A 50,710-nucleotide genomic window follows, 5' to 3' on the forward strand; every position below is an offset into this window, starting at 1 on the left:
GAAGCAGACCGTGAAGACACCGACCAGGAACCCCACGACGTACAGGAACGGCAGGCCGAGCACCCAGCCGAGCGGGATCGTCGCAAGCACGAGCGCCCGGCCGAGATCGGCGTACACCATCATGGTGCGGGTCCGCCAACGATCGACCAGCACTCCGACGAACAGCGAGAAGATCAGGATCGGGAGCTGCTGCAGGGCTCGGAGTACGCCGAGTTGCGCGGCGCCCGCCCCGAGCGCGGTCACCGCGACCAGTGGCAGCGTAACCTGGTTGGCGAACGACGCCAGTTGCGATGCGCTCTGGCCGAGCCAGAGCCGGAGGAAGTCACGATCGGCCCACAAACTGGGCACGCGAGAAGACAGCGGCACGAAGAGGTCCTTCGAGTGAGCCCGGGCGGTAACGCACCAGGGCAGGGGGAAACCGTGCCGCTTACACCGAAAGCAGCACGCGATGACGATTCAGGTCAGCGCGTGCTCGTTCTACCGGGCATGTCCCAACTCCCTCGAAGTCGCTCCGCAGCCTACCGGTCAGCGGACCTCGACGGCAGCGGTTTTTCCCTTGCGGACGTTGCGGCCGTCGGTGACCTCGACGTGGTAGGCGAGGGTCTGGCGGCTAGTCAGGCCGCTGTCGGTGAAGGTCGTGACGGTCGGGTTCGTCCAGGGGTAGGAATAGCGTGACCAGGTCCCGATCCTGGTCTTGCCGCGGTACAGCGTATAGATCAGCACGGTGTTGTCGGTGTCGACCACCGTGGCGAAGCTGACCGTCACCTTGTTCGCCCGGCTGCTGGACACCGTCGGCGCACCTGGCACGGCCGGCAGCGCACCACCTGGTGCGTTGGTGAAGCGCGTGAGTCCCTGCTGGGGTACGCCGTCCACCTCGGTGAAGTCGCCGCCCGCCCACAGGTCGTTGCCGCCGGACACGAACGCCAGCGGACCGACCAGAGTCTCGCCACCCGCGTCGGTGTTCGGGAACCACGGGCCGAGCTTGCCGTCGACCGTGCTCTCCACCAGCAGGTGGTGCATTCCGGTCTTGTCGCCGAAGCCGCCGTCCGCGCTGCAGTCGTGGGCGTGCGAACCCTTGTAGAGCCAGTTGCCGATCGCCTTGATCGCCTCGGTCGCGCCCAGGCAGTGGTTCTGCCACAGCAGCTTGCCGGTGGTCGCGTCGGCGGCGAGCACACCGTCGTAGCAGCCGATGCCGGCGCCGGCGTTGGCCACGAACACCTTGTTGCCCTGCACCTCGATGTCCTTGACCCGGCTGTCGCAGTCGGGCGTCTCCTCCGGGATCGCCGCGGCGGCCGGCATCGAGAACGCGTCACCGGTGGTGGTGTTCACCATCGCGAGGGCATGGTGCTCCTGACCCTTCAGCGTCGTGAAACCGCCGCCGACGAAGACGCGGGTCCCGTTCTGGTTCAGCTCGATCGCGTGCACGTCGTCGTCCGCGTCCGGGTTCCACGGCAGTACGGCGCCAGTACTCAAGCTGACCGCGGCGAGCCGGTTGCGGGTGAGCTTGCCGACCCGGCCGAACGACCCACCCAGGTAGACGGTGTTGCCGGAGATCCGCAGCGCGGCGACCCGGAAGTTGACTGCCGGCGCCCAGCTCTCCACAAGGTTGCCGGTGGCAACACTCAGCAGCGCGACGTGCTGGCGGGACTCGCCGTTCACGACGGTGAAGTCACCGCCGATCGCGACCCACTTGCCGTCCGGGGAGGTCGCGATGCTCCAGACCGGTCCGTTGACCTTCGGTGCGAACCGCGTCGGCACGCCAGTCGTGCGGTTGAACGCAGCGAAGTACTTCCGGGCCGCGTCACCCTGACCCGCCGCGTTGCCCGGCGGCCGGACCCGCGTGAACAGCCCACCGGCGAAGACGGTGTTGCCGGTGACCGCGAGCGCGTTCACACTCGCGTTGGTCTGCCAGGTCGCCTGCTTGACCGCGGACAACGCCGACGCGAACCCCGTCGAAGTCCGGCTCGCCTGGCCACCTGTCGCGGCCACCACCGGCCGGCCGGACGGAACCAGTGCCGCGGCCACCACGGTCGCAACGGTGACCACTGCCAGAACTGCCTTCTTCATGAGCGCCCCCAAGGGCCGCTCCGGCGAAAGATGCCAGCCCTGACTCGTACGTGTAACGGTATGCCACCACACGATAACTGTCCGCTCAGTTCACCTCAGCAGCGGGATCGCTCTTGCATTACTTTAGTTAGTTGGCTAAGTTTTCTTCTTAGCCGACTAACTATTACACAAGGAGCGGTTCATGGAGCTGGGGCTGAGGGATGCTGCGGTGCTGGTGACCGGCGGGTCGTCCGGGATCGGGCGGGCCACCGCGGTCGCGTACGGGCGCGAAGGGGCCCGGGTCGCGATCACCTACAACTCCCGCAAGGACGCGGCCGAGACGGTCGCGGCGGAGATCGAGGCAGCGGGAGGTACGGCGTACGTCGTACCGATGGATCTGAACGAACCCGAGACGATCGCGGCCGCGGTCACGTCGACGGTCGACCGGTGGGGCGGACTCGACGCGGTGGTCGCGAACGCGGTCAACTGGGGCAACGCCGGGTTCAACGACCGGCCGCAGAACATCGAGGACGCCAAGCCGGAGTGGTGGCTCCCGATCCTGCGGGCTAACCTCGAGGGCAACTTCCACCTGGTGCAGCAGGTGGCGCCGGCGCTGCGGCGCTCGGAGCACGGACGCCTCGTCCTGCTGTCGACGGATGTGGCCGTGCGGCCGCTGCCGGGATCCTGGCCGTACGGCGCGGCGAAGGCCGGACTGCACGGATTCGTCACCGCGCTCACGCACGACCTCGGCAGGGACGGCGTCCTGGTCAACATCGTGATGCCTGGAATCACGTTGGAGAACGGCGAGCACCGGGTCATCCCCAAGCCGGCGCTCGACCAGATCACGGCCGGTTTCAGCGCCCGCAAACTGCCGGACACCACCGACGTGGCTGACGCGATTCTCTACCTCACCTCGCCGCGGACCACCGCGGTCCAGGGCGAGGTCCTGCGCGTGACCGGAGGCCAGTTGCTGGCCGGGTGACCCACCCGGCGGTGCGCAATCGCGGTCTGACGGCGGCAACGCTTGTACCGTGGGCCTAGGACACCTGGCGAAGGAGCGTCGCGATGGCCCGGGCACTGATCGTTGTTGATGTGCAGAACGACTTCTGCGAGGGCGGAAGCCTGGCCGTCGGCGGTGGAGCCGATGTCGCGTTCCGGATCGGCGAACTGCTGCACAAGTGGCACGACGCCGAGCCGACGGACCGCCAGTACGCGTACGTCGTGGCCACCCGGGACCACCACATCGACCCGGGTGACCACTTCTCCGACCACCCCGACTACGAGAACTCCTGGCCGCGGCACTGCGTCGCCGGCACCGACGGCGTCAGCTTCCACCCGAACCTGGACCCGCAGCCGTTCGACGCGATCTTCGACAAGGGCGAGTACGCGGCCGCCTACTCGGGCTTCGAGGGCAAGTCCCACGAGGGCGGCCGCGACCTCGCCGACTGGCTGCGGGACAAGGGCGTCACCGACGTCGACGTGTGCGGGATCGCGACCGACTATTGCGTCCGCGCGACCGCCCTCGACGCCCGTCAGGCAGGCTTCGGTACGACGGTGCTCACCAAGCTGACCGCGGGCGTCGCGCCGGGCAGCACCGAGCAGGCGCTGCACGACCTCCGCGCGGCCGGCGTCACCCTCACCTGACCGGGGCTCCTGGACCGAGCGGGATCCCGAGCGCCCACCACGCGAGGAACAGCAGCGTCCACGCGACCGTCATCGCGATCGCCAGCGGCACCGTGTACGACGCCAGCGTGCCGACGCCGGCGTCCTTGCGATAGCGCTGCAGGAACCCGAGTGCCATCACGAAGTACGGGCTCATCGGCGTGATCGCGGTCGAGCCCGAGTCGGCGATCCGGAACAACGCCTGTGTCGTCTCGGCGGGCACGCTCAGCAGCAGCATCATCGGCACCAGGATCGGCGCGGTCAGCGACCACATCGCCGAGCCGCTGGTCACCAGCACGTTGATCAGCGTCAGCAGCACCAGGATGCCGAGGAAGATCACCACCTTCGGTGCCCCGAGATCCCCGAGTACCCGAGCCGACTCCGCCGACAGCAGATCCCCGAGGTTGCTCCAGTCGAAGTAGGCGAGGAACTGCGCGATCGCGAAGAACAGCACCAGCACCGGCGCCATCTGCTTGATGCCCTCGGCCATCAGCTTGGGTACGTCGGCCGCCCGTTCGATCACCTTCACGGTCACGCCGTACGTGATGCCGACCAGCCCGAACAGCACCGCTACGATCATCGCGATCCCGTCCAGGAACGGCGAGTCGACGATGCTGCCGTTCGCACCTCTGAGCGGCGAGTCGTGCGGCACGAGGACGGCGACGATCGCGGCGGCCGCGACCAGGAAGACGATCCCGGCCCGGCGCAGACCGTTGCGCTCGGCAACCGAGACCTTCAGCTGGTCCGGATCGTCACCGGGCGCGTCCGGGTCGGCTTCGAGGTCGGTCCGCTTGTTCAGCACCAGCCGCGTGACCAGCGTGATCACGAGCGCCAGCAGGATCGAGGACGCGATGTTGAAGAACCAGTTCGACAGCGGCGAGATGTAGGCGTCCGGATCCACGGTCTTCGCGGCCGCCGTGGTGATGCCCGCGAAGATCGCGTCGTTCGGGGTCGGGATCGGGCTGGCGTCGTACCCGGAGGCGATCGCGGTGTACGCGACCACGATGCCGAGGATCGGCGACCGGCCGACCGCGCGGAAGGCGAGCCCGCCGAGCGGGACCAGGATGATGTACGCCGCTGCCGACGCAACGTGGGCCATGGTCCCGGCGAACGCGACCGCGAACACCACCATCGACTGCGGCACCCGGGACACGCTGACCCGCATCAGCGCCTGCAGGAACCCGGTCCGCTCGGCCAGCGCGACACCCATGATCACGACCACGATCGTCGCCATCGGCGGGAACTCGGCGAAGTTCGAGATCGCCGTCGACACCGCCATCTGCAGGCCGTCGCCGGACAACAGGTTCTGCACCGCGACGGTCTTGCCGTCCTTCGGCGAGACCACCGAGACGTCGAACCCGGCCAGGATCGCGCTGACCACGGCGAGGATGGCGGACAGGATCCAGAACAACCAGAACGGATGCGGCAGCGCGTTGCCGGCCCGCTCGATCACGGCCATCGCCCGGACCAGGCGCGGTAGCTCCCTCGTGTCGGTCGCCGTACTCATGACAGCTTGTGTGCTGTGAAGAAGGCGCCGATCAGCTCATGCGCCTCGAACGTCTGGGTGACGTACCCCGGCCCGGAGCTCGCGTCCGATCCCGGCCAGGTGTGTCCGCCGTCGGTGACCGCGACGTGGACGACGTCGGCCTTGCAGCCCTTGTAGGTGAACTCGAGTACGTCGTCGCCCAGCTGGGTTGTCTTCGGATCAGGGTTGCAGTGGTCGCGAACGGACCAGTCGCGGACCCAGGTCTCGACGCTCGGCAGGTCCCGCTGGCCGTCACCGCCGTACGGGATGGTGGTGTCGCCGGTGCCGTGGATGTCGAGCACCGGCACCGGGCGGCTCGGCGTACAACGCTTGCCCTGCTGGTAGAACGCGCCGGAGACCGGGGCGATCGCGGCGATCCGGTCGGCCAGCTCGCACGCGAGGATGCCGGTGAAGCCGGCGCCGTTCGACTTGCCGGTCGCGTAGACCGCGTCGGTGTCGACGCAGAGCATGCCCTCCAGGTGGTCCAGCAGATCGGCGGTGAACTTCACGTCGTCGACCCCCTTGGCCGAGTACGGCGCGCCCTGCCAGGCCTGCTTGTCCTCGTCGCCGATCACACCGTTGGGATAGGCAACGATCGCGTCGAGCTTCGACAGGTCGGAGAACGCCTCGGTCTGGGCGCCGGTCTTGCCACGACCGTGGAAGGTGAGGATCAGCGGGTAAGTCTTGGCCGGGTTGTACTTCTCCGGCACATGCAGGCGGTAGGTGCGAGTCAGGCCGCCGCTGACGACTTCGTAGTCACCGGTGGAGACTGCTTGCCGACCGCAACCGGTACTCCGGGACGCGGTCGCTGCGGTTGCCTGCGGCAACATGGTGGCGGCGGTCACCAGGCCGGCCGCGACCAGCAGCGCCGCGACCACGCGGGCGGGTGACTTCGGGCGTGCGAGGTTCATCGGGGTGCCTCCTAGGGCAAACTGCCTGCGAGCGGGCAGGCTCACGCCTGGACCTCCCTGAGCGGGGTCCAGTCAGTCGGTGCGCTGGATCAGGCCGAAAGCAACTCGTCGGCGAAGGCGGCTATCCGGTCGGCGGCGGTCTCGACCAGGAGACGGCCGTCCTCGGCAGTGGCACGGCGGGGATCACCCAGCACGCCACGCTTGTGATACGCGTCGAACCCGACGGACAGGCGCGGACCACGCGCCTGCCGGGACAGTCGGGCCGGTGTGGTCAGTTCGTCGAGCGTGGTCGCCCCCGGCTCCAGGCGATCGGCCTGGACGAGCTCGGGAGCCAGGTACAGCATCTGTGCGGTCTCCGCCTCACCGGCGTGACCGTGCACCGCGCTGACATCGGTGATCAGGTCCGAGACGACGGACGTGATCGGGGTCCACGTGAAGGTGAGGTCGCTGCGGACATACTCCTGCGCGAGTACGGACAGGGCGGCGTTGTTCCCTCCGTGCCCGGTGATGACGAGGAACTGACGCCAGCCGTGCGTGTGCAGGCTGGCGATCACGTCGCGGACGATGCTCATGAATGTTGCCGGAGACAACGACATGGTCCCGGCGAAAGCCAGGTGGTGTGGCGAGACGCCGTACGGCACGACCGGCGCGACGACCGCCCGGCCGGCCAGCCGCTCCGCAACTCGGTCGGCCACCCCGACCGCGCGGACGGTGTCGGTGGACATCGCCATCCCGCCGCCGTGCTGCTCCTGCGCACCCACGGGGATGATCGCGAGCGGCGCGGTCCGCACGGCCTCGAGCGCCTCGTCCGTCGTCATCTCCGCCAGTTTCCGGATACTTCTGGCCACCTGGTGACGGTTTCTTTCCGGAGATCTCGTCATGACCACTCCGGGGCGGATTCGGCCGCGCGGCGGATGTTGTCGAGGTGCTCGCGGGTCAGACGCTCGGCGCGCTCCGAGTCGCGCGCTTTCACCGCCTCCAGGATCGCCTGGTGTTCCTCATGATCGCGTTGGCGGTTGTCGTAGAGGGCCCGGATCTGCTGCTGCTCACGGACGCGGACCTTCAGCAAGGACGCCAGTACCTCTTGCAGCAACGGATTGCCGGACGCGGCGGCGAGCTCGACGTGGAAGTTCAGTGCGAACGTCGGTCCGCCCGGCGGGATCAGCGCGTTGGTGACGGCAGTCTCGAGCCGCTCCAGGTTTTCGGCTTGCCGCGCGACCGCGGACTGCGCGGCGATGGCCGGCTCGAGCACCAGACGCGCGCTGATCAGCTGCAGCACCGACTCCTTGGTGATCGGCGGCCGATGCGGGTTCGCGAGTACGACGTTGTTGATCGTCGGGCCGACATACGTCCCCGACCCGTGCCGGAACTCCACCGCCCCGGTGGCTTCCAGCTTCCGGAGCGCCTCCCGCACAGTCGGCGTGGTGATCGCGAACCGCTTGGCCAACTCCCGCGCCGACGGGATCGCATCCCCCGGACCCAACCCGCCGTCCCGAATGATCCCGAGAATCGACTCGGTCAACCGATCGGACAGGCTGGGCGGCACCTCAGCAGCTGAGTAACTCACAAACTGACTAAATCACTTAGCCACTGCCGAGGTCAACACCTCACGTGGACACCACTTCGCGTCGGCCGAACTCGCTATGGACTGGGGAGGGTTTCTTCCCGATCCGGGGGTAATACCCTCCCCAGTCCACGGTTTGCGGGCGGGCGCCGGGCTGCTTATCGCGCACGACAGCGGGCAGCGGACCACCGCCGGTGGAGTCAGCTCGTGATGGTGATGGGGGTGCCGTTGGAGGTGAGGGACCAGTCGGTGGTGTGGAAGGTGGTGGGGTCGACGGTGCCGGTGGCGGTGACGTAGTCGATCATCAGCTGGCGGATCTCGACCTGGCGGTTGTAGACGACCGGCGCGGTCTTCACGTGCGGGAAGTTGCCGCCGCCGGACTGGCGGTAGTTGTTGACCGCGACCACGAACTCCTGGTCGGCGGCCACCGGGGTGCCGTCGTACGCGAGGTCCGTGATCCGCGCGCCGACCGCCTTGGCGATGTCGATTGTGTAGGTGAGCGGCTTGGTCAGGCCGCCCATGACGTCGTAGTTGTAGTCCGGCGTCCCGAGCGGCGCGGTCGCGGTCGGGGCGTTGGTGACCTGGTCGGACGGGAACGGCCCGGTCCCGGTCACCTGCTTGTAGTACTGCGCGGAGAACTCGAGGTAGTCCTTGATCTGCGCGCCCGTCATCGTCACCCCGAGCAGGGTGTTGTCGAAGATGTAGAGCCCGGCGACGTCGCGGATCGAGACGTCCCCGGCCGGGATCGCGGCGCCGCGGTTGAACGGTGCCGCGATCGCCAGCACCGGCAGCGCGGCTTGCGGCGTACCGACGAGGGCCTTGGACACCGCGTCGGCCTGGATGAAGTTGACGAAGTCCAGCGCGGCGGTGTCCTCCCACGGCGCCGTCGCCGCGGACATCGCCTCGGTGCAGGTGCCGATCTTCGAGTTGACGTACTCGACGACCTTGTAGTGGTCCTTCTGCAGCACCGCGACGACCTTCGGGTCGGCGTCGACCGTGTTCGCGTTCAGCACCTGGCCGTGCCGGCCGACGACCTTCCAGCGGCCGCGGACCTTCTGCAGGTCCAGGTCGATCAGCGACAGCCGCATGCCCCACTTCAGCGGCTCGCTCAGCACGACCTGCTCACCGGTCGTCTTGTTCGTCACCAGCCGCTCGGGGATCTCCAGGTGCGCGTGCCCGACGAGTACGGCGTCGATGCCGGGCACCGTCTCGGCCATCAGGGCCGACGCGTTCTCGGGCACCGGCAGGGCATCGCCGTACGACGAGGACAGGTCCATCCCGGAGTGCGCGGACACGATCACCACGTCGGCGCCGGCCTTACGGACCCGCGGCACCCAGATCTTGGCGAGCTCGACGATGCCCCCGAACTTGATCTTGTTCTCGACGTTCGCCTTGTCCCAGATCGCGATGCCCGGGTTGGTCAGGCCGAGGATGCCGACGGTGATCGGCTTCTCGCCCGGTACGTGCACCCGCTTCAGCACGTACGGCGGGAACACCGGAAGGCCCGTGGTCCAGTCCTGGGCGTTGGCCCCGAGCAGCGGGAACCGCAGTTGCCGCTGGAACTTGCGCAGGATGTCGAGGCCGTAGTTGAACTCGTGGTTGCCCAGCGCGGCGGCGTCGTACCCGATCTCGTTCATCGCGGCGGCCATCGGGTGGGTGTGACCGCCGGTGATGGGCTCGATCTTGGCGAAGTAGTACGCGAGCGGGGTGCCCTGGATGGTGTCGCCGGCGTCCAGCAGCAGCGGGCGCGGGGCACGCCGGTCGGCGCCGATCCGGTCCCGGATCGCGGTGACCAGCGTGGAGATCTTGGCCAGGCCGATGTCGTTGTGCGCGGAGTCGTCGTACTCGGTGTTCTTGAAGTAGTCCCAGTTGAAGACGTTGCCGTGCAGGTCGGTGGTGCCCATCACGGTCAGCCGCACGGTCTCGTCACCGTGCCCCTGGCCGGCGTAGGCCGGGACTGCCTCGAAGCCGGCCGCGGCCAGCGCCGCGGCGCCGCCGATCACTGTCCGTCGCGTCATCGTCGTCCGCTCACCGCTGTTCGTCATGCGTCCGCCTCACCGGTCGTCTTCGCCGGGGTCTCCGGCGTCAGGCACACGATACGGGCGACACACCCCGACCCGATGCCAGGATGGCCCTGTGCGCGAGAGAAGATGCCCGGCATGACCAAGCCGCCCGGCAAGCTTCTGCCGTTGGTCGCCGCCCTCCTCTGCGGTGCCGTCCTCGCTCAGGCCGCCCAGCCCTCCGACTCGTCGAACACCAGTGCCGCGTCCACGGTCGAGACGTCCTCGGAGCACGGACCGCTCAGTACGCCGATCACCCGCAAACAGGGCACCTCGTCCGGAACGCGGAAGCCGCAACGCCCGGCACAACCGCAGCACCCGCGCGCCACGACCGGACCGGACGACTGGAACCTGACCGGGCACGGCAAGGTGCTCTACCTGACCTTCGACGACGGACCACAGCCCGAGTGGACGCCGAAGGTCCTGCAGGTACTGCGCAAGCACAACGCACACGCCACGTTCTTCGTGCTCGGCATCCAGGTGGCGCAGTTCCCCGAACTGCTGACGCTCGAACGGGCCGCCGGACACCAGGTCGGCAACCACACGTGGGACCACAAGACGCTGACCCACCTACCGGACGCGAAGATGCGGCAGGAGATCGCTTCCGGGGTGAAGTCGAAATGCCTCCGCCCGCCGACCGGGGCCACGAACGCCAAGATCGAGGCGACCGCGGCGGCCCTGCACCAGCGGCAGGTCCTGTGGGACGTCGACACGAAGGACTGGACCAAGCCGGGTGCTGCGCGGATCGAGCACGCGATCCTGACCGGCGCCCGACCAGGCGCGATCATCCTGATGCACGACGGCGGCGGCAACCGCTCCGAAACCGTCGCCGCCCTCGACCGAGCCCTGACCACCCTCACCAAGCAGGGCTACACGTACCACTCACTGCCCTGCTGACCTGTCAGCGGCGGACACCGGCGGTGCCGTGGGAGAAGTGTTTGAGCGCTTCGTCGATGATGTGGATCGGCTGATCCAGGGCCTTCACCAGGAACAGGCCGGTCGGGCGGAGGAACGGATTCGGCTTCACAACGGCCCGGACGGCCGGCTGGTCCAGGCCGCGGACGCCCGCGGTGGTGGCGCCGATGCCAGGGGGCAGGTCGAGCTCGAGGGCGTACTGGCCGAGGAGCTTCTGTTGCCGGAAGCCGCGGACCGACTGCCACGGCAGGACCACCGGGTACGCCGCTCCGTCGCAAGCCAGCTCGAGTCCCTTGGGAGTCATCCGCATCGCGACCGGTTGCAGCTCGTTGGCGGCGTACCACCGCTTCCGCTCGGCCTGCAGCCGGAACGCCAGCAGCGTACTGAGCACCAGCGGGATCATTGCCAAGATCAACAACAGCGCGAACGGCCACAGCCCGGAGCCCCGGAACGCGATCAGCACGTAGAGCGCGGCAACGATGCCCACGGCACCGATCGCCAGAGTCACCCAGGCGCCGCGCCGCTCCACCGTCCGGACGATGTCGCGCCGCCGCAGCACCGCCTCCCGGTCGATGCCGACCACAAAGGCTTCCCCGTCCACACTCACCGCCCAAGAATCCCACAGGATCCAGGGCAGCGTGGACTCAGGAGTTTCGGCGGCCCGCCCAGGTCCAGGCGTAGACGCCGTCGTCGACCGCCTGGCCGCCCTCGCCCAGTTCCAGCGGGCGGAACGTGTCGACCATCACCGCGAGCTCCTCGAACCGCTCGGCACCCAGCGACGCCTCGATCGCGGACGGTTGCGGACCGTGCGCGTACCCGCCGGGATGCAGCGAGATCGAGCCGAGGCCGATCCCCGACCCCTTCCGCGCCTCGTAGTCGCCACCGCAGTAGAACATCACCTCGTCGGAGTCGACGTTCGAGTGGTAGTACGGCACCGGCACCGACAGCGGGTGGTAGTCCACCTTCCGCGGCACGAAGTTGCAGACCACGAAGTTGTTCCCCTCGAACACCTGGTGCACGGGTGGCGGCTGGTGGATCCGCCCGGTGATCGGCTCGTAGTCGCTCACGTTGAACGTGTACGGGTAGAGACAGCCGTCCCACCCGACCACGTCGAACGGATGCGTCGCGTACGTCATCCGGCTACCCACGATCCCACCGGGCCCGCCGCCCCGATGTTTCACCAGCACCTCGACGTCGGTGTCGTCGACCACGAGCGGCTCGGTCGTCGCGTGCAGGTCCCGTTCGCAGTACGGCGAGTGCTCGAGGAACTGTCCGTAGCGAGACAGGTACCGCTTCGGCGGCGCGATGTGACTGTTCGCCTCGATGCAGTACGCGTGCACGCCGTTCGGCCCCGGCAGCCAGCGGTGCGTGGTCGCGCGCGGAATGATCACGTAGTCGCCCTCGACCGCGTTCAGCACCCCGAACACCGTCTCCACGGTCGCCGAACCCTTCTCGACGTACACGCACTCGTCACCGATGGCGTTGCGGTAGTACGGCGACGGCTGCTCGGCGACGACGTACGAGATCCGGACGTCGCCGTTGCCGAGCACGAGCCGCCGGTCCTCGACCGCGTTGCTCTTCGAGGTGTCGGTGAACAGGTCGTGCAGCTTCAGGTGCCGCGGGGTGAGCGGGTGGTTGGCGACGGTGGCGAGGTCCGGCAGGTCCCACACCTGCGAATCGACGATCGCGGACGGTACGCCGGCGTGGTACAGCAGCGACGAGTCCGATGAGAACCCCTCCTCCCCCATCAGCTCCTCGTAGTACAGCCCGCCGTCCGGTTTCCGGAACTGTGTGTGCCGCTTCGGTGGAACCTGCCCGACCTGCCGGTAGAACGCCATCTTTCCTGCTCCTGCGTGTTCGATATCCGAACGCTTGCGTCCGCTTACCGAAAGCATCCGTTAGGCTCTGAGCCATGTCAACCGTCCCTGCCCTGTTCCGGCACCTGGTCGACGACGCCGCGATGTTCCCGCCGGGGGATCTCCCCCTGCCGGAGGCCGTCGCCGCCCACCGCGTGCACCGCCGATCGCCGTACGCCGAGCTGGTCGGTCCGTTCGTGTGCACCGACGAGGATCTGATGAAGGTCGCCGCGGAGGCCGCCCGGACCGGCGGCGGACCGCTCGAGGTGTCCGTCGTCATCACCGGTGGCGCCGGCGGGATCGAGCCCGCGGTCCGGTACGGCGACCGCTCCAGCGACGTCGAGGTCAAGGCGATCGAGGTCCGGCTGCGCGCCGAGGACGACCTGTCCCGCAACGCACTCCGCGTCGTCCGCGCGTGTGACGACTGCCTCGACGAAGAGACGGCGTACGTCGAGATCGGTCTGGACGGAGCGTGGGAGCGAGCGCTCGATGTCGTCGCCGACGCCGGATACGCCGCCAAACTGCGAACCGGTGGGCTCGATGCCTCGCTGTTCCCGTCGGAGAGCCAGGTCGCGGCGTTCATCACGGCCTGCCTGGACCGCGAGGTCGCGTTCAAGTGCACGGCCGGATTGCACAACGCGATCCGGCACACCGCATCAGATACCGGGTTCGAGCATCATGGCTTCCTGAACGTGCTGCTCGCCACTCGCGCGTCCCTCGACGGCGCCTCGCAGGACGAACTGGCGGCGCTCCTGGCGTCACGGGATGGCGACGCTCTCGCTGACCGGGCCCGGACGTTGTCCGAGGATCAGGCCGCCGGAACCCGGCGCTGGTTCACCTCGTTCGGCTCGTGCAGCATCGACGAACCCCGCCACGACCTGACCACGCTCAAACTGCTGGAGACCCTGTGACAGTGCTTTTGGCCGGGCCTCCGGCGCCGGCGCGGTCATGGGGCCTTGGCTCCCGGTCTTCCCTCGTCGCTCCACTCGCTTCGCTCCTCAGTCCAGACCGGGAGGCCCCATGACCTGGATCGACATTCCGGACGGATCGCCGTTCGGGCCGGACAACCTGCCGCTCGGCGTGTTCCGGCACAACGACGAGGAGCCGCGGGTGGGGGCCGCGATCGGCGACCAGATCATCGATCTCGCGCCGGTCGCGTCCGCGCAGATGCTGGACGGATCGCAACTGTTCGCCGAGCCGACACTGAACGCATTCCTCGCGCTCGGGCGGCCGGCCTGGCGGGCGACCCGCAACTGGCTGCTCGAGCTCATCCGTAACCCGAACGACCGCGACACCGTCGAGCCGCACCTCATCCCGCAGTCCGCGGTCACCATGCAGTTGCCGTTCGAGGTCGCCGACTACGTGGACTTCTATGCCTCCGAGCAGCACGCGACAAACCTCGGCCGACTGTTCCGCCCGGACTCCGAGCCCCTGCTGCCGAACTGGAAACACCTCCCGGTCGGCTACCACGGCCGCGCCGGCACCATCGTTGCCAGCGGCACCGACATCGTCCGCCCGTCGGGTCAGCGCAAGCCGCCCGACGCGGCGGTCCCGACGTACGGGCCGTCCCAGCGTCTCGATATCGAGGTCGAGCTCGGCTACGTCGTCGGTACGCCGTCCGCGCTCGGAACCCCTGTGTCCGTTGAGGATTTCCGCGATCACGTGTACGGCGTGGTGATCGTGAACGACTGGTCCGCGCGGGATCTGCAGGCGTGGGAGTACGTGCCGCTCGGCCCGTTTCTCGGGAAGTCGTTCGCCACGTCCATCTCGCCATGGGTGGTCTCGCTGGACGCGCTGGAGGCGGCAGCCGTCCCGCTGCCGGCGCAGAACCCGCCGGTCCTCCCCTACCTCGCGAGCGACGACCTGGTGAACTACGACATCACCTTCGAGGTCCACCTGAACGGCCAGTTGGTGAGCACCCCGCCGTACAAGGACCTCTACTGGTCCCCCGCCCAGATGCTCGCCCACATGACGGTGAACGGCGCAACGGTCCGCACCGGCGACCTGTACGCCTCGGGCACTGTCAGCGGCCCCGAGAAGAACCAACGCGGCTCCTTCATAGAACTCACCTGGGGAGGCCGCGAGCCCCTGGTCCTGGACGGCAAGGAGCACACGTTCCTGGAGGACGGCGACCAGGTAGCCATCGCCGCCTGGGCCACCACCTCCACGGGTACCCGCCTCGGCCTCGGCGAGGTCACGGGGACGATCGTCCACGCGTAACCCCACCCCGCCCCGCCGAGCCGAAGGCGAGGCCCACCCACCAGCCGGGCGAGGCCCACCACCACTCCGCCGCGCCGAAGGCGAGGCTGTTCTTGTTCATTTGTGTTCGTTTCTCTTGACGAGTTAACTGTTACGTGCGAACTTTCTCCGCATGAAACGTTCAGTGGGGTGTGGAGTACTGACAGTAGCGTTGGCTGCCGGAGTGCTGAGCGTGCCTGCCGGCGCGCACGCGGCCGGCGATCTGACGCTGCGTTCGGACGACTTGACGGTCACCGTCGGAGCCGACTTCCCGCGGGTGATCAAGTACGTCGACACCGCCTCCGGGCAGGCCCTCGGCGGCCAGCCGGACGCGATCTCGACCGTGACCATCGACGGGGTGGCCCGCACGGCGCACCTGTTCGCGCCGCCCACGGTCAGCGGTGGGCGAGCGGCGTACCGACTCGCCTTCGACGCGCTGCCCGGCGTGGAGCTGGACGCGAGCCTGAGCGTGACCGGCCGCGTGACGACCTTCGCCATCGACGCCGTCCGCGACACGGAAACCAGTCGCGTGCACACCATCGACATCCCCGACCACGACCTGGTGTCGGTGGCGAGCACGGACGCCGGCGCGACCACCGCGTTCACCACGCTGGACCCGGACTCCACCCGGACCGCGGACAAGATCACGCCCGTCACCGCGACCACCGCGGCGGACCCGTCCGCGACGGGAGCGGCGTACGCGTTCGTGAACACCAGCGGCCTGGCCGCCGGCATCGAGTCGAACTCGGTCTACGACAAGCCGTCGGGCCAGTCGGCCGACGACGGTGCCCGGTTCTGGCACCGCGCCCGGAAGGCCGCCGACGGCAGCGCCCGCGTCGGCGTCTGGAGCGGTCAGTGGACCTACCGCGCCGACACCTCGCCGTACACCGAGCCGTTGCCGTGGGCAAAGGTCGTGGTGACGCCGGACGCGAACCAGGACCAGACCGTCGACTGGCAGGACGGCGCGATCGCGTTCCGCTCGATCATGACCGAGCCGCAGGGCGGCGACCAGGTCAAGGACCGCGTCGTCACGCACATCCCGTTCAACTTCGCCAGCCTGGCCACGCACCCGTTCCTGCGCACCCTCGACGACGTCAAGCGGATCTCACTCGCCACCGACGGCCTCGGGCAGCTGGCCATCCTGAAGGGGTACGGCTCCGAGGGCCACGACTCGGCGCACCCGGACTACGGCGGCAACTACAACGTCCGTGCCGGCGGCCTGACCGACCTCAACACCCTGCTGAAGAAGGGCAAGGCCTGGAACGCCGCCTTCGGCGTCCACGTGAACGCGACCGAGTCCTACCCGGAGGCGAACGCGTTCAGCGAGGACCTCGTCGACAAGAGCGCCAAGGGCTGGAACTGGCTGAACCAGAGCTACTACATCAAGCAGCGTCCTGACCTTGCCTCGGGCAACATCGTCCGGCGGTTCCAGCAACTCCGCGACGAGACCGACAAGAACCTGCAGGAGCTCTACATCGACGTGTACTACCAATCGGGCTGGCTCGCCGACGGCCTGACCCGGCAGCTCGCCGGCCAGGGCTGGCAGGTCGCGACCGAGTGGGCCGACCGGCACGAGCGGACGTCGCTGTGGTCGCACTGGGCCAACGACCTCGACTACGGCGGCGCGACCAACAAGGGCCTGAACTCCCAGATCATCCGGTTCGTCCGCAACCACGAGAAGGACGTCTGGAACAGCGACCCGATCCTCGGCCAGTCCGCGATCGTCGAGTTCGAGGGCTGGACCGGCGAGACCGGCTGGAACGCGTTCTACGCCAACATCTGGCAGCGGAACCTACCAGCCAAGTTCCTGCAGCAGCAGAAGATCACCGACTGGAACAGCAACGACATCACCTTCACCGGCGGCGTCCGCGGCGCGGTCGAGAACGGCAAGCGGACTGTGTACGTCGGTGCCGCGAAGGTCCTCGACGGCGATAAGTATCTGCTGCCGTGGGACGGCAACAAGAAGCTCTACCACTACAACCCGGCCGGCGGAGTGACCACCTGGAAGGTTCCCTCTTCCTTCACGGGCGCCCGGAACTTCTCCGTCTACAAGCTGACCGACAACGGACGGGTGAAGGTCACGACCGCCCCGGTGCACAACGGCTCGATCACCCTCGTCGCCAAGGCCGGTCAGCCGTACGTGATCTACCCGGACGCAGCGCCGACACCTACGTCCGCGAACTGGGGCGAGGGCACGCACCTCAAGGACCCTGGCTTCAATGCCGGCAACCTCGCCGCGTGGAAGGCGACCGGTGGCGCCACGATCGACACGCTCGCGAACGGCCAGCACGTCGCGTCCCTGGGCACCAAGTCGTCGACGCTCCAGCAGCGCATCACCGGTCTCACCCGCGGCCGGACCTACAGTGCCTCCGCCTGGGTCGAGGTCGAGCCCGGCAAGTCCCGCCCGACCACGCTGACGGCCGGTGGCGTGAGCAACGTGGTGACGAGGTCGACCGCGCAGAACCTGGTTGCCTCCGACGACAAGCATGACTCGTACTACCAGCGCGCTCGCGTCGTCTTCGAGGCCCAGAGTGACAGCGCCGACCTGACCATCGGTGCGGCCGCTGGTGCCGCGAAGGTCCGGATCGACGACGTCCGCGTGGTCGAGACGACGCGCCCAGCGGCCGGCCTGGTCGACGACTTCGAGAACGTCGACCAGGGCTGGGGACCGTTTGTGAAGGGCGATGCCGGCGGAGTCACCGACCCGCGGACGGTGCTCGCTCGCAAGCATGCGCCGTACACGCAGGCCGGCTGGAACGGCAAACTGGTCGACGATGTCCTCGACGGCGAGTGGTCACTCAAGTCCCATGAGGAGAACGACGGCGTCGTCTACCGGACCACGCCGTCGACGGTGAACTTCCAGCCGGGGCACAAGTACAAGGTGAGCTTCGACTACGAGAGCGGCCGCGCCGGTCAGTACGCCTGGATCCAGGGTGTCGACCGGCCCGTCTCGGTCGAGGTGAAGGCGACGCCGATCGGTGAGCAGCGGACGAAGGCGGCATTCAGCCAGGAGTTCGTGGCCGGGTGCGGCGGCGACTACTGGGTCGGGTTGCGGAAGCTGTCCAGCGGCGGCGACCAGGCCGACTTCATCATGGACAACTTCGCCGTCACCGATCTCGGTACGACGTCGGAGCCGGCGGACTGTACGTCGGTGGCGGTGACCGGGCAGACCGGTCTTGTCTCCGGCGAGGCCAACACGGTCGTCACCACGTTCACCAACAACGATGTCGTTGCCGCGAACAACATCACGTTGGGTTTGACCGCTCCGGACGGCTGGACCGTGGCGGCGACGACCCCCGCGACCCACGCGACTGTTGCTGCGGGCACCAGCGTGACGACCAAGTGGGACGTGACGCCGCCGGCCGGGACGCCGGAAGGCAAGTACGTGCTGACGGCAACGGGTGGTCAGGCAACGGTCACCACTGAGGTGACTGTGCTGCCGCCGGGAATCGTTCCGCAGTCCCGGATCACGGTCGCGGATGTGAGCAGTGAGGACGTCGGCACGGGGGGTGCGGCGACGGAGGCTCTGGACGGAAACCCCAGTACCATCTGGCATTCCGCGTGGTCGGAGGTGCCGACGCCGGCGACGTACCCGCACCACATCACGCTCGACCTCGGCTCGACGTACCAGGTGGACGGGTTCAGCTACCTGCCGCGGCAGAGTGGGACGAACGGGATGTTCAAGGGCTACGAGCTCTACGTCAGCACCGACGGCCAGACCTGGGGTACGCCGGTCGCCACCGGCGAGTTCCCGAACTCGACAGCGACCCAGCGGCTGGCCTTCACCGCGAAACCCGGCCGCTTCGTCAAGTTCGTCGGCACCAGCTCCCTCAATGGCGCAGTCTTCGGATCCGCCGCCGAACTCAACGTCTACGGCACCCACTAACCGGGGCCTCAGACACCAACTGGGGACCTGAGACCCGTTATTGCCTGTCCCAGGTCCCCAGTCCCCGTTTCCACCCCCTAGTCCCGCTCCCCCTCAAGAGCGGGACAGCCTCACTTGGTGATGGTGACGTTCGCCGAAGCGCTCGCGGTCTTGGCGGCGACGACGCGGAACTTGTTCACGCCGACCCGGCCGCTCTGCACCCACACCGAGTACCTCGCCTTGCTGGTCACCTTGGTGGTGGCCGGGAACTTCACCCACTTGCCGTTCTCGAAGCGCTGCACCTGCACGACGGTGTTCTTCGCGATCCCGCTGGTCTTGCCGGTGAACGAGACCTTCGCCCACGCCTTCGCGGTGGCCTTGTTACGACTCCGTCTCAGGCTCGGCCGGCAGCACCAGCCTCGCCAACGCCCCACCACCAGGGGCTTCGCCGAACGTGAGCTCGGCGCCGAGCACCTTCGCGTGCCCGGCCGCGATGGTCAGGCCGAGGCCGTGGCCGACGCCACGCTCGGCCATCCCGGACCGGAACCGACGGGGGCCCTCGGCAATCAACTCCTCCGGGTAACCGTTGCCGTGGTCAACCACCTCGACGATCCGGCCGGTGATCGTGACCTCGATCGGCGGCTCACCGTGGCGCAGCCCGTTGACGATCAGGTTGGCCAGGATCCGCTCGATCCGGCGCGAGTCGGTGGACACCGTGACCTCCGGGCCGACCTGCTTGACGACGACGCTGTCCGTTGCCAGCGCCTGTTGCATCCGCAGCCGGCCGACCGCGGACCCGACGAACGCCGCCAGGCCGACCAACTCGAGGTCGGCCTGTTCGACGCCGGAGTCGAACCGGGCGATCTCGAGCAGGTCCTCGACGAGCCGGCGCAGCACCTTGGCCCGGTCCCGGACCAGCTCGCTCGGCCGTCCCGCCGGCAACAACTCGGCCGCGGTGGTCAATCCCGTCACCGGAGTACGCAGGTCGTGCGCCACGTCAGCGGTGAAGCGCCGTTCCGCCTCGAGCTGACCACGCAGGGAACTGGCCATCGTGTCCAGGGCGCTGGCCAGCGACTGCACCTCGTCCTTGCCCTTGCCAACTGCCTCGGCCGCCGACGCGTCCAGGTCGCCGGCCGCGATCCGGCGCGCCGTCCCGGCGACCGCGACGATCCGCCTCGACAGGCTGCCGGCCAGGATCACGCTGACCAGGGCGACCAGCGCGACCGTGCCGAACCCACCGAGGACGAGCGCCTGCTGCAGCGCCTTCATCGAGTCGTCGCTGGTCTCGTAGTCCTGCTCGATCGAGAGGATCTTGCCGTCCTTGACCCCGACCGCCGCCCACATCTTGGCCTTCGGCGACCCGGTCTTGAACGTGGCCCGCTTGCCCTCCAGCACGGCTTCGCGCAGCTGCGGCGGCAGCTCGGGATCGTCGAGCTTCGCCCCGAACACCGGTACGTCGTTGGTGTCGTAGCTCTGCGCCGCGAGCTGGATCCGCTCGTCCGCGAAGCTCCGCGTCCGGTCCAGCCTGGCCGACTGGGCCTGGGTGTAGACCGCGACGCAGAGCACCAGGATCGCGAGCGACGAGACCAGCAGAAAAATGAGACCGAGCTTGCCGCGCAGTCCCATCTACTAAGCCCTGAGCTTGTATCCGAACCCGCGGACGGTTTCGATGCGGTCGGCACCGATCTTCGTCCGCAGACGCTGCAGGTGGACGTCGACCAGCCGGCCGTCGCCGCCCCACTCGTAGTCCCAGACCCGCTGCAGCAGGGTCGAGCGGCTCAGCACCACACCTGGGTTATTGGCGAACTCGATCAGCAGCTTGAGCTCGGTCGGCGTGAGCTGCACGGTCGTGCCACTACGCCGTACCTCCAGGGCCTCCCGGTCCAGCTCGAGGTCGCCGAACGACTCCACGCCGGAGCCGGCCGCCGGCGCCGGACGCTCCGGATCGGACACCGCGCGCCGCATCACCGCCCGCAGCCGGGCCACGAGGACCTGCGTGTCGAACGGTTTGGTCACATAGTCGTCCGCGCCCGCTTCCAGCCCCAGTACGACGTCGAGCGCGTCGCCACGCGCGGACACCATCACGATCGGAACCGTGCTGGTCTCCCGGACCCGGCGGCACACCGAGATCCCGTCCAGCCCGGGCAGCATGATGTCGAGCATCACGACGTCGGGATGGATCTTCTCGAATCGTTCGATCGCTTCCAGGCCGTCCTCGGCCGTGGTCACGTCGTACCCATGGCGTTCGAGGGTCAACTGGGTCGCCTCACGGATCACCGCGTCGTCCTCGACCATGAGAATGCGCGCTGCCGGTTCTTCCGGTACCACCGAACTTCAGTCTCCCTTATTGGTCCGTCGAGCTCACCTTGGTCATCTGCCGACCGTTCCAACGGTAGACCTCGACCCGCCTGCCCGACGGGCAGCAGACCGGGTCGTCGATCGCGAAGATCTTCGACTCGACCACAAGATCACCCTGTGGGCTGGCGTTCACGGTCGGCAGATCGACCTTCAGGTTCCAGATCGGCCGCGGCACGCCCGTGGGCGTGACGGCGATCAGGAAGAAGCCGAAGACGAACTTCTCCAGGGTGTGGATCAGAACGATCTGCTGGGGTGAACCACTGTGCATAACATCAACGGTCTTCCCCCTGCTGAGGCAACGCGAAATCACCGTACATTTCTCGAGCACCGTCCGCGCGTAGTCCGGCGTCCGCCGATCGGCGAGCAGTTTGACCCGGACCTGAGCCAGATTGACGGCCACTACGGGCGTCTTCTTCGGCTCCGGCTGGAAGCCATTGGTGCCCATCACCGTCGACGGCGTCGGGCTGGCCGGCGGCGCCTCGGCTCCCTCGACCCGCAGCCCGCCGCCGTTGCCGCAGGCGGACAGGACGGTCAGGGCCAGGAAGGTTGCCACGACAACGATCAAGGAACGGCGGAATCTGCCCGGCGCCGCGAACGGGGGACGCCCCGCAGGCCGCGTGCGCATAGGGCGCCTCCTACCCTGCCTCATCGATTCCCCCGGGAGATTCAGACAACTACCTTCCATAGTGCTGGCCGGACGTCACATTCGGCGGCCATGGACGTCGAATGGCCTCGGCAGTTCCGTTGCGGTTGCGTCACAGCCGCTACCCGGCGACGACCTTCCCCGGGTTGAGCAGGTTTTTCGGGTCCAGGGCGTTCTTGATCGCCCGGTGCACGTCGATCGCGACCGGGCCGATCTCCTCGACCAGCCAGGTGCGCTTCAGCACGCCCACGCCGTGCTCACCGGTGATCGTGCCGCCGAGCTCCAGCCCGATCTCCATCACCCGGTCGAACGCGACCTGGGCCCGCTCGGCCTGCGCCGGGTCCGCCTGGTCGAAGACGACCGTCGGGTGCATGTTGCCGTCGCCGGCGTGCCCGAGGACCCCGATCGTGATGTCCAGGTCGGCCGACAGCTCCTCGATCCGGCCGATGAACTCGGCCAGCCGCGAGCGCGGTACGGCGACGTCGTCGATCATCGTCGTACCGAGTTGCTCGAGCGCGGTCAGCGCCGCCCGGCGGCCCTCCAGCAGTAGCTCACCCTCGGCGTCGTCCTCCGCCTCGATGCACTCCAGCGCGCCGTAGTCGCGGCACAGCTTGGCCACCGCGGCGACATCGGCCGCGCCGGCCTCGCCGCCCGCGTCCGACTGGGCGATCAGCATCGCCGCCGCCTCGTCCGGCAGGTCCATCCGCTTGTACTTGTTCACCGCGCGGATGGTGGTCCGGTCCATGATCTCCAGCAGGCTGAGCGAGACGCCGCTGCGGATGATCTCGATGATCGCCTCACCGGCCCCGACGCCGGAGCCGAACAGCGCGGCCATCGTCTTCGGCTTGGCCGCCTGCGGCCGCAGCGCCAGGGTCGCCTCGGTGATGATGCCGAGCGTCCCCTCGCTGCCCACGATCAGCTTGGCCAGGTCGTACCCGGCGACACCCTTGACGGTCTTCCGGCCGGTCCGCAGCACCCGTCCGTCCGCGAGTACGACCTCGAGACCCAGCACGTAGTCCGTGGTCACGCCGTACTTCACGCAGCACAGGCCACCGGAATTGGTGGACAGGTTGCCGCCGATCGAGCAGAACTCCCAGCTGGACGGGTCCGGCGGGTAGAACAGTCCGTGCTCGGCGACCGCGCGGGAGAGTACGGCGTTGTAGACGCCGGGCTGCGTGACGACGTACCGGTCGACCGGCTCGATGGCCAGGATCCGGTCCATCTTCTCCAGCGAGATCACGATGCATCCGTCCAGCGCGTTGGCCGCGCCGGACAGGCCGGAGCGGGCGCCCTGCGGGACGATCGCCACGCCGGCCTCACCGGCGATCCGCACCGCCGCCTGCACGTGCGCGGTCTCCCGAGCCAGTACGACGGCGAGCGGCACGCCGGCCGGGCAGAACATCGCCCGGTCGTACCGGAAACTCTCCATCCGGTCCGGATCCGTCACCAGTGCCTCAGGAGGCAACGCCTGCCGCAACTGCTCGACCACGTCACTCATACCGCGAGCCTAGTTGCTGCCTCCGACGTGACGCGCGAGTAACGGTGTCCGCTTCCGGAAGAATCACCCCACGCGTCACCCCAGCGGGTGAGCGGGTCAGCGGGTGCGCTTGGTGGAGTTCTCCGAGATCTCCTCGTAGCCGCCGCCGTAGTTGTGGTACTCACGGCCGATCGCGGCGAAGGTGATCGCAGCGTCGGTCGCCCTGACCTTGGGTGTGCGGCAGGTCCGCTGACCCTTGATCACCGAGCCGTTGCCGCCGCTGCTGTCACAGCTGAGCACCCGGCCGTTGTTGGCGCCGCCGTACTGCACCAGGAAGGCGTTGGCCTTCGCATTGGCCACCAGCGGCGAGACCATGGTGATCTCGGCCCAGTACTGCGAGCAACTGTCCCGGACCAGCCGGACGGTGCCCCAGCTGGGCGGTCTGTGGTCGCGCAGCATCGGCGCCGACGAGATCGATCTCGCACCTGAGCAGGAGGCGGCTTCGGCCGCCTGGGCCGGCGTCGCGGCGAGCGCGAACGCGCCCACCCCGGCCAGGCCCGCGGTGCTGAGCAGAATGCCCAGAGTCTTCATGACGAACCCTTCCTGAGCGTGCGCCCCGACGCCCGCTCAGGAAGGCACACTACGCGAACAGCCCCTGCCTCAACAGTCATTCCGGTAATCGGACGGCGACACGCCGTATCCAGTTGCCCCCGGCACCCACCCGATGCCCAAGGCAACCGCTTAACCGCCCCCAACCGGGGTCAAAGGTTGCCGCGGCGCTCTTGTTCGCGCTCGATGGCTTCGAAGAGAGCCTTGAAGTTGCCCTTGCCGAAGCCGAGTGAGCCGTGCCGTTCGATCAGCTCGTAGAACACCGTCGGCCGGTCGCCGATCGGCGCGGTGAAGATCTGCAGCAGGTAGCCGTCCTCGTCGCGGTCGACCAGGATGCCGCGGGACTGCAGTTCCTCGATCGGCACCCGGACCTGGCCGATCCGCGCTCGCAGCTCCGGGTCGGAGTAGTAGGAGTCCGGCGTGTTCAGGAACTCCACCCCGTTGGCCCGCATGATGTCGACGGTGCGCAGGATGTCGTTGGTCGCCAGCGCGATGTGCTGCGCACCGGCCCCGTCGTAGAACTCCAGGAACTCGTCGATCTGCGACTTCTTCTTCGCGATGGCCGGCTCGTTCAGCGGGAACTTGACCCGGTGGTTGCCGTTGGCTACGACCTTGCTCATCAGCGCGGAGTAGTCGGTGGCGATGTCGTCACCGATGAACTCCGCCATGTTCACGAAGCCCATCACCTTGTTGTAGAAGCCGACCCACTCGTCCATCTTGCCGAGTTCGACGTTCCCGACGACGTGGTCGACCGCCTGGAACAGCCGCTTCGGGTGACCCTCCGGCCGTGTCACCTGGGTGGTCGCGGTCACGAACCCGGGCAGGTACGGACCGTCGTACTTGCTCCGGTCGATCAGCGTGTGCCGTGTGTCGCCGTACGCCGCGATCGCGGCCCGGCGGATCGTGCCGTGCTCGTCGGAGACGTCGTTCGGCTCCTCGAGTACGACGGCGCCCTGCGTGCGGGCGTGCTCGACGCACTTGTCCACGTCCGGCACCTCCAGCGCGAGGTCGGCCACGCCGTCACCATGCTTGCGGTGGTGCTCGAGCAGCGGGCTCTTCGGGCTGACGCCGCCGGTGATGACGAAGCGGGCCGAGCCGGCCTTCAGGACGAACGCCTTGCTGTCCTTGCTGCCCGTCTCGGGGCCGGAGTAGGCGACCAGGTCCATCCCGAAGGCGAGCTGGTAGTACTTCGCGGTCTGGGTGGCGTTGCCGACCACGAAGACCACCGCGTCCATCGCGGTGACCGGGAACGGGTCGGTGCTCTCGTCGTACGGCACCAGTCCGACGAGCTGCTTCAGCTGGTCGAGGTCGAGATCGGCGTCGAGCTCTGCGGGGGTGAGGTCGGTGCTGGTCATCGTGATCCTCCCGGGTCGGGTTCGTGCACCGAGCCTTGTCGTGAGGACGCAGGTTGCGCAACAGTTCCTTGTTTCACTGGTCAGGTTGTTCAGTATGCTGGGGACATTGCTGGACTATTTGGTCAGTCTGACCACTGCGGGAGGATGCATGTCGGTGGACGCGCTGGACGCCCGGATCCTGCGGCTGTTCGCGGCCGAGCCGCGGGTCGGCGTGCTCGAGGCGTCGCGGCGGCTGGGGGTCGCGCGCGGCACGGTGCAAGCGCGGTTGGACAGGCTGCAGCGCGACGGTGTGGTGCGCGGGTGGGGTCCTGACATCGCCACGACGGCGATCGGCTATCCGGTGACGGCGTTCGCCACCCTGCAGATCGAGCAGGGGTCGGGGCATACGACGGTCGCCGAGGCGCTGGCCCGGATCCCGGAGGTGCTGGAGGTGCACACGATCACCGGTGCCGAGGACCTGTGGTGCCGGATCGTGGCCCGCTCGAACGCCGACCTGCAACGCGTGATCGACCAGGTCGTCATCGTCCGAGGCATCCAACGCGCCTCCACCGTCATCGCCCTGGCCGAGCAAATCCCCCACCGCGTCCTTCCCCTGGTGGAAGCAGCTACCAAGAACTAGGCGAGGCGTTTGGCTACTTCTACTGCGGCCCGGGCTACGCGGGGGCCGACGAAGTCGCGGTCGAGTTTGCCGAGGACGACGACACCGATGGAGGCCTCGACGCCCGGTACGCCGAGAACCGGCGACGACACGCCCTGCGCACCGGCCTGCAACTCTCCCGACGTGACCACGAACGGCCGGCCGGCCGGGTCGGGTTTGCGGCGACCGGCCAGAATCGCCTTCCCTGCGGCACCCTGGTCAAGGGCGTGCCGGGACCCCATCCGGTAGGAGACGTGGAAGTCCGTCCAGCTCGGCTCGATCACGGCGATCGCGAGCGCCTCCTCACCGTCGGCCACGGTCAGATGCGCGGTGGCACCGGTGTCCTCGGCGAGTGATCGCAGAACCGGCAGCGCGGCGTCACGGAGCGTGGGCTGCACGCGGCGGCTGTAGTGCAGCACCGCCAGCCCGAGCCGGGCCCGGCCCTCACTGTCGCGGCGCACCAGCCGGTGCAATTCGAGGGTGTTCACCAGGCGGTAGACGACGGTCCGGCTGACGCCCAGCGCGGCGGCCAGTTCGGTGATCGAGAGACCGTCCGGGGCGTCCGCGAGCAACTCGAGGACTGTCAGTCCCCGGTCCAGCGTCTGCGAGGTCTCGGCGGGCACCTCCGAAGCGTATCCGTTTTTCGGGCGCGGCCCGATGGCCCCGTATCTTGCTGCCGTGCGAAATTACTGGGCGCTCCTCCCCGCCATCGCCGTGATCGTGGTGCTGATCCTGGTCTACGCCGTCCCGACCCTGATCAATCCGCAGTGGACCAGCTCGATCATGGCGCTGTTCCGCCAGCAGCCGGTGGACCCGGCGGCGACGCCGGAAGGGACCTCGGCAGGGACCTCGGCAGGGACCCCGGCAGGGACCCCGGAGGCGACCTCGGAACAGGCCCGGCGGGAGGCCGGCGTCCTCGGACCGCAGCAGGTCAAGTCGCGGCGGATGCTCGCGGTCGCCCTGGCGCTCGGGGCACTCGCGCTGATCGGCTTCAACGTCTCGCTGAACCGGGAGGCGAACGGCTGCTACACCGCCGCGAAGGCCTTCGGTGCGGTGGACGCCGCGAAGGACACCAAGGACCCGTGCATCAACATGATCTACGGCAGCTTCATCGGCGACGGCTCCGGGAAGTCCTTCGAGGAGACCCAGCAGCCGGTGCCGACGTACCAGCTGGTCAAGAAGAACAAGCCGAAGTACCTGAAGTGGATCCAGAATCCCCCCGGCTACGACGTGGATCTCCTGGTCGGCACCGGGATGAGCTGCAACCTCGACCTGAGAGTCGAGGAGGCGGACGACAAGATCACCGTCCTCGTCGACAGCACGGCGCCGTGCCCGCAAGAGAGCAGCGTCTCGCTCACCGCGGTCAAGCTGAAGAAGCCGCTCGGCGACCGCAAGATCGTCACGGTCGACGACAAGCCGATGCAGGAGATCCACCCGGACGCCGACTCCTGGCCGACCGTCCTGAAGAAGCTGGTGACCGGCGGCTGATGACCCGGCCTTAGCTGAGCTCGCGGGTCTGGGAGTCGTACTCGCGGAACGGGCGGTTGCGGGCCAGCAGGATCAGCAGGCCGACGATGCAGACGGTCGCGCCCCCGAGCAGCGCGATGGTCGGGGTGGTGAGTGAGGCCGCCGTGCCCGCGACGAAGTCACCCAGGCGCGGTCCTCCGGCCACGACCACGATGAAGACACCCTGCAGCCGTCCGCGCATGGCGTCCGGCGCGGCGGACTGGAGCACGGTGTTCCGGTACGCCGAACTCACCATGTCAGCCGCCCCCGACAACGCCAGCAGCGCGACCCCCAGCCAGATCGTCCGGGATAGCCCGAACAGACCGACCGCCGCCGCGTACACCGTGATCGCCACGACGATCGCCACGCCCTGACGGCGCACCCGGCTCACCCAGCCGGAGAACACCACGCCGAGCAACGCACCGAGCGCCGGAGCCGCCTGCAGCACACCGACCGTCTTGACCCCGCCGCCGAAGAACGCGCCCGCCACCGCCGGGAACAGTGCTCGGGGCTGGGCGAACACCATCGCGAGGATGTCCGCGAGGAACGTCGCCAGCAGCGCCGGCGCCGCCCGCAGGAACGTGAACCCCTCGAGCACCGACCGCAGACCGGCCCGGCGGACCAGGCCGGTCGGCGGCACCGGCGGCAGCCGGAACAGCGCGTACAGCGCCGCGGTGAACGTGATCACGTCGATCAGGTACGCCGCCGCGAACCCGTGCCAGGCGATCACCGCCGCGCCCAGCAGCGGCCCGACCGTGAAGCCCAGGTTGAACGAGGCCTGGCTGAGCGTGTTCGCGGCCGGCAGCAGCTCGGGCCGGATCAGCCGCGGGATGATCGCGGACCGGGCCGGGCCGTTGACCGCGAAACACGCCGACTGGCAGGCCACGACGGCGTACAGGATCCACACCTGACCCCACTGCAGCTGCGACTGCAGCACCAGGATCATCGAGAGCAGCCACAATCCGGCCGACGAGACGAGCGCGAGAGTACGGCGGTCGATCGCGTCGGCCATCGCTCCGCCGTACAGCCCGAACACGATCAGCGGCACCAGCGAGCACAACCCGACCAGGCCGACCGCGAACGTCGAGTGCGACAGCGCGTACACCTGGATCGACACGGTCACCGCGGTCATCTGCTGGCCGAGCTGCGAGACCGTCGACCCCAACCACAACCGCCGGAAATCCGGTGACTCCTTGAGCGGGCGGATGTCGGTCAGCAAAGGCACGATGCCCCAACTTATGTCATGTCGTGAACAGAGATCTCACGACGTGGAAACGTCGGCCCGGATCAGACCCTCGGGAAGTGCTCGTCGTCGAACGGTTCGCCGGCGGTCAGGCCGAGACCGTCGGTGACGACGTGGCCGCCGCCGGTGTAGGTGGTGGCGGCGTCGATGTAGATGTTGACGTGGGCGATCCGCGGATCGTCGGTGAGGTTGGGCGTCGCCGAGTGCGCCAGGTAGGCGTTGTGGAAGGTGCAGTCGCCGGCCCGCAGCGGGATCGTCAACCGCTCCTCCCAGCGCAGGTCGGGTGCGGCCCGGAACATGTCGTCCCGATCGGCGAGATTCTGCGACCGCAGATCCTGGTGATGCTGCGAGCCCGGGATGAACGTCATGCACCCGCGCTCCACCGGTACGTCGACCAGCGCGATCCAGGCCGACAGTGAGGCCCGGGACCCGGCGTGCGGCCAGTACGGCGCGTCCTGGTGGAACTCGGTCGCCGCGCCGTTGTGCGGCGGTTTGATCAGCAACTGGTCGTGCCAGATCCGCACCGCCACCCCGGCCAGCGCGGTGGCGGCCGCGGCGAGCCGTGGGTCGAGGGTGAGCTCCCGGAGCACGGCGTTGTCTCGCCAGACGTTGACGTGCTGCTTGAAGATCGGCGACCCCTTCGAGTAGTCGTCGGCCGACGCGCTCGCGGCGACCGCGGCGTCGCGGAATCGGGCCGCCTCGTCGGCGGTGATGATGTTCTGGATCCGCACCACCCCGTCCCGGCGGTAGGCGGAAATGGTCTCTTCATCGAGTACGACGGGTGCCGTAGGGTCGGTCGTGGTCATCGGGCTGCTCCTCGGAATCCGCTGGCAGGAAGGTGCTTCAAGCCTCGCCTGAAACGGCGTGAGCAGACAGGCAGTGGTTGACCAGAGACTTGACCGATCTTGACCTCCCGGAGGCGGTCGTGCACAACATCCTGAGCAGCGAGGTCTTCGCGGACCAGCGCCTCCCGGTGGCCGGCGAGCGGATCGAGCTCGCAGCCGACGTCGCGCCGCACAGTCACGCGTTCTTCGAGATCGCGGTCGTCGTCGCCGGTCGGGGCACCCATGTCTCGGCGGCCGGAGAGGTGGCGCTGCAGCCCGACTCGGTCGTCGTGCTGCGGCCGGGTGAATGGCACGGGTACACCGATTGCGACGGCATGGTGGTGCGCAACGCCTACCTCGGTGCGGATGTCTTCGGGTTGCTGTCCGGTGCGCTCGTACCCGGTCGTGGGGCGCCGTACGCGACGCACCCGGCCGTGCAGCACGCGATGCGTTTGCTGGAGGCAAGCATCGACGAACCGTGGACGCTGGACCGGCTGGCCGCGCGGGTGAACCTCGCTCCCGGGTACCTGGTCCGGTTGTTCGGCCGGACCGCGGGGATCTCCCCGATGGCCTACCTGAACCGCCTCCGCGCCGAGCGGGCCGCGGGCCTGCTGATCGAGACCGAGCTGCCGATCGCGACCGTCGGAGCGATGGTCGGGTGGCACGACCCCAGCCATGCCACCCGCCGCTTCCGCGCCACCTTCGGCCTCAGCCCGACCCGCTACCGGTCGGCCTTCCGGCCGTAGGCATGCCGCTACCGGGTGCGTTACAGCCGGTAGGCAAAGATGTGTGCATGACGTCCGTGCGCACGCCTGACCCGAACCCCGGCTGGCTCTCCGAGTTCGCACTCGCCGAGACCCGCTCGCGGGTGCCGATCCTGTACGTCGAGGCAGTCCCGGCCCGGGTGGACACCCTCGGCCAGATCGAGCACATCGGGGTGCTGCTGCGCACCTCGGCCGCGACCGGCGAGATCACCCGGACCCTGGTGTCGGGCCGCGTCCTGCACGGCGAGTCGGTCCGCGAGGCACTGCAGCGCAACATCGAGAAGGACCTCGGCCCGTCCGCGTTCCCCCGGTTGCCCTCCACCCTGGTGCCGGCCACGGTCGCCGAGTACCTGCCGTTTCCCGGCGTCACCCCGCTGCACGACCCGCGTCAGCACGCGGTCGCTCTGGTGTACGTCGTACCGGTCACGGGCGAATGCAACCCGCGGCAGGACGCGCTCGAGCTGACCTGGCTGACACCGGCCGAGGCCCTCCAGCCGAGCCTGCTGGCCGACCTCGAAGGTGGCCGCGGGCAACTCCTCAAGCAGGCCCTCGCCTGGTCCGGCGCCAACGTCTGACCCGGCTCACCAGGCCAGCCGGCCCTCCTCGGCGTACACCTCGCCGGTCGGACCGTCTGGCCCGAGGGTTGCCAGCCGGACCGCGACGGCGGCACCTTCTTCCGGTGTGCGCGCCGCGTCCCAGCCACCCATGTCGGTGGCGCAGTTCCCGGGGTCGGCCGCGTTCACGAGGATGCCTGTGCCGCGCAGCTCGTTGGCCAGCATCACCGTGACCATGTTCACCGCGGCCTTCGACGAGTTGTAGCCGAGCGTCAGTACGGTCGACATCCGCGACTCCGGATCGCCGACCTGCGCGAACGACGCCAGCGACGTCGACAGGTTGACGACGCGTGCACGCTCGGCCCGGGACAGCAGCGGCAGCATCGCCTGTGTCACCGAGACCAGACCGAGCACGTTGGTCTCGAACGCCTCACGTAGTACGCCGATCCGCACCTGCGACACCGCGTCGTCGCCGGCCGGGATGATCGCCGCGTTGTTCACCAGCACGTCCAGGCGCCCGTACGCGGTTTCGATCCATTCAGCCGCGGAGCGCACCGACTTCTCGTCCGTCACCTCCAGCTGGACCCCGATCGCGTCGAGGCCCTCGGCAACCAGTTCCTTGACGGCGAGCTCCCCGCGGGCCAGGTCCCGCGAGCCCACCAGCACGGTGAACCCGGCCTGCCCGAGCTGTCGTGCGATCTCCTTGCCGATGCCTTTGTTGGCGGTCCGCGCCCGTCGCGCCCGGTGCTGACCGGCCTGGCCCGCGCACTGCGGTTGTCCGACGACGAACGTGATCACCTGTTCCGGCTGGCCGGTGAGCAACCCGGTCCGCCGCCGGGTCCACCGGCCGACGTGCGGACCGGCGTACTGCGGATGCTGGGGCGACTCGACGTGCCAGGGCTGGTGCTGGACGCGAAGTACGACGTACTCGCATGGAACCCACTCGCGGCGGCGTTGATCACCGACTTCTCCGCGTTGCCGCCGCGGGACCGGAACCTACTGAGGCTGCGGTTCCTGACCGACCGGCAGGCAGAGCTGTTCGGCGAGGACGCGACCCGGGAGTTCGCCCGGGAGGCAGCGGCCGACCTGCGGGCGGCGACCAGCACCTACCCGGACGACCCGGCGATCGGCCGCCTGGTGACTGATCTGCTCGCTGGGAGCGCGGAGTTCGCGGACATCTGGGCGCGGCACGAAGTCGGGCGGCAGCAGACCCTGTGCCAGACGATCTTCCATCCGGAGGTCGGCCGGATCGACGTGATCTGCGAGGTCTTGGTCATCCCGGAACGCGACCAGCGGGTCGTGCTGTACACGGCCGAGCCCGGCTCCCCCTCCGACCAGGCGCTGCGGCTCCTCGACGTGATCGGCACACAGGAGCTGACAACCGGAACCTGATGCAGCTCGACTACGTCCGGGTGTACCGCCTTAGGGAGGTACACCCGGACGTCTCGGTTACTGGCCGCTGAAGGTGAAGCTCGAGCCGGGCTCCTTGAAGACGTCGCCGTCGCGGGACTTCGTGATGGTGACGTTGCTGAGGTTGGCGCTGCCGCGAGCGCCGCCCATCGCGAGGATGCCGGAGCCGTTGTTCGACTTGTCGATCCGGAGGTTGGTCAGGGCAACGTTCGGCATCTCCCCGCCGCCGGTCTTGAACTGGATCCCGTCGTACGTCGAGTCGTAGATCTCGGTGTCACGAATCGTCACCCCGGGGATCGGCAGGTTCGACGGGAACAGCGTGATCGCACCGAACTCCTGGTCCTCGTTCCAGAACGCCCCGCCACAGCGGTAGAGCGCGTTGTTGGCGATCAGCGTCGTCCCCGAGAACGGCAACGGGTCGTGGTCGGTCGCCAGCATGATGCCGGGGTAGTTCATCGTGTCGTAGATCAGGTTGTTCTCGATCTTGTTGCCGTAGCCGCCGTAGATCGCGATGCCGTTGGCCCGCCACGGCAGCTGGACGGTGTTGTTCGTGAACGAGTTGTCGTGGCCGATGTCGACGGACTGATCCTTCACGTACTTGTTCGCCCAGACCGCCAGCGCATCGTCACCGGTGGTCCGGAACGACGAGTTGAACACCTTGGAGTTGCGGGTGCCGTTGGAGAAGTTGATCCCGTCGGCGTAGGTGTCCCGGATCCGCATGCCGCTGAACTCGAGCCCGTCGCCAGGTCCCCACAGTTCGGGGATGTTGTCGTAGTCGCGGCCGACCCAGACCCCGACGTTCGAGTGCTCGATCCAGACGTTGCTGATCTTCGTCCCGGTCCCGAACCGGCCGTTCAGCGCGACGCCACCCTCGGCACTCCCGTCACCACCACGGATCCGGCCGGACCCGAAGATCGCGAGGTCCGAGAGCTGCACGTTCTTGTCGATGTCGAAGCCGAAGTTGCCCTCGTGCGGGTGGTTGATGCCCCCGGCGTTCTGCGGCTCGATGGTCGAGTAGAGCTGCGAGTACCACATGCCCGCGCCGCGGATCGTGGTGTTGCTGATCCCGACCTGGTTGTACTGACCCCGGTTCAGCGGGTCGTCGGTGAGGATCTTCTTCTCCTGCCGCCACTGGCCGGCCGGGATCCAGACGCAGCTGATCACGCCGTTCTGGTCGTCGGTGACGGCCCGCTGGATCGCGTCGGCGTCGTCGATCCCGTCGTTCGGCACCGCGCCGTACTGGGTGATCGACGTACAGCCGGCCGGTTGGGAGAGCTGCGGGGCCACCTGCTCCAGGTCGACCATGTCGATGATGTAGAACGACGCGGTGTCGCCGGAGTCGCGCTGCACCTTGAACTTCGTGCCGGCCGGGTACGACGTACCGAGCAGCGCGTGTGATTCGTCGAAGAGCCGGCGGGCGTCGCCGCCCGGGGTGTTCGTGAGTGCCTCGGGTCCGTCGCTGTTGCCGTAGAGCCAGCTGTTGTGCGACGACAGCGTGAGCTTCTGCTTGAACGCGCCGTCGACGTACAGGCTGATCGTTGCCTCGAGCCCCTGCCCGTTGGCCGAGTCGGGAATCGAGTTGCGGACAACGATCGAGTTGGTCGGCACGGTCGAGGTGAACTCGACGAACTGGCCGGTCGAGTTCAGCCGGACCGATTGGCGGCCGGACGATTCGGTGGCGAAGTTCGTGTGACCGAAGGTGCGCAGCGCGTCGGACGTCAGCAGCGTACCAGTGTAGTCGGCGGCCTCCGCCTCGTACGACGTGTACGGTACGACGGCACCGCGGCCGACCACGATCGCCTTGGTGAGGGTGTTGTTGTTCTCGTTGGTCTCAGCCACCGTGCTGGTGGCGTCGGCGGTCGCGACCAGGTTCGCGCCACCGTTGGTGGCGGTCCAGGTGCCGGAGATCGCGACGTTCGCGGTGGCTCCGGCGGCGATCGATCCGGTGCTGCCGTTCAGGGTGGTCCCGCCGACGGTCACCCGGGTCGTGCTGGCCGCGGCGGCCGTCGTACCGCGGTTGTTGACGGCAACGGTGAACGAGACCTGCGTCCCCGGAGCCGGGTTGGCCGGGTTGGAGGTGATGCCGGTGACCTGGAGGTCGGGGCCGGCGGCTTGGGCGACCTGCAGCTGGTTGGGTGCCTGGAGCGTGTTGTTGGACTCGTTCTGCTCGGCCACCGTGTTTCCGGCGTCGGCGACCGCGGCGACCGTGTAGTTGCCTTGGGCACGGGTTCCGGCATTGGCGGTGACAGTGGTCGAGGCACCGGCGGCGAGAGCGCCGACGCTCGCGGTGCCCGCGACCGAACCGCCGAGCAGGAAGTTCAGGCTGCTCGCGGGAGCGGCTGCGGAGCCGTTGTTCCTGACCGTCGCTTGCAGGGTGATCGGCGTGGTCTCGGTCGGGTTGGCGGGGGTCCAGTCGACGGCGGTGACCACGAGGTCCGGGTTCGGCGCCGCCGTACCGAAGACCTGGAACTCGGCGACCTGGCCGCCGGGTGCGCCGGTGTTGGTGAAGAACTGGAGCCGGACGTCGGCGTACCGGCCGGTGACCGGGATCGTGATCGAATTCCCGCCGCTGTTCGGGTTGAACTGGTAGTCGGTCCGCGGCTTGATCGAGGTGAAGCCGGTCGCCGACTGCTCACGGCCGAGGACCTCGATGCTCTGGGTCCGCGGGCCCCAGACCGGGTCGGGGTTGAGCTTGACCACGAGCGAACTCAGGTCGGCGTTCGCGCCGAGCTTGACGGTCAGCGTGGACGGGAAGCCGTTGGACTCCCAGTAGGTGCCGACGTTGCCGTCGTTCGCGTTCGTGGCGATGAAGTTGAAGGCCGAGCTCGACGCATCGATCGGCTTGCCGGTGGCGAGATCGGTACCGGTCGGAGGTTCGACGGGCCCGCCACCAGGTCCGGCCAGATCGAACTCCGAGAGTTGGGCGGCCGGCCAGGCGGTGTTCGCGGTGAAGGTCAGCCGGACGTAGCGGGTCGAGGTGTTCGTGAAGTCGATGGTGACCGTGTTGGTCCCGCTGAAGGAGTACGCCGTACTGCCGACGATCGTGCTGTACGACGAACCGTTCGTACTGCCCTGGACCGTGAGGGTCTGACTCCGCGGACCCCAGGAGGCCGGGAGCTTGAGCGTCACCTGGTTGACGTCGGTGGCGGCGCCGAGGTCGGCCTGGATCCACTGCGGGAAGGCGTTGTTGGTGCTCTCCCAGTAGGTGTTCTGGTTGCCGTCGCCGGCGTTGCCGCTCGGGTAGTCGCCGAGCGAACTGCCGGCCGACAGGGTCTTGGAGAGGTTGGCGGTGACGGCCGCGGTCGCGTGTCCTGGCAGCAGCAGCCCGGCTCCTACCAGGACGAGCGCGAGCAGCAGTCTCCGGACATTCGTGGGATGCATCGAGGGGTCCTCCGTCGGGGCGGTGGGAGAGACGTGACCCGTGCTACAGAAATTGCATGAGTTTGCTGATTTCTTGCAGCACCGGTAGTCGAATGTTGCAGCAGCCCTCGCCCTACGTCAACAGTTCGCCACCCACAGAAACACCCGCCCCACCCCGCTGCGCGGGGTGGGGCGGGTGAGCAAGTGAGGACGCGCCGGCGCTACGGCCCGGCGCAGCCGGGCGCGTTCGGCTCAGGCACGGCCGTGCGCCTCTCCCGTAATCCCGCCCGGCGCAGCCGGGCGGCGCCGGTCAGGCGCGGCGTTGGGTGGCCCAGTCGCGGACCAGCTCGATCCGCTCCTTCAGCTGAGTGGAGGAGGCGTGGGCGGCGGCCGGGCCGCCGAGTTTGCGGCGGAGGTCGTTGTGGATGACGCCGTGCGGCTGACCTGTGCGGTGGTGCCAGGCGGCGACCAGACCGTTCAGCTCCCGGCGCAGCAACGAGACCTGCTCGTGCGTGGCCAGCTCCGTCGGCGTGGGATCCGCACGCTCGTCGCCCGACGACCGCTTGGTCCGCTTCTGGGCGGCGATCGACTTCGCCTGCCGCTCACGCAGCAACTCCCGCACCTGATCGGGCTCCAGCAACCCGGGCAGGCCGAGGAAGTCGAGCTCCTCGTCCGACGCCTGATCGCCACCGGTCCCGTAGTCGCCGCCGTCGAACACGACCCGGTCGAAGCTCGCATCCGATCCGAGCGCCTCGAACTTCGCGTCCAGCTCGTCGCTGGCGCCCTCGGCCTGGTTCGCCTTCGCGAGCAGGTCGTCCTCGAGCGCGAAGATGTCACCGTCTTCGTTGCTGTTCTTCCGCCCGAGCACGTGGTCCCGCTCGACCTCCATCTCGGCGGCGAAGCTCAGCAACCGCGTCACCGACGGCACGAACACCGACGCCGTCTCACCGCGCTTCCGGGCCCGGACGAACCGCCCGACCGCCTGCGCGAAGAACAGTGGCGTCGAGGTCGGCGTGGCGTACACCCCGACGGCGAGCCGCGGCACGTCGACGCCCTCGCTGACCATCCGGACCGCGACCATCCACCGCGAGTCCCCCTCGGAGAACTTCGCGATCTTCTTGCTCGCCGCCTTCTCGTCGGACAGCACGACCGTGGGCGCTTCTCCGGTGAGCTCGCGCAGGGTCTTCGCGTACGCCCGGGCGGTGTTCTGATCACCGGAGATGACCAAGGCGCCGGCGTCCGGCATGTGCCGCCGGACCTCGGTCAGCCGCTTGTCCGCGGCCGCCAGCACCGCCGGCATCCACTCGCCGGCCGGGTCGAGCGCCGTACGCAGGGCCTGCGCGGTGAGGTCCTTGGTCAACGGCTCACCCAGCCGCGCCGCGACCTCGTCACCGGCCTTGGTCCGCCACCGCATCTCACCGGAGTACGACATGAAGATCACCGGGCGTACGACGTGATCCTGCAGCGCGTGACCGTACCCGTAGGTGTAGTCGGCCTTGCTCCGCGCGATGCCGTCCGCTCCGTGCTCGTACGTGACGAACGGGATCGGGTTGTCGTCGCTGCGGAACGGCGTACCGGTCAGGCAGAGGCGGCGGGTCGCGGGCTCGAACGCCTCGCGGACACCGTCACCCCAGCTGAGCGCGTCGCCGCCGTGGTGCACCTCGTCCAGGATCACCAGCGTCTTGAACCGCTCGGTCCGGACCCGGAAGGCCAGCGGGTTGACCGCGATCCCGGCGTACGTCACCGCGACGCCCTGGAAGTCCTTGTTGGTCTTGCCGCGCCGGCCGGCGAACGCGGGGTCGATCGCGATCCCGGCCTTGTCGGCCGCGTCGGCCCACTGGACCTTCAGGTGCTCGGTCGGCGTCACCACCGTCACCCGCTCGATCAACCGCCGGTGCAGCAGTTCGGCGGCCACGGTGAGCGCGAAGGTCGTCTTACCTGCGCCCGGTGTCGCCACGGCCAGGAAGTCCCGCGGCTGCTTCTCGAGATATTGCTTGAGCGCCTCCGCCTGCCAGGCCCGCAACTTGCTGGCGGTCCCCCAGGCGGCGCGATCCGGATACGCCGGCGGAAGCACGGCTGGTCCAGCTGGCACGCTCGAATCCACGGACGGCATACTCCCCCGCTAGTCGACTGTCGGCCGTGCAGGAACGTTACCCGAGATCCTCACAAGATCAGATTCGCCGGCACCACCGTCACGTCATACGGACTCGTCAACCGCGCTTCCTGCTCACCCGTGACCTTCGCGACCTGCGCATATGCGCCATCGTGCATCTCCCACACGATCAGGCTCGGCGTGTCGGGATCCACCACCCAATACGCCTGGCACCCCGCAGCCTCATACCGCGACCACTTGAGCATCAGGTCGAACCGTCGCGTGCTCGGGGACAGCACCTCCACGGCCAGCAGCGGCGGGCCCGGCAGATCGTGCTCGGTGAAGTCGTCGCGGCGCGCAACGAGCAGGTCCGGCTGCACAATCGTGTCCTGCGCCAGGACGACGTCGAACGGCGCGAACAGCACCTGCAGATCCGGTGGGCAAGCATCGAACAGGGTCCGATAGATCCCCGCTGAGACGGTCTGATGCCGCCACGACGGCGCGGGCGTCACCAGCAACACCCCGTCGATGAGCTCGTAGCGGTGCCCGTCATCGGGCATCCGGTCGAGGTCGTCCCTGGTCAGCGGTGCGGACGGCCGCCAGGGCACGGACGGTGGGGTGGGAATCGGTTCCACGAGGGTCATATTGCCTCCTTCGGTTGCTCACACCTAGAACATGCCGTGATCTGCCCCGGGTTGCCCCGGGGATCTGGTGGCTGTGGAAAAGTGCTGAACCGGCTGGTGGGGCGTCCTACACTCTGGGGTATGAGTACTCAGCTGACCCCTGGCGCCGAGACGGTTGTCGACGAGCGGACGCAGCCGTCGCTGGAAGAGCCTGGCGATCACGAGCGGTTCTCGCACTACGTGCCGAAGGACAAGCTGACCGAGGCGATGGTGATGGGCACGCCGGTGGTCGCGCTCTGCGGCAAGGTGTGGGTGCCGAGCAGGGATCCGCAGCGGTTCCCGGTCTGCCCGGAGTGCAAGGAGATCTGGGACTCGCTCAACCCGGGTGACGACGAGGGCGGCGAGTAGGCCGCGTCGGGTCGGGGCCGTGCCAGGGGCGCGGCCTCAGTTCTGGGTGGGATCGTCCGGGTACGTCGCCAGGTAGGCCATCTGGTCGTTCTGGCGGCGCAGCACCCGGCGCCACAACGTGTCCGGGTGCAGGCTGAACACGTCGTCGGGTTGCGACTCGACGACGTACCAGGCACCCTCGGTGATCTCGCCCTCGAGTTGCCCGCTGGACCACCCGGCGTACCCGGCGAAGATGCGCATCCGCTGGATCGCGCCCTCCAGCAACGCCGGCGGCACGTCCAGGTCGATCAGCCCGATCCGCCCGAAACACTCCCGCCAGCCCGGCGGGTCGGCGGACTCGATCACCTCAGCGACGGCGAGCGCGCTGTCGGTGCCGACCGGGCCGCCCATGAACAGCACGCCGGGCTCGTTCACCGTCGTGGACCAGTCCGGGAGCACCCGGTCCACGGCCAGGTCGGCCGCGCGATTCACGACCACCCCGAGCGCACCGTCGTCGTCGTGATCCAGCAGCAGGATCACCGACCGACGGAAGGGCGGCTCGTCGAGCAACGGGGTCGCCACAAGCAGCGAACCGGTCAGGGTCGAGGCCGTCATGCATCCATCATGTCGTGCCCCGCAACCGAGTACTACGGAGCACCCGGAACGCGAGCCAAGTCCCCAGTGCGACCCCGGTCAGATCGGCGACCGCGTCGAACGGATCGCCGTCGCGCTGGGGCAGCAGATAGTGCTGCACGATCTCGCTGACGATCGCGTTCGCGACCAGTGCCGCCAGCAACCAGCGCGCCGGCACCCCGACCTTCAGCCCGAGGAACGCGACGGCCGCGAACAGGAAGAAGTGCGCGATCTTGTCGATCTGCGGGATCCCGACGTGCGGACCCGCCTCCCGCGGCGCGTAGACGCCGTACAACTGCAGGGCGACGGCGGCGACGAACGCGATCCGCCAGGCCCACACCGTCACCCGCGACCCGGTCGTCGGCCCCGTCAGTGTAGAAGTCACCCAACCACCGTACTCACAGCGAGGGAGAGTCGTCCGGGAAGACCTCCGCCGCGGGGGCCTTGCCGCCGGCCGCGTCGCGGACGGCATGCGCGACCATCGTGTGCACCTCGGGGTGGAACACACTGGGCACGATGTAGTCCGCGTTCAGCTCGTCGTCGGTGACGACACCGGCCAGCGCCTTCGCGGCGGCCAGTTCCATCTGGATCGACACCTTCGACGACTGGGCGTCGAGCAGACCGCGGAAGACGCCCGGGAAGACCAGCACGTTGTTGATCTGGTTCGGGAAGTCGCTGCGCCCGGTCGCCACCACGGCCGCGTGCTCGTGCGCCGCGGCCGGGTCGACCTCCGGGTCCGGGTTGGCCAGCGCGAAGACGATCGCGTCCTTGTTCATGGTGGCGATGTCGGCGCCGTTCAGGATGTTCGGCGCGGAGACGCCGATGAACACGTCCGCCCCGCTCAGCGCACCCTTCAGGTCACCGCTGTACTTCGCCGCGTTGGTGTTCTCCGCGATCCAGCGCAGCTCCGGCGACAGCCCGTCGCGTTCGGTGTGGATGACTCCGGCGATGTCGGCGACGATCGCGTCCCGCACGCCGGCCTCGATCAGCAGCTTCAGGATCGCGGTACCGGCCGCACCCGCGCCGGACAGCACCACGCGGATCTCACCGATGTGCTTGCCGACCACCCGCAGCGCGTTGAAGAGCGCCGCCAGCACCACGACCGCCGTACCGTGCTGGTCGTCGTGGAAGACCGGGATGTCCAGCTCCTCGCGCAACCGGGCCTCGATCTCGAAGCAGCGCGGGGCGGAGATGTCCTCCAGGTTGATCCCGGCGAACCCGGGCGCGATCGCCTTGACCACCTGGATGATCGCCTCCGGGTCCTGGGTGTCCAGGCACAGCGGCCACGCGTCGATCCCGGCGAACCGCTTGAACAGCGCCGCCTTGCCCTCCATCACCGGCAGCGCGGCCTTCGGGCCGATGTTGCCCAGCCCCAGTACGGCGGAACCGTCGGTGACCACCGCGACACTGTTGCGCTTGATGGTCAGCCGCCGCGCGTCGTCGGGGTTGGCCGCGATCGCCAGGCAGACCCGCGCGACACCCGGCGTGTAGATCATCGACAGGTCGTCACGGTTGCGGATCGGGTGCTTGGCCTCCATCGAGATCTTGCCGCCGAGGTGCATCAGGAAGGTCCGGTCCGAGACCCGGCCGATCTCGACGCCCGGTACGGCGCGCATCGCCTCGACCAGCCGGCCGGCGTGCTCGGTGTCGGCGGCGGCACAGGTCACGTCGATCCGCAGCCGCTCGTGACCGGACGCGGTCACGTCGAGCGCGGTGACCAGACCGCCGGCCTGCTCGACCGCGGTCGTCAGCTTGCTCACCGTCGAGCCACCCGCGGGCACCTCGAGGCGAACGGTGATGGAGTACGAAACACTCGGCAAGGCAGTCACGCGGGTGATCCTCTCATGTCACTGGTAAGGCCCGGGGGTTCCGTACGTAAAGTGCATGACAGACCGCTCGGTAATCCATTGCCCGGATCGTTACTGTTCCGTCAGCGAAGGGGTGAGAGGTGCCGACTATCAGAGCTGTGGCGACGCCGGTGATGTCCAACGGCCACGCCCGGAACCGGCGCCGCCAGGAGGCCGCGGTGGTCGCGCTGAACGGGTCGCCGGCGTCATCCTCTCCCTCAGCGGTACGGCGACCTCCGTGGCCGAACTGGCCGACCGGGGTACGGCGTACGTCGCTGTGGACCGCCCGTTGCCTGGGCAGGACAGTGATGTCGTACCGGTCGACACCCGCCTCGCCGCCCGCCAGGCGACCGCACATTTAGTTGCCCAAGGCTACGAACGGATCAGCTGCGGCCCGGCCTGGGGCGGATTTCTGCCCGATTCGGGCGCAAGATCCTCCCCAAACCTGCCCGGTCGCCTCAGCCGGTCCGGCTTGCGCGGCCAAACGTGCCAGGTGGTCAGCCAGTCGATCTGGAGAGACAGGTGGTCAGCCAGTCGATCTGGAGAGAAAGGTGTGCGGACCTCCGCCACTCACCAACCCCGGCTCGCAGACACCGGCGCCGCACCCGCGAGCGTGAACTCGCGTGAGCGGCGCCAGTTGGTGAGTGGCTCACGTCCATCAGTCGTTCGCGGGGCTAGGTGAGTGGCGCAGGGCCGCCGTCCAGCCAGGCTCTGACGGACTCGTTGTGCTCGCCCAGCCTCGGCGGGGCCAGGTTGGTCTCGCGGGCGCCCGCGTACGGCTGGTCGTCGAAGCGCAGCGGCGGGCCGGGGAGCTGGATGCGGCCAAGGGTCCGGTGGTCGACGTCGATCAGGAGGCCTTGGGACAGGGTTTGGTCCCACTCGTAGACCTGCTGGAAGTCGCGGACCTTGCCGGCCGGAATCCCCTTGTCCGCAAGGCGTTTCAGCCACACGTCCGCAGGTTCGGCGGCGAACGCGGTCTCGATCGCGGCGGTCAGGTCGTCGCGATGCGCGACCCGCTGCGCGTTGGCCGCGAAGCGCGCGTCCTCCGGATCGAGCCCGACGATCGGCGCGAACGTCCGCCACTGTCCCTCGCTGCCGACGGCGACCTGGATGCTGTCGTCCGCGGTCCGGTACATCCCGTACGGCGCGATCTGCGCATGGTGGTTGCCGACCCGCTCGGGGAGTTCGTGGGCGACCGTCCACTTCGTGCCGTGGAACGCGTGAACTCCGACCACTGACGCGAGCAGGCTCGTCCGTACCACGCGGCCCCTGCCGGTGATCGATCGCTCATGCAACGCGGCCAGCGCGCCGTAAGCGCCGTACATGCCGGCCAGCAGGTCCGCGATCGGAGCGCCGACCTTGGTCGGTTCGACCGCGCCGGTGATGCTCATCAGACCGCCTTCACCCTGCGCGATCTGGTCGTACCCGGCCCGTCCGCCGTCCGGCCCGTCGTGCCCGAACCCGGTGATCGAGAGGATCACCAGACCCGGGTTGAGCTCGTGCAGCCGGTCGGTGGAGAACCCGAGCCGGTCGAGGACGCCGGGCCGGAAGTTCTCGATCAGTACGTCGGCCTTCCGGACCAGCTTGGTCAGGAACTCCTTGCCGTCGTCGGACTTCAAGTCCGCGGTGACCGACTCCTTGTTCCGGTTCGCGGAGAGGAAGTACGTCGACTCGCCCTCGACGAACGGCGGTCCCCAGCCGCGGCTGTCGTCACCGCGGTCGGGGACCTCCACCTTGATCACGCGCGCACCGAGGTCGCCGAGCATCATCGCCGCATGCGGCCCAGCCAGCGCGCGGGTCAGATCGACGACGACAACATCGGAGAGAAGGTTCTGCACCCACCCGAGCCTAGGCGGTGATCTTGCGTGCCAGTGACGCCAGACGGTGGGTTACGTCACGTGGGCGTTCCTGCATGAGCATGTGGCCGGCGCCGGGGTACATCCACAGGCGGGCGGTGGGCAGCTCAGCCGCCATCCGGTTGGCGTGGCGGGGCGGGAGCAGCCGGTCGCGCGTGCCGTGCATGATCTCGACCGGAAGCTGGTCGAGGACCTTCAGCGCATGGGCGCAGTCGTGCTGCAGGATCGCCTCGAAGAACCCGCCGTACGACGGCCCCGGGACCACCGCGAGGTCGGACAAGAACAGGTCTACCTCGGCAGGGTCGGGCTTCCGCCCGAACACCATCCGCCGGAGCGCCGGCTTCTGCAGTCGGGTAGCCAGCGGACTTGTCGTCGTACGTCGTTCGATCCGCGTGCTCACCCGGTTCATCGCGCGGGGCGCGAGTACGGCGGTTGCGGGATCGAGGCGCTTGGGAAGGCCGAAGGCACCCGAACCACATTGGCCGCAGGAGGTGCTGACCAGCGCGGCCGCCTGGATCCGGGGCCCGAAGAGGTCGGGGCGCTCGGCGGCGAGCGCCATCAGCGTCATCCCGCCCATCGAGTGCCCGGCGTACACGACCGGACCGTCCCCGACCACGCTATCAAGCATTGTCACCAGGTCATCGGCAAGCTGCTCGATCCGCATCGACCCGGCAGGCGCCGCATCGGATCGCCCGTGACCGCGATGGTCGTAGCTGACGACGCGTACGCCGTCCGCCCCGAGGATCCGCGGCAGCTCCTCCACCTGGTTGTGCCAGGCCCGGGTCGAGCACGTCCACCCGTGCACGAGCAGCACCGTCACCGGCGCGTCGGCAGGCCCAGTGGTCTCGACGTTCAGCCGCACCCCGTCGGACGTTGTCACGCCGGACCGCTCCAACTGGATCGTCACGCAATCTCCCGTTCCCGCTCACCGGCGGCCAGGTGGGCCGCTCGCATCCGCCCACCGCGGGCGCCGCGCCCGACCAGCCAGGCGATCCCGGCGATCTCGAGCAGCCCGACCACGCCGAGCAGGGCGTAGCCGCCGTTCCACATCCATCCTGGCACGTCGGTCCGTTCCTCGCGCCGCAACACCTGCTGCTCGTTGATGAACTCGACCGTCTGACCGTTCGACACCTGGATGGCGGGCTTCTCGATCGCCGCGTCCTCCGGTGCGTACACCCACGTCGCCACCAGGTCCCGCTGCCCCTGGTGCAGCCGGATCATCGACTTCCACTTCCCATACATCGGCAGCGCGTCCGCCGACCGGTAGGTGCCATCGGCAACCTTCACCATCGGGTGCAGGATCATCCCGCCGCCCTGCCAGGCCATCGCCTCGAACCACCGCGCACCCTCGGCAGCGTCCTGCGGCTCCAGCGTGATCGTCACGTACGCCGCCGGCTCGGCCCCCGTCGCCACTCGCTCCAACGACACGGTTCCCGACACCCCCGGATCGGCCGACCGCGGCACACAGAAGAACAGCACCGCGAGTACGGCGATCAGCCCGGCCGCGCCGAATTCGTGCGTACGACGGACCGCGACCGGCCGGGTGTGCCGGATCCCGACCGCCCGTTCCTCTCCGGCGACTTCGGCGTACCGGGTCGCGAGCCAGGCCCCGGCCAGACCGGCGCCGGCTCCGACGACCACGCCGTACCCGAGGGCCGACGGGAGCATCGACGACGGCCAGGCGATCGGCATCCAGACGCGGCTCCACGCGTACTCCGCGACCACGCCGACCGTGCCGATCAGTACGCCGGCCACCAGGCCGAGCCGGAAGCGGTTCTTGTTGCCGAGGGCAAACGCCACGAGCTCGACCAGGGCCGCCTCGACGATCAGCAGCGGGAAGTGCCCGAGGATCTCGCCGAGCGGCTGATCGACGGCCCAGGCGATGCCACCGCGGATCACCAGGTACACCGCCAGCGCGGCGAACGTCGTCCCCGGACCGCGTCGCGCCCGCAGGATGGTGAAGGCCATCGCGGCGCCGAACACGATCAGGAGCGGCTGCAGGATCAACGGGAACTGCGGTACGCCGTAGTTGAACTCGGTGCTGAACAGGTCCCACGCGATCAGCAACGCACCGACCGAGACGATCTCCTGGAACCGGCGGCGCGTGTTGATGCCGATCAGTTGCTCGACCTCGGCCAGCGCCAGCAGGCGGGCGAAGATCGAGAACACCACGCCGCCGATCATCAGCAGGTGGGTCGGTCCCCACAACGTGACGTCCTCGCCGAAGAGCCGGTGCCACACGTCATCCAGCGGGAAGCCGACCAGCGCGAACGTCCCGCACACCGTGACGAGCGCGGCACTGCACGGGATCCGCCAGCCCTTGGTGAGTTTGATCGTGCGGGCGGGCAGCGGCTTGCCGGCCAGGGCGATCGGCAGCACGCCGGAGACGATCACGCCGAGGATGCCGAAGAAGATCGGATAGTGCGCCGGCGTACCGAACGGGCCGGTGTCACGGCCGCGGTCGATGTGCACGGCGATGTCCCACCACACCCCGAACGCGCAGGCGAGCAGCGAGACGGCGTGCAGGTAGGGCGTCAGCGCGGCCCATCGGGGGACTCCGTCCAGTCTCCCGATGGTGTCCGCAAGCCGTCCTACCAGCGTGACGCGTCCGGTCCGTTCTCGCCACAGGAGCACGGCGAGTGCGACGTACATCAGCGAGACGAGCCCGGTGACGATCGCGATCTGGTCGAACGTCGCCGTACCGGTGGTCGCGAGCGGGATCGCCATCGACGGTCTCCTTCGGGACAATGATCATGCGTCATAGCTGATGTTACATCAACTATGTAACGTTAAGTCTGGAAGACTGTCAAGGGTGGAACAGATGCCGGAGGAGCTCACCGTCGATCAGCTCGCCGCCAAGGTGGGCATGACGGTGCGGAACGTACGCGCGTACGCCGGGCGCGGCCTGATCCCGCCGCCCCGCCTGGTCGGCCGGACGGGGTACTACGGCGCCGACCACGTGGGCCGGCTCACCCTGGTCCGCGAGCTGCTCGGCAAGGGCTACACGCTGGCCGCGGTCGAGCGGATGATGAGCGAACTGCCCGACGGCGCGCTGGCGCTGGGCGTCTTCGAGACCCTGGTGAACCCGTGGACCCCGGCGGAGCCCGAGGTCCTCGACGAGGACCAGCTGGCCGGGCGGGCCGGCGTACCGCATGATCCCGCGGTGATCACGCGGTTGGTCGAGCTCGGCATCGCCGAGCGGCAGGAGGACGGCCGGCTCCGGATCCAGAACCCGGACCTGCTCCGCACCGGGCTCGAGGTGATCAGGCTCGGCGTCCCGATGCAGGCGATCTTCGAGATGCTGCCCAAACTCTTCGCCCAGGCCGACGCAGTCGCCAAGATCTACGTCGAGCTGTTCCGCAGCACGGTGTGGCGCGACTTCACCAACGCCGGCATGCCCGCCGACGGCTGGCCCGAGATCCAGCGCACCCTCGAGGGAATCATTCCGCTGGCCGGGCAGGCCCTGGTCGCCGCCTTCCGCGAGTCCATGGCCCGCGAGATCGAGGTCGCCGCGTACGAAGAGCTCGGCCTGGACCCGAAGACCCTCCCCTCGACCGGCTGAGTCCACGCCGCCGAAAACTGTCCATGGTCGCCGGTAGCGTCTCCATCAGAAGTCGGAGACGGACCAGTTCCACGGCCGTCGCCGTTCTGACAGCCACCCATCCCCGTACGCTCCGACCCCGAACTCCGATCATGAAACTCAGACTGCACATTCACCACATCCGATCCGGCGGCTGGTGCGCCGACATCGACGACGACAACGATCGCCAGCCTGACGACCCCTACTGGTGCGTCGACCAGTGGCCGACCCTCCAGGACGCCCTGACCGTCGGCTGCGCGCAACTGGCCAAGCTGTCCGCCACCACCCAGCTCACCCGCATCAGCGGCTACTGCGAACCCGCCCTCGCAGCCTGATCCTCGCGCCCGCGTGCCGTCCCGGCGTCGGCTCGGTCGAACGGGATGCTCCGGAAACTCATCGTGAACCAACCTAAGGCCCCGGACGTCTCCCCTAGTGATCCCTAGGAGCAGCGTCAGGGCCAGGTAGGTGGAGAGATCGGTAATTCACCCAACTGTGCAGGGGCGTCTGGGCTGGGACTGTGGAGTTACCAAAAGAACTCGAGGGCGGACCAGTAGCACCGCCCGCAGCAGGCAGGAGCAAGAAGATGCGCCAGATCCAGGTCCGCCGCCGGCCGGTTCGCTCGACCACGCGCCGCGCGACGCGGATCCTCACCCTGGATCTTCGTACGCCGTCCGGCCGCCCACTCCCCTTCTGAACCCGTCCACCCAGTCCCCTGCTAGGCCCACGACCATGAACCTCAGACTGCATGTCCACCACGTCCGCACCGGCGGCTGGTGTGCCGACATCGACGACGACTTCGATCGTCAGCCCGACGACCCGTACTGGTGTGTCGACCAATGGCCGACGCTGCAGGATGCCTTGGCGGCCGGATGCGACCAGCTGGCCAGGCTTGCAGCCGCCACACACCTGACCCGGGTCAGCGGGTACGCCGACGCCGCACTCGCGGCCTGATCCCTCGAGTCGGGCCCGGCGAACCGCAGGGGGTTCGCCGGGCCTTCTTTTCTGTCGGGTGCCGCCGGGAGGTCGCCGAGATCGGCGTCCCAGTCGTCGGTCTCGTCGTCGGCCTCGCAGTCGGGCAGGTTCGCCTCGTTGCGGCGGGCGATGCGGAGGAAGGCGATGATCAGCAGGATCGGGCCGAGCACCATCGCGGTCTCGGGGATTCCGCCCAGGTGCAAGGCGATCATGACCGCATCAGCCAGGCGATCATGACGCCGTCACCAGCGCGATCCCGCCGGCCGTGAACGCGACCATCGCCGCCAGCATCGGGTACTGCGCCCGCCGCAACTGGCGGCGCCGGAACAGTTCGGCAGCACGATCATGCGCGGACACGACCCCGAGGACGTGTCCGAGCACGATCGCACCGATCTGGACTTCCGCGATCAACCCGGTCCCGAGGAACGCGTAGTCGATCCGCGTCCCGCTGGTCCCGAGCAGGTCCCACCCACGCCCGAACGGATCCGTCGCGAGCAGCACACCTTCCTGCCCCTGGAACATCGCGAACGAGAAGTAGTGCGCCACCGCGTACCCGATCGCGATCGGAACCAGCGAATGGACGAACGCGCCCGGCAGCCCGGCCGCCCCGACCGCTTGCCGGACCCGCGTGGACCCCGTCGTGCGCGCCGCGAGTACGAACACTGCGCTCACCACCACCACGGCGGCGGTGAGCCCTAGCGTGTAGACGAGGATGTGCTGCGCCTTGCTCAACTCCCCGGTGTGCTGAGACCACACCGACCACCGCGAGATCCCGTCGAAAGCCGTTGACCCGAGCAACAAGCACAGCAACCCGACGATTCCCGGCTGCTGCGGCATCGTGGCCAGTCCGGCCAGCGGGTTCCGCAGTTCCAGCCGTCCGTCAGCGCCGCGTCCGAACGGACTCAGTCGCGCGAGCACCTCGGCGTACACCTCGAAGCTGTCGCCGATCCCGAACCAGGCCGGTCCATAAACGATGCCCGCAGCAACGTTCACCAGGGCGTAGAGCGACACGAAGATCGCGACGACGAGCGGTTCGGACCCATCCGGGTACGCGAGCTCGAGCCAGAGGAAGCCGGCCAGCCCTGCCACCGCCGGCCAGTACGCGATCCCCGCCGGCAACGTCCGGTACGACGACCTCCGGGCGAGTCCCGCGATCGTGCGCAACGGGTTGGCCAGTCGCCAGATCGGGCCGCAGCTGAGCGAGAGCGGGATGATGCCGACCCAGATCCACACGTACAGCCAGGTCGGCGCCGGGTTCAGCGCCGGCTCGGGGTTGCCGAACCAGGCGGCGCCCAGCAGCAGTGCAAGCGCCACCACACCAGCAAGCTTGAGCACCCCGCGCGTCGTCCGATTGTCGACAATCCGGGTCAGCCTCGCGAGCCCCGCACCCGCGGTGACCTCGAAGCGCGGCTTCGACCAGAACGCGGCGAGCGCGAAGAAGGAGACGACGACCGCCGCGCCGGCGGAGTAGATCGCCAGCCACAGCGGCACCGGCAGATCTCCCCGGCCACCGATCCCGTGCAGCGGCAGCAACAGCTCCAGCACGGCGCCTCCGATCGGTCAGTTATCTGACCGACCGAATGTAACACGCTCGATGTCACATAGCGAGAGTGCGATACTCCGCGGCCTCGAAGTGCTTGGTGCGCTGCCGGAACGTGAACGTGAAGGACGGCCAGAGCGTGGTGTTGCGCCCCTGGGCGTCGAGGTACCAACTGGTGCAACCGCCACGGGTCCAGACCGTGTTGCGCATCGACGACCGGACACCGTCCACGAACGCGCGCTGCACCTCCGGCCGCACCTCGACCTGCCGCAGCCCTTCCGCGTCCATCGTCTTCAGCGCATCCACGATGTAGGCGATCTGGGACTCGATCATGAACACCATCGAACTGTGTCCGAGGCCGGTGTTCGGACCGATCAGCATGAAGTGGTTCGGGAAGCCGGAGATCGCCGTACCGAGGTAGGCCTCCATACCGCCGGACCACGCCTCGCGCAGGGAGATGCCGTCGCGGCCGTGGACCATGTCCATCACGGGCAGGTCGGTGACCCGGAAGCCGGTGCCGTAGATGATCGTGTCGACCTCGTGTTTCACGCCGTCCGTGGTGACGATGCCGGTCGGCGCAACCTCGGCGATCCCATCGGTGACGACCTCGACGTTCGGCTGGGCGATCGCCGGGTAATAGTCGTCGGAGATCAGGACGCGCTTGCAGCCGAGGGTGAAGTCGGGCGTCAGTTTGGCCCGGAGCAGCGGGTCGCGAACCTGGTGCGCGAGGTGCTTCTCGGCGACCTTCTGCGCCTGCTTCATGATCGCCGGCAGCTTGGTGAATCCGAGCACCATCGACTCGCGGCCCCAGTAGATCCCGGCCCGGAACGCCTTCTGTACCAGCGGAAAACGGCGGAACACCGCTTTCTCCACGTCGGTGATCTTGCGGTCCGGCCGCGGCATCACCCACGGCGGCGTCCGCTGGAACAGGTGCAGTTCCTCGACCTCGGGCTGGATCGCCGGCACGAACTGGATCGCCGACGCGCCGGTCCCGATCACCGCGACCTTGCGGCCGCTCAGGTCCAGGTCGTGATCCCACTGCGCCGAGTGGAACACCTCTCCCTCGAACGACTCGATCCCAGGCAACTTCGGGTACGACGGTTCCGCGAGCGGGCCCATCCCGGACAAGAGGATGTCGGCGGTGAACTCGCCCTCGCTCGTACAGATCCGCCAGCGATCATCCTCCCAGCGCGCTGACTCGACTGCGTGACCGAAGCGGATGTGCGGGCGGATACCGAAGCGGTCGGTGACGTTGCGCAGGTAGTCCTCGATCTCGGGCTGCGGCGAGAACGTCGACGACCACTCCGGGTTGGGCGCGAAGGAGAACGAGTACAGGTGCGACGGCACGTCACACCGGCAACCCGGATACGTGTTGTCCCGCCAGGTGCCGCCCACGTCGTCCGCACGCTCCAGTACGGCGAAGTCGTCGTACCCGGCCTGCTTGAGCCGGACCGCCATCCCGATCCCGGCGAACCCGGTCCCGACCACGACGACGCGGTGATGCCTGGTCTCCATCAGCCCTCCAGCCCAGTCCGACAACTTACTCCCAGTAAGTTACTCGGAGTCAGTTAGGCTGTCCAGGTGACGTCGACCACGGAGAACGCCGCCTCGCCGGAGAGCGCCGTACCACCGGACAGCGCCGCACCACCGGACAGCGCCGCACCGCCGGTCAGCGCGGCGCCGCCGGACAGCGCCGCACCACCGGACAGCGCCGCACCACCGGACAGCGCCGCACCACCGGACAGCGCCGCACCACCGGACAGCGCCGCACCACCGGACAGCGCCGCACCACCGGACA

The 50,710-nt window shown here is 68.5% G+C and carries 48 protein-coding genes (1 of these 48 cut by a window edge); 15 read left to right on the plus strand and 33 right to left on the minus strand.

Annotation, left to right across the window (positions count from 1 at the left end; genetic code table 11):
- Both ACZ3HV_RS19450 and ACZ3HV_RS19455 read right to left on the minus strand, forming a co-directional pair.
- A protein-coding gene (locus ACZ3HV_RS19450; protein WP_465686153.1) for an MFS transporter crosses the window boundary here: on the minus strand, window positions 1-348 show its 5' portion. 924 nt of this gene lie to the left of the window's left edge; only the first 348 of its 1,272 coding nucleotides appear in the window; it begins with the start codon at window positions 346-348; the stop codon falls past the left edge of the window.
- Between the two features lie 177 nt (window positions 349-525).
- Window positions 526-2,067: a fibronectin type III domain-containing protein gene (locus ACZ3HV_RS19455; protein WP_465686155.1), complete on the minus strand. Its 1,542-nt coding sequence runs from the start codon at window positions 2,065-2,067 to the stop codon at window positions 526-528.
- 181 nt (window positions 2,068-2,248) lie between these two features.
- Here ACZ3HV_RS19455 and ACZ3HV_RS19460 point away from each other — a divergent pair, with 181 nt between their 5' ends.
- Window positions 2,249-3,028 carry an SDR family NAD(P)-dependent oxidoreductase gene (locus ACZ3HV_RS19460; protein WP_465686157.1) on the plus strand — a complete coding sequence of 260 codons (780 nt, stop codon included), beginning with the start codon at window positions 2,249-2,251 and terminating at the stop codon, window positions 3,026-3,028.
- Between the two features lie 83 nt (window positions 3,029-3,111).
- Window positions 3,112-3,690 carry a nicotinamidase gene (locus tag ACZ3HV_RS19465; protein WP_360358897.1) on the plus strand — a complete coding sequence of 193 codons (579 nt, stop codon included), beginning with the start codon at window positions 3,112-3,114 and terminating at the stop codon, window positions 3,688-3,690.
- On the opposite strand, the gene ACZ3HV_RS19470 is transcribed toward ACZ3HV_RS19465, so the two are convergent.
- The 5 genes from ACZ3HV_RS19470 to ACZ3HV_RS19490 all read right to left on the minus strand — a co-directional run bounded on the left by ACZ3HV_RS19470 (window position 3,683) and on the right by ACZ3HV_RS19490 (window position 9,753).
- The gene (locus ACZ3HV_RS19470) at window positions 3,683-5,215 is read right to left on the minus strand and encodes an AbgT family transporter (protein WP_465686159.1); all 1,533 of its coding nucleotides are present in this window, start codon (window positions 5,213-5,215) and stop codon (window positions 3,683-3,685) included. The genes ACZ3HV_RS19465 and ACZ3HV_RS19470 overlap by 8 nt on opposite strands.
- Window positions 5,212-6,144, minus strand: coding sequence for a CE1 family esterase (locus tag ACZ3HV_RS19475; RefSeq protein ID WP_465686161.1), 933 nt, complete (start codon window positions 6,142-6,144; stop codon window positions 5,212-5,214). The genes ACZ3HV_RS19470 and ACZ3HV_RS19475 overlap by 4 nt, the downstream gene beginning before the upstream one ends.
- An 89-nt stretch (window positions 6,145-6,233) precedes the next feature.
- Window positions 6,234-6,962 carry a creatininase family protein gene (locus ACZ3HV_RS19480; RefSeq protein ID WP_465686163.1) on the minus strand — a complete coding sequence of 243 codons (729 nt, stop codon included), beginning with the start codon at window positions 6,960-6,962 and terminating at the stop codon, window positions 6,234-6,236.
- A gap of 59 nt (window positions 6,963-7,021) precedes the next feature.
- Entirely contained in the window at window positions 7,022-7,711 is a 690-nt protein-coding gene (locus ACZ3HV_RS19485) for a FadR/GntR family transcriptional regulator (protein ID WP_465686165.1), read from the minus strand.
- Window positions 7,712-7,908: 197 nt separating this feature from the next.
- A complete protein-coding gene (locus tag ACZ3HV_RS19490; protein ID WP_465686167.1) occupies window positions 7,909-9,753 on the minus strand; it encodes a bifunctional metallophosphatase/5'-nucleotidase in 1,845 nt (614 codons plus the stop codon).
- A gap of 114 nt (window positions 9,754-9,867) precedes the next feature.
- Between ACZ3HV_RS19490 and ACZ3HV_RS19495 the strand changes: the two genes are divergently transcribed.
- Window positions 9,868-10,665: a polysaccharide deacetylase family protein gene (locus tag ACZ3HV_RS19495; RefSeq protein ID WP_465686169.1), complete on the plus strand. Its 798-nt coding sequence runs from the start codon at window positions 9,868-9,870 to the stop codon at window positions 10,663-10,665.
- A 4-nt stretch (window positions 10,666-10,669) separates the two neighbouring features.
- Here the strand turns inward: ACZ3HV_RS19495 and ACZ3HV_RS19500 are convergent, their stop codons facing one another.
- Window positions 10,670-11,290 (minus strand): hypothetical protein, encoded by a 621-nt coding sequence (locus tag ACZ3HV_RS19500; protein WP_465686170.1) that lies wholly within the window; start codon window positions 11,288-11,290, stop codon window positions 10,670-10,672.
- Between the two features lie 37 nt (window positions 11,291-11,327).
- Window positions 11,328-12,521 carry a homogentisate 1,2-dioxygenase domain-containing protein gene (locus tag ACZ3HV_RS19505; RefSeq protein WP_465686172.1) on the minus strand — a complete coding sequence of 398 codons (1,194 nt, stop codon included), beginning with the start codon at window positions 12,519-12,521 and terminating at the stop codon, window positions 11,328-11,330.
- A 74-nt stretch (window positions 12,522-12,595) separates the two neighbouring features.
- Between ACZ3HV_RS19505 and ACZ3HV_RS19510 the strand changes: the two genes are divergently transcribed.
- The 3 genes from ACZ3HV_RS19510 (at window position 12,596) to ACZ3HV_RS19520 (ending at window position 18,663) form a co-directional block, all read left to right on the plus strand.
- Window positions 12,596-13,450 carry a hypothetical protein gene (locus ACZ3HV_RS19510; protein WP_465686174.1) on the plus strand — a complete coding sequence of 285 codons (855 nt, stop codon included), beginning with the start codon at window positions 12,596-12,598 and terminating at the stop codon, window positions 13,448-13,450.
- A 109-nt stretch (window positions 13,451-13,559) separates the two neighbouring features.
- Window positions 13,560-14,759 carry a fumarylacetoacetase gene (gene fahA / locus ACZ3HV_RS19515; protein WP_465686175.1) on the plus strand — a complete coding sequence of 400 codons (1,200 nt, stop codon included), beginning with the start codon at window positions 13,560-13,562 and terminating at the stop codon, window positions 14,757-14,759.
- A gap of 151 nt (window positions 14,760-14,910) precedes the next feature.
- Window positions 14,911-18,663 carry an endo-alpha-N-acetylgalactosaminidase family protein gene (locus ACZ3HV_RS19520; protein ID WP_465686177.1) on the plus strand — a complete coding sequence of 1,251 codons (3,753 nt, stop codon included), beginning with the start codon at window positions 14,911-14,913 and terminating at the stop codon, window positions 18,661-18,663.
- A 110-nt stretch (window positions 18,664-18,773) separates the two neighbouring features.
- Here the strand turns inward: ACZ3HV_RS19520 and ACZ3HV_RS19525 are convergent, their stop codons facing one another.
- The 7 genes from ACZ3HV_RS19525 to hppD all read right to left on the minus strand — a co-directional run bounded on the left by ACZ3HV_RS19525 (window position 18,774) and on the right by hppD (window position 25,084).
- Window positions 18,774-19,076, minus strand: a complete 303-nt coding sequence (locus ACZ3HV_RS19525; protein WP_465686179.1) for a hypothetical protein — start codon at window positions 19,074-19,076, stop codon at window positions 18,774-18,776.
- Entirely contained in the window at window positions 19,024-20,268 is a 1,245-nt protein-coding gene (locus ACZ3HV_RS19530) for a HAMP domain-containing sensor histidine kinase (RefSeq protein ID WP_465686181.1), read from the minus strand. The genes ACZ3HV_RS19525 and ACZ3HV_RS19530 overlap by 53 nt, the downstream gene beginning before the upstream one ends.
- A 3-nt stretch (window positions 20,269-20,271) precedes the next feature.
- Complete coding sequence (gene cseB / locus ACZ3HV_RS19535; protein WP_465686183.1) at window positions 20,272-20,970, minus strand: two-component system response regulator CseB; 699 nt, start codon at window positions 20,968-20,970, stop codon at window positions 20,272-20,274.
- 16 nt (window positions 20,971-20,986) lie between these two features.
- Window positions 20,987-21,553: a hypothetical protein gene (locus tag ACZ3HV_RS19540; protein WP_465686185.1), complete on the minus strand. Its 567-nt coding sequence runs from the start codon at window positions 21,551-21,553 to the stop codon at window positions 20,987-20,989.
- A gap of 211 nt (window positions 21,554-21,764) precedes the next feature.
- Window positions 21,765-23,141, minus strand: coding sequence for an FAD-binding oxidoreductase (locus ACZ3HV_RS19545; RefSeq protein WP_465686187.1), 1,377 nt, complete (start codon window positions 23,139-23,141; stop codon window positions 21,765-21,767).
- Window positions 23,142-23,237: 96 nt separating this feature from the next.
- A complete protein-coding gene (locus tag ACZ3HV_RS19550) occupies window positions 23,238-23,711 on the minus strand; it encodes a hypothetical protein (protein WP_465686189.1) in 474 nt (157 codons plus the stop codon).
- Window positions 23,712-23,881: 170 nt separating this feature from the next.
- Entirely contained in the window at window positions 23,882-25,084 is a 1,203-nt protein-coding gene (gene hppD, locus ACZ3HV_RS19555) for a 4-hydroxyphenylpyruvate dioxygenase (RefSeq protein WP_465686191.1), read from the minus strand.
- 148 nt (window positions 25,085-25,232) lie between these two features.
- On the opposite strand from hppD, the gene ACZ3HV_RS19560 reads away from it, so the two are divergent.
- The gene (locus ACZ3HV_RS19560) at window positions 25,233-25,703 is read left to right on the plus strand and encodes an Lrp/AsnC family transcriptional regulator (protein WP_360379280.1); all 471 of its coding nucleotides are present in this window, start codon (window positions 25,233-25,235) and stop codon (window positions 25,701-25,703) included.
- Here the strand turns inward: ACZ3HV_RS19560 and ACZ3HV_RS19565 are convergent.
- Window positions 25,700-26,344 carry an IclR family transcriptional regulator gene (locus ACZ3HV_RS19565; protein ID WP_130444922.1) on the minus strand — a complete coding sequence of 215 codons (645 nt, stop codon included), beginning with the start codon at window positions 26,342-26,344 and terminating at the stop codon, window positions 25,700-25,702. The genes ACZ3HV_RS19560 and ACZ3HV_RS19565 overlap by 4 nt on opposite strands.
- A gap of 55 nt (window positions 26,345-26,399) precedes the next feature.
- Here ACZ3HV_RS19565 and ACZ3HV_RS19570 point away from each other — a divergent pair, with 55 nt between their 5' ends.
- Window positions 26,400-27,209, plus strand: coding sequence for a hypothetical protein (locus ACZ3HV_RS19570; RefSeq protein ID WP_465686194.1), 810 nt, complete (start codon window positions 26,400-26,402; stop codon window positions 27,207-27,209).
- A gap of 10 nt (window positions 27,210-27,219) precedes the next feature.
- Here ACZ3HV_RS19570 and ACZ3HV_RS19575 read toward each other — a convergent pair whose 3' ends face one another.
- Window positions 27,220-28,452 carry an MFS transporter gene (locus ACZ3HV_RS19575; protein ID WP_465686196.1) on the minus strand — a complete coding sequence of 411 codons (1,233 nt, stop codon included), beginning with the start codon at window positions 28,450-28,452 and terminating at the stop codon, window positions 27,220-27,222.
- A gap of 62 nt (window positions 28,453-28,514) precedes the next feature.
- Entirely contained in the window at window positions 28,515-29,276 is a 762-nt protein-coding gene (locus ACZ3HV_RS19580) for a phytanoyl-CoA dioxygenase family protein (protein ID WP_465686198.1), read from the minus strand.
- 89 nt (window positions 29,277-29,365) lie between these two features.
- Here ACZ3HV_RS19580 and ACZ3HV_RS19585 point away from each other — a divergent pair, with 89 nt between their 5' ends.
- Window positions 29,366-30,040 (plus strand): AraC family transcriptional regulator, encoded by a 675-nt coding sequence (locus tag ACZ3HV_RS19585; protein ID WP_465686200.1) that lies wholly within the window; start codon window positions 29,366-29,368, stop codon window positions 30,038-30,040.
- A gap of 47 nt (window positions 30,041-30,087) precedes the next feature.
- The gene (locus ACZ3HV_RS19590) at window positions 30,088-30,633 is read left to right on the plus strand and encodes an NUDIX hydrolase family protein (protein WP_465686202.1); all 546 of its coding nucleotides are present in this window, start codon (window positions 30,088-30,090) and stop codon (window positions 30,631-30,633) included.
- A gap of 6 nt (window positions 30,634-30,639) precedes the next feature.
- Here the strand turns inward: ACZ3HV_RS19590 and ACZ3HV_RS19595 are convergent, their stop codons facing one another.
- The gene (locus ACZ3HV_RS19595) at window positions 30,640-31,410 is read right to left on the minus strand and encodes an SDR family oxidoreductase (RefSeq protein ID WP_465686204.1); all 771 of its coding nucleotides are present in this window, start codon (window positions 31,408-31,410) and stop codon (window positions 30,640-30,642) included.
- Here ACZ3HV_RS19595 and ACZ3HV_RS19600 point away from each other — a divergent pair.
- Window positions 31,387-32,004 carry an MmyB family transcriptional regulator gene (locus tag ACZ3HV_RS19600; protein WP_465686206.1) on the plus strand — a complete coding sequence of 206 codons (618 nt, stop codon included), beginning with the start codon at window positions 31,387-31,389 and terminating at the stop codon, window positions 32,002-32,004. The two genes, ACZ3HV_RS19595 and ACZ3HV_RS19600, sit on opposite strands and share 24 nt — an antisense overlap.
- Window positions 32,005-32,061: 57 nt before the next feature.
- On the opposite strand, the gene ACZ3HV_RS19605 is transcribed toward ACZ3HV_RS19600, so the two are convergent.
- The 3 genes from ACZ3HV_RS19605 to ACZ3HV_RS19615 form a co-directional block, all read right to left on the minus strand.
- Window positions 32,062-35,403 (minus strand): CARDB domain-containing protein, encoded by a 3,342-nt coding sequence (locus ACZ3HV_RS19605; protein WP_465686208.1) that lies wholly within the window; start codon window positions 35,401-35,403, stop codon window positions 32,062-32,064.
- 289 nt (window positions 35,404-35,692) lie between these two features.
- A complete protein-coding gene (locus ACZ3HV_RS19610) occupies window positions 35,693-37,495 on the minus strand; it encodes a DEAD/DEAH box helicase (RefSeq protein ID WP_465686210.1) in 1,803 nt (600 codons plus the stop codon).
- 50 nt (window positions 37,496-37,545) lie between these two features.
- Window positions 37,546-38,118 (minus strand): Uma2 family endonuclease, encoded by a 573-nt coding sequence (locus ACZ3HV_RS19615; RefSeq protein WP_465686212.1) that lies wholly within the window; start codon window positions 38,116-38,118, stop codon window positions 37,546-37,548.
- Between the two features lie 120 nt (window positions 38,119-38,238).
- On the opposite strand from ACZ3HV_RS19615, the gene ACZ3HV_RS19620 reads away from it, so the two are divergent.
- The gene (locus ACZ3HV_RS19620) at window positions 38,239-38,505 is read left to right on the plus strand and encodes a DUF3039 domain-containing protein (RefSeq protein ID WP_465686214.1); all 267 of its coding nucleotides are present in this window, start codon (window positions 38,239-38,241) and stop codon (window positions 38,503-38,505) included.
- A 36-nt stretch (window positions 38,506-38,541) separates the two neighbouring features.
- Here the strand turns inward: ACZ3HV_RS19620 and ACZ3HV_RS19625 are convergent, their stop codons facing one another.
- The 3 genes from ACZ3HV_RS19625 to ACZ3HV_RS19635 are packed head-to-tail and all read right to left on the minus strand — an operon-like array spanning window position 38,542 to window position 40,946.
- Window positions 38,542-39,099: a YqgE/AlgH family protein gene (locus ACZ3HV_RS19625; RefSeq protein WP_465686216.1), complete on the minus strand. Its 558-nt coding sequence runs from the start codon at window positions 39,097-39,099 to the stop codon at window positions 38,542-38,544.
- 7 nt (window positions 39,100-39,106) lie between these two features.
- Window positions 39,107-39,502, minus strand: a complete 396-nt coding sequence (locus ACZ3HV_RS19630) for a VanZ family protein (protein ID WP_465686218.1) — start codon at window positions 39,500-39,502, stop codon at window positions 39,107-39,109.
- Window positions 39,503-39,515: 13 nt separating this feature from the next.
- Window positions 39,516-40,946 carry an NAD-dependent malic enzyme gene (locus ACZ3HV_RS19635; RefSeq protein WP_465686219.1) on the minus strand — a complete coding sequence of 477 codons (1,431 nt, stop codon included), beginning with the start codon at window positions 40,944-40,946 and terminating at the stop codon, window positions 39,516-39,518.
- 119 nt (window positions 40,947-41,065) lie between these two features.
- Between ACZ3HV_RS19635 and ACZ3HV_RS19640 the strand changes: the two genes are divergently transcribed.
- Window positions 41,066-41,326 (plus strand): hypothetical protein, encoded by a 261-nt coding sequence (locus ACZ3HV_RS19640; protein ID WP_465686221.1) that lies wholly within the window; start codon window positions 41,066-41,068, stop codon window positions 41,324-41,326.
- A gap of 312 nt (window positions 41,327-41,638) precedes the next feature.
- Here ACZ3HV_RS19640 and ACZ3HV_RS19645 read toward each other — a convergent pair whose 3' ends face one another.
- The 3 genes from ACZ3HV_RS19645 to ACZ3HV_RS19655 are packed head-to-tail and all read right to left on the minus strand — an operon-like array spanning window position 41,639 to window position 45,547.
- Window positions 41,639-42,802 carry a CaiB/BaiF CoA transferase family protein gene (locus ACZ3HV_RS19645; protein WP_465686223.1) on the minus strand — a complete coding sequence of 388 codons (1,164 nt, stop codon included), beginning with the start codon at window positions 42,800-42,802 and terminating at the stop codon, window positions 41,639-41,641.
- Between the two features lie 10 nt (window positions 42,803-42,812).
- On the minus strand, window positions 42,813-43,727 hold the full coding sequence (locus ACZ3HV_RS19650) for an alpha/beta fold hydrolase (RefSeq protein ID WP_465686225.1): 915 nt from the start codon (window positions 43,725-43,727) through the stop codon (window positions 42,813-42,815).
- The gene (locus ACZ3HV_RS19655; protein ID WP_465686227.1) at window positions 43,724-45,547 is read right to left on the minus strand and encodes a hypothetical protein; all 1,824 of its coding nucleotides are present in this window, start codon (window positions 45,545-45,547) and stop codon (window positions 43,724-43,726) included. The genes ACZ3HV_RS19650 and ACZ3HV_RS19655 overlap by 4 nt, the downstream gene beginning before the upstream one ends.
- A 94-nt stretch (window positions 45,548-45,641) precedes the next feature.
- Here ACZ3HV_RS19655 and ACZ3HV_RS19660 point away from each other — a divergent pair, with 94 nt between their 5' ends.
- Both ACZ3HV_RS19660 and ACZ3HV_RS19665 read left to right on the plus strand, forming a co-directional pair.
- Entirely contained in the window at window positions 45,642-46,382 is a 741-nt protein-coding gene (locus tag ACZ3HV_RS19660; protein WP_465686229.1) for a MerR family transcriptional regulator, read from the plus strand.
- A 131-nt stretch (window positions 46,383-46,513) separates the two neighbouring features.
- Complete coding sequence (locus tag ACZ3HV_RS19665) at window positions 46,514-46,735, plus strand: hypothetical protein (RefSeq protein ID WP_465686231.1); 222 nt, start codon at window positions 46,514-46,516, stop codon at window positions 46,733-46,735.
- Window positions 46,736-47,203: 468 nt separating this feature from the next.
- Here the strand turns inward: ACZ3HV_RS19665 and ACZ3HV_RS19670 are convergent, their stop codons facing one another.
- From ACZ3HV_RS19670 to ACZ3HV_RS19685, 4 genes are all read right to left on the minus strand, one after another.
- On the minus strand, window positions 47,204-47,584 hold the full coding sequence (locus ACZ3HV_RS19670; RefSeq protein WP_465686233.1) for a hypothetical protein: 381 nt from the start codon (window positions 47,582-47,584) through the stop codon (window positions 47,204-47,206).
- 19 nt (window positions 47,585-47,603) lie between these two features.
- Window positions 47,604-48,917 (minus strand): hypothetical protein, encoded by a 1,314-nt coding sequence (locus tag ACZ3HV_RS19675; protein ID WP_465686235.1) that lies wholly within the window; start codon window positions 48,915-48,917, stop codon window positions 47,604-47,606.
- Between the two features lie 52 nt (window positions 48,918-48,969).
- Window positions 48,970-50,427 carry a flavin-containing monooxygenase gene (locus ACZ3HV_RS19680; protein ID WP_465686237.1) on the minus strand — a complete coding sequence of 486 codons (1,458 nt, stop codon included), beginning with the start codon at window positions 50,425-50,427 and terminating at the stop codon, window positions 48,970-48,972.
- A 53-nt stretch (window positions 50,428-50,480) separates the two neighbouring features.
- A partial coding sequence (locus ACZ3HV_RS19685) for a hypothetical protein (protein ID WP_465686239.1) occupies window positions 50,481-50,710 on the minus strand: 230 nt, incomplete at its 5' end.

The organism is Kribbella sp. NPDC020701, assembly GCF_055562215.1.

Excerpts from the sequence above, each read along its gene's own strand:
- ACZ3HV_RS19455 (WP_465686155.1), bottom strand. The coding sequence starts at position 2,067 with ATGAAGAAGGCAGTTCTGGCAGTGGTCACCGTTGCGACCGTGGTGGCC.
- ACZ3HV_RS19460 (WP_465686157.1), top strand. The coding sequence starts at position 2,249 with ATGGAGCTGGGGCTGAGGGATGCTGCGGTGCTGGTGACCGGCGGGTCG.
- ACZ3HV_RS19465 (WP_360358897.1), top strand. The coding sequence starts at position 3,112 with ATGGCCCGGGCACTGATCGTTGTTGATGTGCAGAACGACTTCTGCGAG.
- ACZ3HV_RS19470 (WP_465686159.1), bottom strand. The coding sequence starts at position 5,215 with ATGAGTACGGCGACCGACACGAGGGAGCTACCGCGCCTGGTCCGGGCG.
- ACZ3HV_RS19475 (WP_465686161.1), bottom strand. The coding sequence starts at position 6,144 with ATGAACCTCGCACGCCCGAAGTCACCCGCCCGCGTGGTCGCGGCGCTG.
- ACZ3HV_RS19480 (WP_465686163.1), bottom strand. The coding sequence starts at position 6,962 with ATGACGACGGACGAGGCGCTCGAGGCCGTGCGGACCGCGCCGCTCGCG.
- ACZ3HV_RS19490 (WP_465686167.1), bottom strand. The coding sequence starts at position 9,753 with ATGACGAACAGCGGTGAGCGGACGACGATGACGCGACGGACAGTGATC.
- ACZ3HV_RS19495 (WP_465686169.1), top strand. The coding sequence starts at position 9,868 with ATGACCAAGCCGCCCGGCAAGCTTCTGCCGTTGGTCGCCGCCCTCCTC.
- ACZ3HV_RS19505 (WP_465686172.1), bottom strand. The coding sequence starts at position 12,521 with ATGGCGTTCTACCGGCAGGTCGGGCAGGTTCCACCGAAGCGGCACACA.
- ACZ3HV_RS19510 (WP_465686174.1), top strand. The coding sequence starts at position 12,596 with ATGTCAACCGTCCCTGCCCTGTTCCGGCACCTGGTCGACGACGCCGCG.
- fahA (WP_465686175.1), top strand. The coding sequence starts at position 13,560 with ATGACCTGGATCGACATTCCGGACGGATCGCCGTTCGGGCCGGACAAC.
- ACZ3HV_RS19520 (WP_465686177.1), top strand. The coding sequence starts at position 14,911 with ATGAAACGTTCAGTGGGGTGTGGAGTACTGACAGTAGCGTTGGCTGCC.
- ACZ3HV_RS19530 (WP_465686181.1), bottom strand. The coding sequence starts at position 20,268 with ATGGGACTGCGCGGCAAGCTCGGTCTCATTTTTCTGCTGGTCTCGTCG.
- ACZ3HV_RS19545 (WP_465686187.1), bottom strand. The coding sequence starts at position 23,141 with ATGAGTGACGTGGTCGAGCAGTTGCGGCAGGCGTTGCCTCCTGAGGCA.
- ACZ3HV_RS19550 (WP_465686189.1), bottom strand. The coding sequence starts at position 23,711 with ATGAAGACTCTGGGCATTCTGCTCAGCACCGCGGGCCTGGCCGGGGTG.
- hppD (WP_465686191.1), bottom strand. The coding sequence starts at position 25,084 with ATGACCAGCACCGACCTCACCCCCGCAGAGCTCGACGCCGATCTCGAC.
- ACZ3HV_RS19560 (WP_360379280.1), top strand. The coding sequence starts at position 25,233 with ATGTCGGTGGACGCGCTGGACGCCCGGATCCTGCGGCTGTTCGCGGCC.
- ACZ3HV_RS19580 (WP_465686198.1), bottom strand. The coding sequence starts at position 29,276 with ATGACCACGACCGACCCTACGGCACCCGTCGTACTCGATGAAGAGACC.
- ACZ3HV_RS19590 (WP_465686202.1), top strand. The coding sequence starts at position 30,088 with ATGACGTCCGTGCGCACGCCTGACCCGAACCCCGGCTGGCTCTCCGAG.
- ACZ3HV_RS19605 (WP_465686208.1), bottom strand. The coding sequence starts at position 35,403 with ATGCATCCCACGAATGTCCGGAGACTGCTGCTCGCGCTCGTCCTGGTA.
- ACZ3HV_RS19610 (WP_465686210.1), bottom strand. The coding sequence starts at position 37,495 with ATGCCGTCCGTGGATTCGAGCGTGCCAGCTGGACCAGCCGTGCTTCCG.
- ACZ3HV_RS19615 (WP_465686212.1), bottom strand. The coding sequence starts at position 38,118 with ATGACCCTCGTGGAACCGATTCCCACCCCACCGTCCGTGCCCTGGCGG.
- ACZ3HV_RS19620 (WP_465686214.1), top strand. The coding sequence starts at position 38,239 with ATGAGTACTCAGCTGACCCCTGGCGCCGAGACGGTTGTCGACGAGCGG.
- ACZ3HV_RS19625 (WP_465686216.1), bottom strand. The coding sequence starts at position 39,099 with ATGACGGCCTCGACCCTGACCGGTTCGCTGCTTGTGGCGACCCCGTTG.
- ACZ3HV_RS19655 (WP_465686227.1), bottom strand. The coding sequence starts at position 45,547 with ATGGCGATCCCGCTCGCGACCACCGGTACGGCGACGTTCGACCAGATC.
- ACZ3HV_RS19660 (WP_465686229.1), top strand. The coding sequence starts at position 45,642 with ATGCCGGAGGAGCTCACCGTCGATCAGCTCGCCGCCAAGGTGGGCATG.
- ACZ3HV_RS19665 (WP_465686231.1), top strand. The coding sequence starts at position 46,514 with ATGAAACTCAGACTGCACATTCACCACATCCGATCCGGCGGCTGGTGC.
- ACZ3HV_RS19670 (WP_465686233.1), bottom strand. The coding sequence starts at position 47,584 with ATGATCGCCTTGCACCTGGGCGGAATCCCCGAGACCGCGATGGTGCTC.
- ACZ3HV_RS19680 (WP_465686237.1), bottom strand. The coding sequence starts at position 50,427 with ATGGAGACCAGGCATCACCGCGTCGTCGTGGTCGGGACCGGGTTCGCC.